Origin of the sequence: Phocaeicola paurosaccharolyticus JCM 15092, from assembly GCF_000613805.1 — a bacterium.
In the GTDB taxonomy this organism is placed as follows: Bacteria; Bacteroidota; Bacteroidia; order Bacteroidales; family Bacteroidaceae; genus Phocaeicola; species Phocaeicola paurosaccharolyticus.
The window spans coordinates 57,672-115,342 of the sequence record NZ_BAJR01000006.1 but is presented as its reverse complement, the minus strand read 5'-3'; the positions used below and the strand labels follow the sequence as shown (position 1 = coordinate 115,342).

Genomic DNA, 57,671 nt, shown 5'->3' with positions numbered 1-57,671 from the left:
ACTGGGAAAGAGTAATCACTAAAGAGCAGAGAACAATTGATTTCTTAAAACAGATAGTTGTAAGAATATATGCAGCTATGCGCAGAACAGAATATATGATCTGTGAGATGTATCCTCAGATTAAATCATTCCTAGCTCACGACATAACTTTCATACACTCTCAAGAGCTATTGGATATGTATCCTGACAAGACTCCAAAAGAGCGTGAAGACGCAATAACAAAGAAATTTGGATCCGTTTTCATCATCGGAATAGGTAACAAATTGAGCGATGGAAAAGAACATGATTTAAGAGCTCCTGACTATGACGACTGGACTACAATAGATAAATCTACAGGATTAGCCGGTCTTAATGGAGACCTGTTGGTATGGGATGATGTCCTTGAAAGAGCTATAGAGCTATCTTCTATGGGAATAAGAGTTGATAAGGAAGCCCTTCTGAAACAACTTAAAATGACCAGACAAGAAAAGAGAAAAGAACTTTATTTTCACAAAAGACTATTGGATGAAACACTACCTCTAAGTATTGGCGGTGGCATAGGTCAGTCAAGACTATGCATGCTGTTTCTGAGAAAAGGTCATATCGGAGAGATTCAAGCAAGTATTTGGCCTGAAGAGATGAGACAGGAGTGTGAAAAAATAGGAATGTTGCTTATATAGATAATATATATATTATAATGATAGGGTGGCGATTTCGTCACCCTATCATTTTATAGATTCAGCTTATAAGCATCATATCAAACAATTACACTACCCACTGCCCTATCCTATTATAGAATTCCTGTTCGACTTTATATTGTTTCTCACCTATTTTTTCCTGCAACATAAATAAAAAACAGATAATTCATAAAATATTTCTCCGCATGTTTGGTTTATATTATAAACTACTTTATATTTGTACCAGTTAAGCTTAACAGAGTTAATTCATTAATTATTTAATTTAATTTTATATGAAATTTATGGAAGATCGTATATTAAACAACAGCGAGTCTCTTGAACTTATATCAAGCATGATTAAAAACACTCAAGAGAAGATAACAAAGAATTCAGGTACACCTTTTCTTATTTGGGGTTACACTACAATAATTATATCTCTTCTTGTATGGGGTCTCAGTAAATACACCTTATGCGGTTGGTCTCAAGCATTATGGTTTGCCCTACCGATAATTGCATTTCCACTAACATTGTTATCTCAGAGAAAGAAGAAGGTATATGTAAAAACATTTGTCGATTCAGTAATCAGTAAGATATGGATTATATTTGGTGTAGCAGGTTTCATAGTCACCATATTGGCTTTTCTCTCACCTGTACTTGGTGTTACATCTATGCCTATCCTTTTCTCAGTATTATTATTGATGGCTATGGGCACAGCACTTACCGGATTAGTTATAAAATTTAATATCCTTACAATCTGCGGTATAGTATCAATGTTTCTAAGTTCTGCTTGCCTTATATATAGAGGTTTGGATAGTATTCTTGTTTTTTCAGCAATATTTTTCATAATGATGGTTATTCCTGGACACATTTTGAACAGCAAAGCAAATAAAAATGTTTAAGGAGCTGAACCCACTGCTACACTCTGAACTGAGATTGGCAATAATGTCTATTCTCATATCTGTTGAGGAGGCTGACTTTGTATACATAAAAGAACAGACTAAAGCCACCGCAGGAAATCTGAGTGTACAGATCGACAAATTGAGCAATGCAGGTTATATTAGCGTAGTAAAAGGTTTTTCCGGGAAGAAGCCGAGGACTACATGCAGTATAACCACTGAAGGAAAAGTTGCTTTTGAAGAGTACGTAGAGAATTTAAAGGAGTATTTAAAGATATAATTATAAAAAGATATACTTTTGTAAAGAGAGAAAAATAGGTGTATCTCTATAATTAGTGAAAAATGGATGTTAAAATAGACGAAAGCTGGAAGAAGCATCTGGCTCCTGAGTTTCAGAAAGAGTATTTCAAAAAGCTTACTGATTTTGTAAGAGAAGAGTATCATACGACACGTATATACCCTCCGGGCAACCTAATATTCAATGCATTTAATCTTTGCCCTTTCGACAAGGTAAAGGTTGTGATAATAGGACAAGATCCATATCATGGACCAGGACAAGCTCACGGCCTCTGTTTCTCAGTAAACGATGGTGTACAGTTTCCTCCATCACTTCAGAATATTTTTAAAGAGATAAAAAGTGATATAGGTAGTCCTATTCCTACAACCGGAAATTTGACACGCTGGGCTCAGCAAGGTGTATTACTGCTAAACGCAACTCTTACAGTAAGGGAACATCAAGCAGGCTCACACCAGAAAAAAGGATGGGAAGAGTTCACCGATGCAGCTATTCAATCATTGGCACAGGAGAAAGAGCATCTGGTGTTCATACTCTGGGGTGCTTATGCCCAGAAGAAAGGAGCTTTTATCGACAGAGAAAGACATCTTGTCTTATCCTCAGCACATCCATCTCCTCTATCTGCTTATAACGGATTCTTTGCCAACAGACATTTCAGCAGAACAAATGAATATCTTGTTGCAAATAGAGAGACACCTATCGAATGGTAATATCGGTATAGTTTATATAATTAAATAGCCTGATGACGACATCAGGCTATTTTTAATTATAATAATCTCCTAATATCAGATAAAGATATACTTCAACATAAATATTATTGCAAGTACATACATTGTTATGGTTATCTTCTTGAAGTTGCCACATAATACATTAAGAACTACATAACATATCATTCCAAGCAGAATACCATCTGAAATAGAATAAGCCAAAGGCATCATAACGATACATACAAATGCAGGAATTGATTCAGAGAAATCATCCAAGTCAATATTCTTGATTGGAGATAACATGAAAAGACCTACTATTATAAGCACCGGAGAAGTAGCTGCTGCTGGTATTGATAGGAATAGTGGTGAAAAAAGAAGTGCAATAGTGAAGCATACTGCAACTACGAAAGAGGTAAGACCTGTTCTACCACCTTGTGCTACACCGGCAGCACTCTCTACATATGTAGTTGTTGTAGATGTACCATAGCATGCACCAGCACATGTAGCAATAGCATCTGCCATGAATGCCTCTTTCACTCTAGGAATTTTTCCTTCGGGAGTAAGCATGTTTGCTTTAGTAGATACACCGACTAAAGTTCCTATTGTATCGAACATATCAATAAAGAGGAATGTAAATACAATAACAACCATATCCAAAGAAAGTATTCTGTCCCACTCGAACTTCATGAATATTGGATCCAAAGAGTCTGGTACAGACATGATACCACTGTAGTGAGTAAGACCCATAGGAATACCTATTATAGCGGTAATAAGTATACCCCATAGCAGACCTCCCTTTACATTCTTAGCAATGAAGACTCCTGTAATGATAAGGCCTATCATAGCAAGCATTGGAGCTCCCGATGTAATATCACCAAGACTTACAAGAGTTGCATCATTCTTTACAATTACACCTGCATTTTGTAAGCCGATGAATGCAATGAAAAGGCCGATACCTGCTCCGATAGCATTCTTAAGACTGGCAGGTATAGCATTGACAATAGCCTCACGTAGATTAGTAAGTGTAAGTATCACAAATATCAGACCTTCAATAAGGATTGCAGTAAGAGCAAATTGCCAAGAGTGGCCAAGGCCTAAACATACAGTAAATACAAAGAATGCATTAAGTCCCATACCTGGAGCAAGAGCAAAAGGAAGTTTTGCCCATAATGACATTATCAGAGTGCCGGTTATGGCAGCAAGTGCTGTTGCAGTAAATACTGAGCCGGCAGGCATTCCACAAGCAGTAAACATGCTTGGGTTTACAGCAAGAATGTATGCCATAGTCAGGAATGTTGTAATACCTGCTATAATTTCAGTTTTGAGTTTATTCTTAGTCGGGTCAAATCCGAATAGTTTTTGTAACATATATAGATAAGTTTAGATTGTTTAGAATGTCCATTTTGCAGCAGCAGTAGGGATAACATAACTTCTATTATTTGATACTCCCTTACCATATACAAAGTTGCTACTTATTTCGACTTCTGTACCTAAACTAAGGTTAAACTTCTTATTTACCCCCTTAAGAGCATTAAGGTTAACCCAGAACTGAGGCTCGCTAAGGAAAATCAGATTACCACTTACAGTATTGTCATGCCACAAGTCAGCAAATCCACTGAATGTACAAGCACCTTTTGCAAAGGTAGTACTCCATACACCTGTCAACTGCCAGTTGTGATGTATTCCTCTGTATTTAGAACCTTGGATATACTTATACATCAGCTGTATAGAGTATGTTTTTGAGAAATCGGCACTGTGACCGTTGAAAGCAGGACCGATAAGATAAGCGTTGTTGTATGAACCAAACTTGCTAAGACCACCATCATACTCAATGTGAGCTGCAAAACCTTTTTTACCAAGATTGAATTCTCTTGATATTTCCCAATAAGCACTCTGCACTCCGCTATGTGCATAGTCAAAATCAACGAAGAAGAATGTGTTACCCCAAGAGTCTGGTTTAAACATTTCCACTGTACTAGTTAGTGTTGGACGATCTTCAAGTTTATCACTCAATACATTGCCTAAATCACGATGAAGTTGAATGTTCTGAGCAGAAGTTGTAAAAGCCATGCCTATCATAGCAAATACAAGTAATAAGCTTTTTTTCATAATTATATTGTATTATTTATATGTGATTATACTTCAAGATTCATTGATGTATCTCCTACCTGATTCTTACCAAATTCGTAATCCTTGCCTGGAAGAATTGCATTAAGAAGTATTCCTACTATTGCTGCAACAGCAAGTCCGGATAGATTGGTAAAGCCAATTGAGATAGAAGAAGATTTAGTACCATACTGAATACCGATTGCAAGCACAAGAATTAGTGCTGCTATTATAACATTTCTTGATTTTGTAAAATCAACCTGATTCTCAACAACATTTCTTACACCGATAGCAGAAATCATTCCATAAAGTACCAAAGAAACACCTCCCATTGTTGCAGTCGGCATAGCACTTACAAGTGCAGCAAACTTAGGGCTAAAAGAGAATATTATGGCAAATATTGCAGCTAAGCGGATAACTTTCGGATCGAAAACCTTAGTAAGATTCAATACACCGGTATTCTCTCCATATGTAGTATTTGCAGGAGCGCCGAAGAGTGAAGCCATTGATGTGGCAAGACCATCTCCCAATAGAGTACGATGAAGGCCCGGTTCTGAAAGATAGTTTCTTCTTGCTGTAGATGAAATAGCACAAATATCACCGATATGTTCTACTATTGTAGCTAGTGAAATAGGCATTATAGTAAGAATAGAAGCAATGAGTAAGCTATAGTTAGGATTCATTATCACCGGCAATACAGTATCTTGCTGCTGAAAAGGAAATCCAAATAGTGGAGCAGATGCAACTGAAGAGAAGTCAGCTTCTCCGGCAATTGCTGCTATTAGATATGAACCTACTACTCCAAGAAGAATAGGAATAATCTTTATCATTCCCTTGCCCCATATGTTTGCAAGGATGACTATTGCAATAGCTACCAAAGCTATAAGCCAGTTTGATTCACAACTAGCTACAGCTGTTCCCGAAAGTGTTAAACCAATGCTGATAATGATAGGTCCTGTTACGATTGGTGGGAAGAATTTCATAACCTTCTTTGTTCCATAACTCTTTATCAGAGCAGCTACAATGAAATATACAAATCCGGCAAAAAAGACACCGATGCAAGCATATGGCAATGCTTCAGCCTGTGAAAGATTGTATTCTTTGCCCAATGTCACTACTGTAGCATATCCCCCAAGGAAAGCGAAAGATGATCCTAAGAAAGCAGGTACCTTATACTTTGTAATCATATGGAAAAGAAGCGTGCCTAATCCAGCGAAAAGAAGAGTTGATGATACAGACAATCCTGTAATAGCAGGCACCAAAACTGTCGCGCCAAACATTGCAAACATATGTTGCAAACCTAGCAATAACATTTTGGCACGACCAAGAGAACGAGCATCATAAATGCCGTCCTCATTTGTTTGTGTGAGTCCCATTTATTTTGTTTTTGATTAATGATTAATAAAAAAGTATTTTTCAAATAGTATATTAATATCAATACCAGTTAACAGCACTACCTGTATTACTTCTCTGATCCCACTTAAGTGCATCTGTTAGCATACCTGATAAAGCACGTATACTGAAATTGTATGAAGTAAAAGGTTTAAGTACTACACCACAAGACATAGTGAAACAGTGTAAATCTCTTGTTATGTTAAAAGAAGTCATGGAAACCTCTTTCGTATTGAAATCGTATCCTGATGTACCACTTATATTCCAACGGCTTCCTAACTTAATATTTCCATTTACATTCAATGAGTGTGTTACAGAATATGGGTAACGCATACTCTTTATATTTATCTGTTTTCTTCTGTCTTCAGCAATACTATATGAATAGCTCAGATTTATTGACCAAGGCATCTTAAAGGCTAGATATCCGTCAGGATCTATTTTTGCATTCTCAGTCTTTCGGATATTCGATTTGTTCTCCTCATCTTTCATATCCGTCTCTTCATCCTGATCTTCCAAAGCTTTATTATCTTTTTTCTCCTTATCTTCCTCTTTATCACCTTTCTTAAAGAGTTTTGTCCATGTCTCATTATTCAGGGTATAGGCAAATGAACCACTATATCCACGGAAACGTCCAAAACGGCCATACGACCACTCTGTACGATTACCAACAATCACATTACCCGACTTGTCGAATGTATATGCATAAGTTGCAAAAGAAGCATTCATATTGAATGTATAACTCTTTGTCAACTTTAATCGAAGGTTCATACTAAGGTCACTCCATGGCTGATATTTTGCAGCAGTATTATAAGATATATTTGCAGACAACTGGTCTATAAGACTGATCTTCTTGACACCGGTAGAGTCTTTGTCCGACTTAACCTTCATCTCAATATTATTATCAATACCAAAGTTGACAACTCCGCTACGACCTGATCCCGGTACTCCGAAAGGAGCTCCTTCGAAATGAGAGTATCTAACTGAGTCTACTTGTCCGTACTTGTCAGTATATGAATATTGACCATAGTAACCATAGTCTAAACTACCGAAGTCTGGAGAATAGCTAAATCCAATTCTAGGAGTTACTACGTGACGTATTGCCTCAATCTTATCTCCAAACAGTTTTTTCCATGGTTTATAGAAACCATAGAGCTTAGTATTTATATCTAAGCTGGTATCATAGTTGTAAACACGGTAAAATCCGTTTTCATATGTCTTCTCTACAGTCTGAGTCTCTTGATTGTAGTTCTGATTAAGCTTTTTAAGATACCAACGTTCTGTATAGTTCAAAGATGGGACAACATTAATATATTTAAATAGATTGAATGTTGCACTTACAGGAATGCTATGCTGCATACCATTAGTCCAACTGCTTATACCTTTCTTAAGAATTAAGTTATCCTTAGTTCTTATAGAGTTGGTCAATCGTCCTGTATATTGAACAGATATTTTCTCGTACCACTTCTCTTGACCTACAGCTTTCTTCCTTTTGAATGGGTAGAAACGGGCCAAGTTAATGTCCAAGTCGGGAAGACGAACACTTATTGAAGAGTCTCTGGTATTCTGCTCGATATTAAAAGTACTTGATAAAGTAAGGCCTATATCAGGAAATGTCCTTGAATAGTTCACGCTGGAAGTCTTGACATTATTCGAGAACTGCTGAGGGTTATAAAGGCTGCTCAGGCTACGGCGGTCATAGCTACTTGTTGCAAAGTTAACGTTTGCCGAAAATGTCGAATTTGGATTAGCTTTCTGATCCTGTCTGTGGCTCCAACTTATTCTGAAGTCTTTTGTAACAGAGTAGTCCGGTAGGTTCTGATCACCAGTCTTTGTTATCATGTAGCTACCGTTGAAAGATCCGCTGTACTTATAGCGTTTGTTATAATTGGACTGTGCAGAGAGCCCCCATGACCCCTTAGTGAATAGTTCACCTAACACCTTAAGGTCCATCTTGTCACTTATTGCAAAGTAGTATCCTCCATCGCGGAGATAGAATCCTCGGTTATTATCATATCCGTAAGTCGGCATTATAAAACCTGAAGAGTAGCTGCTGGTGAAAGGGAAGAATCCAAAAGGAATAGCTATTGGCAACGGTACATCACCCACTACAAGGTTAGCTGGTCCGAAAACAGCATTCTTCTTTGGTTTAACCTTTGCCATTGATAGCTGTAGGTAAAAATGGGGATGAGCATGATTATCACATGTAGTATAGCGACCACGAGTAAGGAATATCTCATCATTAGCATTTTTCTTTGACTCCTGACTTGTTATATACCTCGCCTTGTTGTGTGACAATATTGTTTATGAAACCTTTCTTTGTCTTGAAGTTATATCTCATCTCCTTTGATTCATAAGGAGTTTCTCCATCTTTAAAAACAGGTGTACCCTTCTCCACTCCGGTAGAATCTTTTACTCCTCGCGCAAATACAGTGCTACTGTCCATGTTCATGGAGATGGCATCGGCGGTAAGTTCTATCTTTTCATAGTTTACCTTACCGGCTCCAAAAAGATGAGCAAATCCATCTTCAGTGAAGACAATAGAGTCGTTTGCTTCATAAGCAACAGGAGCATCAAGAGCTGATTTTTTCTTTTTCTGTACACTATCAGTACTAAGTGAATCTACTTTTGTTGAGTCAACTTTAGTAGTATCTATTTTGCGGGAAGAGATATTTCGATTAGTTCGCTGAGCTACTGAGTTGAAAGTCAGCAACAGAAGCAAGGATATAAATATAAAAGATGAAGATCTATGTCGTTTTAATGGCGTCATTATATTTTCTTTACGCTTTAAGATGCAAAATTAATCAATATGCATAAATAATAAAGAAAATGGTCGTAAATAAATTCGTTTAAAATATTAAAGAAATTCTCTACACCATCTGTCAAACCTTTCAATTCCATCATCACCGAATTTCAGAAGGCTCTTGCGAGCCTTCTCTACAGTTTTTTCATTCTGCAACTTAGTCTTAGAAAAGAACTTATCAGCAAAACATATCACCTGTTCCTCAAGTGAAAGGGGAAGCATATCTCTATGTGGAATAGGTAGATTGTTATCTATAATGTTTTGCATTGTAATTCCGGCACCTGTATGGCGCTCGCATACCAGTGCGTGTTTAGGATAACCCTCCTTCCTAAGAATTTCGGCACCAAGTATTCCATGGCATATATAAGGAGACTCTCCGAAACAGTATATTCCGGAAGCATTAGTAAAGATTATGCCGATATCATGAAGCATCGCTGCCTCATAAAGAAAATCTTTATCTAAATTGAGTTCCGGGTGATTATTCGCTATCTGAATTGCTTTATCTGCTACAGACTTGCTATGAGTGATGAGAATATCTTTACAATCGTTATTTTCTGAATAATATTTATTTATAATAGACAAAGCATCCATGTTTTAAATTTAATTTTAAATTTGTGCAATGATAATAAATAATCAGCACATAGAATGAAGATACGCTCAGTTTTACTTACATATATCTTATTTATATCAATATTCTCATCTGCTCAAAATATTCATACAGGGGCAGAACAAATGGATAAGCTTATACCTTTATTAAAGGGGAAAAGCGTTGGGCTTGTTGTAAACCACTCTTCTTTAATTGGTTCAACAGGAACACATTTGCTTGACACTCTATTGAGTCAAAATATTAAAGTCAAGAAGATCTTTGCCCCGGAGCATGGGTTCCGTGGGACAGCCGATGCAGGCGAGCATATCAGTAATGGCAAGGATAAAAAAAGTGGCTTACCTATTATATCACTATATGGGAAGAACAAGAAACCCACATCAACACAGTTGAAAGATATTGACATTTTACTTTTTGACATACAAGATGTAGGGGCACGTTTCTTTACTTATATAAGTACCATGCACTATGTAATGGAGCTTGTGCCAAAAACGACAAGCCACTTATAATAACGGACAGACCAAATCCATGCGACTATGTAGATGGTCCTGTAAGGAAAGACTTCCTAAAAAGTTTTGTTTCTCTAGACCCTATACCTCTGTTGCATGGGTGCACTATAGGAGAACTTGCAAACATGATCAATGAAGAGGGTTGGCTAGACAAAGGGCTGAAAGCTCGGATAACAGTGATACCAATAATAGGCTGGAAGCACTCCGACCCATATTCTCCAACTGTAAAGCCCTCTCCCAACCTTCCAAATGAAACGGCTGTTGCTTTCTATCCATCACTTTGTCCTTTTGAAGGTACTGCTATAAGTGTAGGTAGAGGTACAAAATATCCTTTTCAGGTAATAGGATCACCTGATATAAAAGTATACACTTATAGTTTCACACCACGTTCCATGAATGGATTTGACAAAAATCCTCTATACAAAGACAGGAAATGTTTTGGCAACAACCTTAGGAACATTAATCCACCTAAAGGATTAAGTCTTCAATACATTATAAGCTATTATAAAGAGTACAAGAAAAATGGTAAGGGAAACTCATTCTTCACTCGTCCAAAATGGTTTGACACACTGATGGGAGACAGCTTGGTAAGGAAGATGATAATAGATGGAGCTGACGAGAGACAGATAGAGGCTTCATGGGAAGGTGATCTTAACAGATATAAGGAAATTCGAAATAAATATTTACTATATTAATATTTTAATCTAAATATTATGCTTAAAACAGTACGAGTCACAGCAGCTATTATTTTTTTCACGATAATAAGCTTGCTCTTCCTCGATTTCACAGGAACACTCCACCAATGGTTCGGATGGCTGGCAAAGATACAGCTCGTTCCGGCAATTCTTTCGGTAAATGTAATAGTAATAGTTCTGTTACTTATCCTTACCTTGCTTTTCGGCAGAATATACTGCTCTGTGATATGCCCTCTTGGAGTTATGCAGGATATATTCACATGGTTTGGAGGTAAAGCAAAGAAAAACAGATTTTCTTTCTCTCCTGCAATATCATGGCTAAGATATCTTATGCTTGCCATATTCATAATATGTCTAGTTGCAGGAGTACATTTCATTGTATCAATCCTTGAGCCATATAGCGCTTATGGACGCATTGCTTCAAACCTTATGTCACCTATATACGACTGGGGTAACAATCTCTTTGCATATCTTGCAGAGCGCTACAACAGCTATGCTTTCTACAGCGTTGATGTATGGATAAAGAATTGGATTGTCTTATCGGTTGCAATAGTCACTATAGGTTTACTTTTCGTACTTGCATTCTTAAATGGAAGAAGCTATTGCAATACAATATGTCCGGTGGGTACTTTTTTAGGGCTCATTTCCAAATTTTCTCTTTTCCGTCCAACAATTGATACAACGCAGTGCAACGGTTGCGGATTATGTGCCCGCAACTGTAAGTGTTCATGCATAGATAACAAGAAACATGTTATAGATTATTCACGCTGTGTTGTTTGTATGGACTGCATAGGAAAGTGCAAGAGAAATGCTATAAAATACAAGCTAAGAATAGACTCCGGCAAAAAGGCAAAAAACGATGAAGGGAAACCTGAAATTATTGATAAAGGAAAGAGAGTATTTCTCTCTTCATCAGCCATAATTGCAGTCAGCACTATCATTAGTGCACAGGAAAAGAAGGTTGATGGAGGGCTGGCAATCATTAAAGATAAAAAGGCAAGAGAAAACGTAACGAAAATAACTCCTCCCGGATCACCCAGCATAAAACACTTGGCACAACATTGTACTGCTTGCCAACTCTGTATTAATTCCTGTCCTAACGATGTTCTACACCCGTCGACTGAACTAGAGACATTCATGCAACCTATCATGAAGTTCGATAAAGGATATTGCCGACCTGAATGTAATGAATGTTCAAGTGTATGTCCTACAGGAGCTATAAGACCTATAACTATTGAGGATAAGAGTGCAGAACAGATAGGCCATGCCGTATGGGTAGCCGAAATGTGTATAGCAAATACTGAAGGCGTTTCATGTGGAAACTGCGGAAGACACTGTACCACAGGTGCTATACATATGGTACCACCTAAGGAAGCAAAAAGTGAAGAGATACTTATTCCTGCTATTGACACCGAAAAGTGCATAGGATGTGGTGCTTGTGAAAACTTATGTCCCGTTAGTCCACTTAGCGCTATATATGTTACTGGTCATGAACGTCATAGAAAAATCTAGAATATTATGGAAAAAAGAAAAGATATATCAAGAAGGAACTTTTTAAAGATATTCGGAAGTGGCATAGTTACTACCGGTGTAATGCTATATGGATGCTCCTCACCTAAAGAGAATTCTAAAGACAAATCTGAAGAGAATAATACAAACCTAGGTGATGTGCCAACAGATAAAATGACATACAGAATCAATCCTACTACAAAGGATAAAGTATCTATATTGGGATATGGATGTATGCGCTGGCCGGCGAAAGAGAATGCTAAAGATGACGAAAATCCAATTGACCAAGAGGAAGTGAACAAACTTGTTGACTATGCCCTGGCTCACGGAGTGAACTATTTCGACACTGCTCCGGTATATATGCGTGGATACTCGGAGAAGTCAACAGGTATAGCATTAAAACGTCACCCTAGAGATAAATATTACATCGCAACAAAGATGTCTAACTTCTCAGACCCTTCTTTCGAAAACTCTGTCAAACTATATAAGCAGTCTTTCAAAGAGCTGCAGGTAGACTACATAGACTACTATCTTCTTCACGCCATCGGTGGAGGGAGTGACTGCATACAGACACTACATGATAGGTTTATTGACAACGGACTTATAAACTACTTGTTGAAGGAACGTGAGGCAGGAAGAATAAGAAACTTAGGTTTCTCTTTTCATGGCGATGTAAAAGCATTCGACTATCTGCTTGCAATGGACGTGAAATGGGACTTCGTTCAGATTCAACTTAATTATCTGGATTGGATAAAACCTTTAGGCGCAAATATAGATGCCAAGTATCTCTATTCAGAACTTAGGAAAAAGAATATACCTGCTGTAATCATGGAGCCTCTTCTGGGAGGTAGACTGGCAACACTAAACGAGCATATCGTAAAGAGCCTCAAAGAGAAACGCCCAGAAGACAGCAATGCAGCATGGGCCTTCAGATTTGCAGGATCTCCCGAAGGAGTACTCACAGTTTTGAGCGGTATGACATTTATGGAGCATCTGCAGGATAATATACGCACTTATTCCCCTCTTGAACCGGTTTCCGACGAGGAAAAGGAGCTGTTAAATAAGACTGCTATAGAACTGTTGCAATATCCGCTTGTATCTTGTACTAACTGTGAATATTGTATGCCATGCCCTTATGGTTTGAACATACCTGGTATATTCAAGCACTACAACAAATGTGTAAATGAAGGCAACGTATCCGAAAGTGCTAAAGATGAGAACTACGCTAAAGCAAGAAGAGCATTCCTAATAGGATACGACAGATCGGTTCCAAAACTAAGACAGGCAAGCCACTGTATAGGTTGTAATAAATGTGTAAGTCTCTGTCCTCAGAAGATAGATATTCCTGAAGAACTTCACAGAATTGATGAATACGTAGAGAAGATAAAACAAAACAAGTTATAGAAAATAAAAAGGCCTCCGATTGGAGGCTTTTTTATTATTACTTATTCATATTAAGAATATCCATGAATCTTTTTATCACTTCAGGCTTACCCGTATGCTTGGAGTCGTCCTCACTTAACTTACATGTATCATTATAGAATGACCACGACTCTGTTATCTTGGCTGCTATAAGTTTAATCACAATATTCATAGGTTCTATTCCTTCGAAGTCATTGGTAAAGTGAGTACCTATTCCATATGATGGCTGGCATAAATCCTTTGCATATTTCTGAATTTCTATAGCATTTAAAGTATTAAGGGCATTGCTGAAGATAACTTGTTTGCTCCTTGGATCAATACCCAGTGAACGGTACTTTTCCGATATCCTAGTTAGCTGTTTCATATTATCTCCGCTATCAATTCTCAATCCCTTGAAAAGGTTGGCAAAATCTTCAGAGAAATTAAGACTGAAGATATCCCATCCGAAACTATCATAAATATATGTTCCTAATGCTCCGCGGAAAGTGTTTCGCCATGAATTCATGGCAATATGATTAGCCATCTGTGGACCATACATTCCTCCTATGGCACATACAAACTCGTGCGCCATAGTGCCAACAGGTAGCATATCATATTTCATAGCAAGGTATATATTGCTTGTTCCAACGAACTTGCCGCTCCACTCCTTGCTCATACTGCAATCCTTCATTGCTCTGATTACAGTATCTTCCGCCTGAAGAGATGCTCTTCTTCTTGTTCCGAAATCACTATAGACACATCCTGCTTCAAGAAGTCTTTCCGCTTTAGCATATGATTTTTTATAGTACTCATCATAGTCGAAATAGCTATCCTTTTTTGTCATTATATAGTATAGCTCGGAGATTATAGCAAGTACCTTCACTTCAAGCAAAATTGTATCTGCAGCTACCTTGAAGTTCAACATGAAGATGTCCACTCTCGTCCTGCCATGCTTTTACCCATTTATGATCAAACCTATACCCTTTTAAATAGTTATAGAACCATCCCGGTATATAGTAACATCTGCTTTTCATGAACTCTATCTCTTGGTCTGTGATAACCAATGACTCAAGCATCTCTATCTGCTTATTGAGTTCATCAGAAAAACCCTCAGGGTATATTGTATTATTTCTATCTGTAAACGAATATTTAACTTGTGCTCGTGGAAAATTATCTATTACAGCACAACACATTGTAAATTTATACAAATCATCGTCTGTAAAATGGGTGATTATCTGCTTCATAATTATATTCTTTGTCCAAATATATATCTATTACTTCACTATTTCTTAAGCTCTTTCTTCCTTTTTTTCCAGAGTTGATAACTATTAATTGTATTTTGCCATATAACATAGCTACCAGGTCCCACTGACGATAATGGATTAAGGTATGTAAATGCCATCCAGATTGCAAGAACGGTATTCTTCTGACCCAATGCTTGCCCGGCGCTTATCCTATCATTGTATATACTGCCTATATTCTTACCTAAGAAGAACTGAACAACACATGCAAAAAGACCGGCAAACGCAATTTCTAACTCTATACCTGGAGCTGCTGTGCTGTTTGCCAGTGAGCGCACAGTTTGTCCCGTTACGATAGCAAGAGATACAGCCCAAAGATAGAAGGCCATTCCATGATATTTTAGAAGTGTGGAGTGTAACTTAGGCATGCAATATCTTAAAAACATTGCAAGAAAAAAAGGAAATAAAAGTAGAGGGAACACCTTACTTAATATCTTAAGAAAAGCAGAAACGAATGTTACATTAGCTTGTGGCTCCAACAGTGGAAAGACCAAAGGAACTGCAATAGCTGCAAGTATATTCGAGAGTAATGTATATGTAGTTAGCGATGAAGCATTGCCTCCCAACTTACCTGTAATCACCGCTGCAGCAGTTGCTGTTGGGCATATCAGACATACTATTGCAGCCTGAAACACAATCTTATATTCATAAGTAAGATCTGCAAAAAGAAGTATCATGCAACGATGCCACTAAAGAATATCTGAATAAGCAACAACCATAAATGCCATCTTCTAGGAAATAACTCTTTAGGCTCCACCTTACAGAAAGTTAGTAGAAGCTGAGTAAATATAAGTAGTGGAGTAAAAAAATTTACCAACCAAAGGATATAAGGTTTAGCAGCTGAAAGTGCTGTAATACCGGATAATAAGAAGTATGCAATTGCCCCTGTAAGCATTGCAAATGGTAAAGCCCAATTCTTTAAAAAAACTATCATACCTATTTATAATTTTATTAGCGCCATATTAATATGGTGTGCAAAATAACCAATAATTCAGCTGAAAACAGTTCTTTTTATCTGCTTTTGTGGATTAAGTATTGGATTTTTGATAAAACGGAGAGATAAATGTTTAGTTTTATCATAAATTACCTAAATTTGCAAATTATATTGATATGGGTACATACAGACTTAAAATAATATTTTTTATTTGTAGCCTTGGGCTATTTTTCCCTTTTTCATCAAACACGATTTTGGGAAAGGACTTCGTTGTTGTCATCGATCCCGGACATGGAGGAAACGACCCGGGAGCAATTGGAAAAAGCGGAAGAGAGAAGGATATAAATCTAAGAGTAGCATTGAGATTAGGAGAATTGATTAATGCTAATTCTACAAATACCAAAGTTATTTTCACAAGATCGAATGATATCTTTATTCCTTTGGACAGACGTGCAGAGATTGCTAATAACGCAAAAGCTGACCTCTTCATCTCCATTCACACTAATGCTGTAGCAAGAAACGGACAAAGTATAAGTGGTGCTGAAACTTATACCTTAGGTCTTCACCGTTCCGAAGAGAATTTGGAAGTCGCAAAACGTGAGAACTCAGTAATTCTTGTCGAGAACGATTATAAGCAGAGATACGCAGGCTTCAACCCAAACTCTTCCGAGAGCTATATAATGTTCGAGTTCCTGCAGGATAAGAATATGGAGAATAGTGTACTCTTTGCCAAGAGGATACAGAGCTCTTTCAAAAATAATGTAGGAAGAACAGACAGAGGAGTACATCAAGCAGGATTCCTTGTTTTGCGAGCAACATCAATGCCTAGCGTGCTAGTTGAGCTTGGATATATATCAAATGCAAATGAAGAGCAGTATCTGATCTCTAATGAAGGAGCGAGCAGCATGGCGAGTGGTATTTTTAAAGCTTTCATGACCTATAAGAGATCTTATGACAGCAAAGCTAAGTTAGCTGTAGCTGAAGATAAGGATGAGAAGAGTGAAGATATAATAATTGATGTAAATGATTCTGCCTCAGTTGAAAAAGAGATTGTTTCAGCAAAAGACTCTGACAAGAATGTAGTTTCATATCCATATCCTACCTCATCAAACAAAAAGAGCAATATCTTAATCAATAATAACAAACAGAACAACAATAGACGTGATGTAGATGTTGTTAAAGATAAGAAGAGTGATAATACTAAAGAGCAAAAAAACGAAAGTAAAGACAAACCAGTTTTCAAGATTCAGATTGCTGCCTCAAATCAATTATTGAAAGAGAAAGACAGGGCCTTCAAAGGCTACGCTCCTATAGATTATTATAAAGAGAATGGCACATATAAATATACATATCAGTCTGACACAGATTACAACAAGATTCTAAAAATAAGCAGAGAGGTCAGAAAAGTATTTAAGGATGCTTTCATAATAGCTTTCAAGAATGGAGAAAAGATAGATGTGAATGAAGCTGTCAAAGAGTTTAAGGATAAAAGAGATTAAAGAAACTAAAAATGAAAAAAGAGGTAAAAATAGGACTGATTGGAGTTTTAGCATTATTGATTCTTTATTATGGAATTAATTATCTAAAAGGCATAAACCTGTTCCAATCCAGCAATTTCTATTATGTTGAGTATTCAAATATCAACGGATTAGCAGGATCAAGTCCGGTATATGCCAATGGATATAAGATAGGTACAGTAAGACAAATTGAATACAACTACCAGAAACCAGGTAATGTAACTGTTATGGTAGAGGTTGAGAAAGAGATGAGAGTGCCCAAAGGGAGTTATGGTGAACTTGTATCTGAAATGCTAGGTACTGTAAAGATGAATCTAATTCTTGAAAAAGGTAACTCTTACTACAATCCTGGTGATACTCTGAAAGGAGTGGTCGATAATGGATTAGTTGGCGTCGCCCAGGATGAGCTTCTCCCACAAGTAGAAAAGATGCTTCCTAAGATGGATTCCATTCTTACATCTTTGAATAAACTAATGGCAGACCCTGCTCTCGCCAAGACTCTTAATAATGCAGAAGCTATAAGTGCAAACTTAAAATCGACAACAGCTTCTCTAAATCACTTCATGAATAATGACCTTCAGAAAATTGGTTACAACCTGAATGTCATAACCACAAACTTCGCAGATATAAGCGGAGAGTTGAAAAGTATAAACTACAAAGAGACATTTACCAAAATAGACTCTACTTTATATAATGTACAAATGCTCACTAGCAAGCTTAACAGAAAGGATAATTCTCTAGGTCTTCTATTCAACGATGCTACCTTATATAATAATCTGAGTTCAACTACAGCTAATGCTTCCCTCTTGTTAGAAGACCTGAAATCTAATCCAAAGAGGTATGTACACTTCTCTTTATTTGGTAAGAAAAATAAATAAAAAAAATCGGAGCTAATTAGATTTATTCTAAATAGAGCCCCGACACTGATTTATTTAATTCCACCCAAAACGCTGAAAAAAAGCAAATAGATAAATTTATTTTACTACTCAATAAAAAAATAAAGAGTTAATCTTCACGGCTATTTTCCTAATAATCAAGATTATACAAAAAAGCAAATAAATTCATTTTATGTTTTACAATATCTTTTTCGTAAACTCCTGATTATTAACAACTTGTACTATCGAAAAGAAAAGCAAGCAAAAGGCTATTTGTTTATATCAAAATTCATTTCGAAATTTGCAATAGTAGAAGTTTCGCTTTTTATAATAATCGCATTATATGATTGTAAACGATCCTGTCGTTTTGTGGAAACATTGTCTTGATATTATAAAGGACAATGTCGCAGAGACGACTTATAAAACATGGTTTGAACCTATTGTCCCCATGAGATATGAGGACAAAGCATTGACTATAGGTGTACCGAGTCCATTTTTCTATGAATTCCTTGAAGAAAAATTTGTGGATTTGTTACGTTCCGTTCTATACAAAGTTATAGGAGAAGGAACCCAATTGATGTATAGTGTTTTAACCGATAAGACTAATCATATTTCGGTTAACATGGAGGGCACAAACAGGTCTCCAGCTATCTCAAAACCAACTTCTATTCACGAGGCAAACAAGTCACCAAACATGACTCAGGCACCTGTTATACAGGAGCTTGATCCTCACCTCAATCCAAATTACAATTTCGAGAATTTCATTAAAGGTTCAAGTAATGAGTTCTCACGGACTGTTGGAGAGACTGTTGCAAAGGATCCTGCAAAGACCTTTAACCCTCTTTTCCTTTATGTCCATCGGGTGTTGGTAAAACTCACTTGACAAACGCTATAGGAACAAGGATAAAGGAGCTATATCCTAACAAACGAGTATTATATGTATCTGCACACCTTTTTCAGGTTCAGTATACTGACTCTGTTCGTACAAATCACTTCAATGATTTTATAAGTTTTTACCAAAGCATAGATGTACTGATTATAGACGATATACAGGAATTTGCGGGAGTTACTAAAACTCAGAACACATTCTTCCACATCTTTAATCACCTACATCAGAATGGTAAACAACTTATCCTTACATCCGACCGAGCTCCGGTAATGCTTCAAGGAATGGAAGACAGACTTCTTACTCGTTTCAAATGGGGATTGGTAGCAGAGCTTGATAAACCGGATGTAGAGCTTAGGAAAAACATCTTACGCAATAAGATTAAGAGAGATGGTCTCACTATTCCAGAGAGTGTCATTAATTATATAGCAGAGAATGTAAACGAAAGCGTCAGAGAACTCGAAGGCATTATAAATTCTCTTCTTGCTCAATCGATACTATTCAAGAGAGATATTGATTTGGACCTGACACAGAGAATTGTAAAGAAAGCCGTCAAATGCTGTGAGAGTAAGCCTCTATCTATTGAAGACATCATCTCTAAAGTGTGTGCTCATTATGAGATTGACGAGTCTGCAATACACACCAAGACCAGAAAGAGAGAGATTGTTCAAGTTAGACAGGTAGCTATGTACCTTGCAAAGAAACATACTGAATCTTCTTCTTCTAAGATTGGACAGCTCATAGGTAATAAAGATCATGCAACAGTTCTTCATGCTTGCAAGATCGTTAAGGACCAGGTGGATGTAGATAAGAGTTTCAAATCTGAAATAGAGGAGATAGAATCGAGCTTAAGAAGCAAATAAATATCGTATTATCGCAAAAAATGAGCGGAATAGTTAATGATAACTATTCCGCTCATTTTCGTTTCATATCTAAATATTATCAATATTTACTTTTCAATAAAACCTTGCTCCTTCAATGCGTCGAGAAGAAGCTTGCTGATATACTCATTATCACCTCGTTTGTACCTCACATCGGTATAGACCTGAGCTAAAGTCTTCTTGTTATTCTCCTCTATAAACTTCAAGCTCTCTTCAAGTCCCTCTTTCTCCTTATATATACTCTTAATATCTTCCGATGAATAATCTTTATAGACCTCATCATGAACAATAGCCCTGAAATCGATTCTGTCTGTCTGTGCCGGACTTTCGCCTGGATAGCCTACGGTTATAGTAGCAATAGGTACAACGAGCTTAGGTAGCTTAAGAATATCAATTATCTGCTTTGAATTATATATCGTTGTACCGAGATAGCATGTACCTAATCCCTCTTCCTCTGCCAAGGTTATAAATTCCTGCGTTACGAGCAAGGCATCAGTAGCAGCATTCATAAAAGAGAGAAAGTTGTCGTATCCTGGAATTGCATCGCTCTCTTCACACCACTTTACGAACCTATTGAAATCAGCGCAGAAAGTCAGGAGAGCCGGAGCTTCCATAACCATAGGCTGATTAAAATGAGCAGGAGCCAGTTTCTTCTTCATCTCCACATCGCGAGTAACAACAACACTATACAATTGCATATTACCCATTGTAGGTGCTCTAAAAGAGGTCTCAAGCAATCTGTCGATCAACTCTTTTGAAACATCTTTATCTTTATATTTACGTATTGTACGTCTATTCTTTATTGATTCCATAGATTATTTATTTCAGATACAAATATATAAAAAGAATATAATCAAACTCCTCAAAAAAAAGCATAAATAATTCTCAATTCCTCAAGAACTTAAAAACATTTTTCTATAAATAAATTCTACAATTTTCCAAAATTGGAAACTTTTTTATTTTTCTAAAAATCTTTTTATCTGATTACCAATATATTAATCATACAAAATGGACAATTTTGAAAATTAATAAAATCTTTTTCTTGTATCTTTTTGTTTATTCAAAAAACATATTTAGTTTTGCTATATCTTTTATTATGGAAAGCGATTCTACTACTACTTAACTTTCATATAAACAGATTTAAATATTAGGATAAAGTGGATAAACAATCTTACACTTACAACGAGGCTTTTGAACAATCATTAGAGTACTTCAAAGGCGATGAGCTTGCTGCGCGTGTCTGGGTGAACAAATATGCCGTAAAAGATTCATATGGCAACGTATTTGAAAAGTCTCCAGATGATATGCATTGGAGAATAGCCAATGAGATAGCTCGCGTAGAGTCAAAATATAAAAATGGTCTATCATCTGAGGAGTTATTCAAGCTTCTTGACCATTTTAAATATATTGTTCCTCAAGGTAGCCCTATGACAGGTATCGGAAATGAATACCAGGTGGCTTCACTTTCTAACTGTTTTGTTATTGGTATAAACGGGAACGCCGATTCATACGGAGCAATTATTCATATTGATGAAGAGCAAGTTCAGCTTATGAAACGTCGTGGAGGTGTAGGTCATGACCTGTCACACATACGTCCTAAAGGTTCTCCAGTTAAGAACTCAGCACTTACTTCAACCGGTCTTGTTCCATTCATGGAGCGTTATTCAAACTCTACAAGAGAGGTTGCACAAGATGGTCGTCGTGGTGCGCTTATGTTGAGCGTTTCAATCAAGCACCCAGATTCAGAGTCTTTCATTGATGCAAAAATGACAGAAGGAAAAGTTACAGGAGCAAACGTTTCTGTTAAACTTGATGATGACTTCATGCAGGCTGCTGTAGATAGAACAACTTATACACAGAAATACCCTATCGATTCAGACGCACCAACATTCACTAAAGATATTGACGCATCTTCTCTCTGGAAAAAGATAGTGCATAACGCATGGAAATCTGCAGAACCGGGTGTACTCTTCTGGGATACTATCATCCGTGAGTCAGTGCCAGATTGTTATGCAGACCTTGGCTACAAGACTGTTTCTACAAACCCATGTGGCGAAATTCCTCTTTGTCCATACGATTCATGTCGTCTTCTTGCTATAAACTTATACTCATATGTTGTTAATCCATTTACTAAAGATGCATACTTTGACTTTGAGCTATTCAAAGATCATGTTGCAAAAGCTCAGAGAATAATGGATGACATCATCGACCTTGAGTTGGAGAAAATCGAGCATATAATGAATAAGATTAACTCTGACCCCGAAAATGAAGAGGTAAAATTAACAGAGAAACACCTTTGGGAGAAGATTTATCTTAAGAGTAAGCAAGGAAGAAGAACAGGTGTAGGGATCACTGCTGAAGGTGATATGATTGCTGCAATGGGATTGAGATATGGAACAGAAGAGGCTACTGAGTTCTCAGAAGAAGTTCATAAGACTATTGCTGTTGAAGCTTACCGTTCATCTGTAAAGATGGCTGAAGAGAGAGGTGCTTTCGAAATATACGATAGCAAGCGTGAAGAGAAAAACCCATTTATCAACCGTCTAAAAGAGGCTGATCCTGAGCTTTACAACAGCATGGTAAAATATGGTAGAAGAAACATCGCCTGCCTGACTATAGCACCAACAGGAACAACAAGTCTTATGACCCAGACTACATCAGGTATTGAACCTGTATTCATGCCTGTATATAAAAGAAGAAGAAAAGTTAATCCTAACGACCCTGAAGTTCATGTCGACTTCGTTGATGAGACTGGCGATGCTTTCGAAGAGTATATCGTTTACCATCATAAATTCCTTACATGGATGGAGGTAAACGGATATGACACTACAAAAAGATATACTCAGGAAGAGATTGATGAACTTGTAAAGAAATCTCCATACTACAAAGCAACTTCAAACGATGTTGACTGGCTTATGAAGGTTAGAATGCAGGGAAGAATACAGAAATGGGTAGACCACTCAATTAGTGTTACCATCAACCTTCCTAACGATGTTGACGAAGATCTCGTAAACAGACTATACGTAGAAGCTTGGAAATCCGGATGTAAAGGCTGTACTGTTTACCGTGACGGATCACGTTCAGGGGTTCTTATCTCTGCTAAGAGCGACAAGAAGAGCGAAAACCCTCCTTGCAAGCAACCGGATGTAGTGGAAGTTCGTCCAAAAGTATTGGAAGCTGATGTTGTAAGATTCCAGAACAATAAAGAGAAGTGGGTAGCATTCGTTGGTATTCTCGACGGTCATCCTTACGAAATCTTTACCGGTCTTCAGGATGATGATGAAGGTATATCTCTACCTAAATCGGTTACAACAGGAAGAATCATCAAGAACATTGATGAAAATGGCAACAAACGATATGACTTCCAGTTCGAAAACAAGAGAGGGTACAAGACAACTATCGAAGGACTTTCTGAAAGATTCAACAAGGAATACTGGAACTATGCTAAGCTTATTTCAGGAGTATTGCGTTGGAGAATGCCTATCGACAGAGTTATCAAACTTGTAGACTCTTTACAACTTGACAGCGAGAACATCAACACATGGAAAAACGGTGTTGAAAGAGCACTTAAGAAATATGTTATCGACGGGACTAAAGCCGATGGTCAAAAGTGCCCTAACTGTGGAAACGAGACTCTTGTCTATCAAGAAGGATGTCTTATTTGCAAGACATGTGGTAGCTCACGTTGTGGATAATTAAAAATGAAAGCAACTGATATGTATATTATAATGAAAGGCATAAAACTTTATGCCTTTCATGGTGTTATGGAACAAGAGAGAAAGATTGGAGCAAACTTTATTATCGATATCAAGATAAAGACTGACTTCAGCAAGGCTGCAATATCCGACTCTCTTGAAGAGACAATAAGTTATGCTGACATATTCAATGATATAAGAAAGGAGATGGAGATTCCATCACAGCTTTTAGAGAATGTATGTCAGAGAATATGCAACAGATTGTTTCTCTCTTATTCAACTATTGAGTATATAAATATCAGACTCTTTAAAGAGAATCCGCCTATGAATTCAAACAGCGACACAGTAGGTGTTGAGATGAATTACGAAAGATAAGCCCTCTTTAGAAGATTAATATAAAAAATAAGAGTAAGGGAAACCTTACTCTTATTTTATTATATAATATATTGAACTTTACAAAATCAAAGTTCTGCAAAGATTTTCTTACCATTAATGTAGTATCTCTTTATTATACTATATGGTACAATCTCCTTTATTGTATCAGATGTAGAAAGAGCCTGGTTATTCTTCCTGTCAGCTTCAAAGTCATGTTTCATTTTTCCATACTCTTTTCTGGCACTTAAAACAGCCTTAGCGTTAGATGAATCGCCTTTCAATAAAAACATCGCAGCAGCTACATAGTCCAATATCCCCCTTACCTGCATTACCTTTTTAAGTCTCTTTTCAGGAGTATTCTTATAAAGCATAATAAGATTGTTACGGAAATTAAGGAAGGTTTTCCTAGGATTCTCTTTCTTAAGAGTAGCACCACCTACGTGATACACAACACTTTGTGGAACACACACAATGCGTCTGCCTCTTGAGCGTAGACGCCAGCATAGATCTATCTCCTCCATGTGAGCAAAGAAACGACCATCAAGGCCTCCTACATTTCTGTAATCCTCAAGTCGAATAAAAAGCGATGCACCCGTTGCCCACATCACATCTACTACAGTATCGTACTGCCCCCTATCCTTTTCTACACTATTAAATATTCTTCCCCTACAGAAAGGATAACCGAACTGATCCATATAACCTCCGCATGCACCTGCATACTCAAAATATTCTCTGTTTTTATATGATAGTATCTTAGGCTGACAAGCAGCAACATCCTTGTTCTTGTCGAGATAACAACTCATTGCATCAAGCCAGGAATCAGTCACCTCTACATCACTATTTAGAAGCACAACATACTCTGCTTCTAAATGCTTAAGGGCAATATTGTAACCATCTGCAAACCCATAGTTTTTGTCAAGTTGTATCAATCTCACTTGAGGGAACTCGTCTGTTATCACAGCGACAGAACTGTCCGTCGATCCATTATCAGCAACGCATACCTCAACCTGATCACTTATAGAATACTCTATCACAGAAGGAAGGAACTTACGGAGCATCTCTGCGCCATTCCAATTCAATATAACAACGGATATTTTTTTCATATATACTAAACAAGAGTATAAGTAGACTTTTATATGTTTAATACCTTACTTAACGTAAAGTATATTAATTTAATCCTCAATAATAGTAGCCTTTAGAGCGGTCTTGTCATCATTGAACTCACCAAGTTTAACTCGGATAATCTTATTATCCAATTTTACATCATAAGTTAGTTCAGCACGTATATAGTTTTCTGTGAACCCATGCATAACCTCTCCTCTTTTTGCCTTCTCCATAAGCACAAGAGCCTCTTTTCCTATATGAGCTTCATAAAACTCATGGACCTTTACTTCCGACAAAGCAAGTAGTCTCTGGCTACGTTCATGTTTCTGTTCAGGTGACACAACATGCTCTATCTTGAGAGCCTGAGTACCTGGCCTTTCGGAATAACTGAAGACATGCAACTGTGTTACATTAACCTTCTTGACGAAGTTGTATGCCTCTTCAAAATATTCATCAGTCTCACCACGTGTACCAACAATAACATCCACTCCGATAAATGCATCTGGAATCGATTCTCTTATCTTATTTATTTTATGAGCAAATAGTGCAGTATCATAACGGCGGCGCATCAACTTAAGAACTGAGTCGCTACCGCTTTGAAGAGGAATATGAAAATGAGGCATGAAAGCTCTTGATTGGGCCACATATTCTATAATCTCATCAGTAAGCAGATTAGGTTCAATAGATGAGATACGATATCTCTCTATACCCTCAACCTTATCAAGTGCCTTTACAAGGTCAATGAAAGTTTCACCGGTGGTTCTACCAAAGTCACCTATATTGACACCGGTAAGCACAATCTCTTTACCACCTTCTGCAGCAGCCTGGCGAGCCTGTTCTACTAACTCCTCAATTTTTCCATTACGGCTCCTTCCTCGTGCGAAAGGTATTGTGCAGTAAGAGCACATATAGTCGCATCCATCCTGTACTTTAAGGAAGAAACGAGTACGATCGCCACGTGAACATGAAGGCGAGAAGTTCTTTATATCTTTCATTGGTGTAGATATAGCCTCACCATGCTCATTCTTATTCAAGCTTCCAAGGTACTTCATTATATCACCTTTCTGATCGGCACCAAGCACGAGGTCCACTCCCTCTATCTCAGCCACCTGACCAGGTTTAAGTTGCGCGTAGCAACCAGTCACAACGACAAATGCCCCAGGATGTTGTTTAGTAAGTCTATGTATTGCTTGACGGCATTTCTTATCTGCCATCTCTGTTACAGAACAGGTATTTACAACGATAATATTTGCTTTTTCTCCAGCCTTAGCAGTACGAACTCCAGCATCTTTTAAGATTTTCCCTATAGTTGATGTCTCTGAAAAGTTTAGTTTACAACCTAAAGTATAGTAAACGGCTGTCTTATCTTGAAATATGGTAGTATCTATCATATGTTTTATCCAATTATTTCGCAAAAATACATATTATTATTATGAAAACTTTTAGAATGCGAATAATTATACTTATTTTCGCACACTATTTCAATTTTTGTGCAATGATAACGGAAAATTTTATAAAGTTATACGAGAAAAGCTTTAAAGAGAACTGGAATTTACCTTGTTATTCTGACTATGGAGAAGATATAAACTATACATATGCTCAAGTAGCTGAGGAGATTGCTAAAATACATCTTTTATTCCAACACTGCAGCCTTCGCAGAGGCGATAAAGTTTCTCTTATTGGGAAAAACACATCTAACTGGTGCATCGCTTACTTGGCAGCAGTAACATACGGTGCTATTATTGTACCTATCCTACCCGACTTCAAACCTAATGATGTACACCATATAATCAATCATTCGGAATCAACATTCCTATTTACAAGTGATAAGATATGGGAAAGTCTTGAAGAAGAAGCTATCACTGATTTGCGAGGAGTCTTTTCACTAACAGATTTTAGATGTCTTTACCAGAAAGATGGAGAGACAATTCAACACTTTATACGCTACCACGAACAAGCGATGAATAAGGCATATCCAAAAGGATTTAGAAAGGAAGATATCAATTATACTGAACTGTCTAATGATAAGGTCATGATGCTTAACTACACTTCCGGAACTACAGGTTTCAGCAAGGGAGTTATGCTTACTGGAAACAACCTTGCAGGAAATGTGACATTCGGCATGCGCACTGAACTTCTAACTCGAGGTGAGAAGGTTCTTTCATTCCTGCCTCTTGCTCATGCTTACGGTTGTTCATTCGACTTCCTAACAGCCACTGCAGTGGGAACACATGTTACATTACTTGGCAAGATTCCTTCTCCAAAGATTCTTATGAAGCATTCGATGAGGTAAAGCCTAACCTTATAATCACTGTTCCTCTTGTTATAGAGAAGATCTACAAAAATGTAATCCTCCCTATCATAAACAAAAAGACTATGAAATGGGCTCTTAATATACCACTACTCGACAGCCAGATTTATGGTCAGATAAGAAAGAAACTTATAGATGCGCTTGGTGGCAGGTTCAAAGAGATAATTATTGGAGGTGCAGCAATGAATCCTGAGGTTACAGAGTTTTTCTATAAGATTAAATTCCCATTCACCATAGGCTACGGAATGACAGAGTGCGCTCCACTTATCAGTTATGCTCCATGGGATCAGTTTATTCCTGGCTCAGCAGGTAGAGTTCTTGATATCATGGAAGCAAGAATTGACTCTAAGGATCCTGAAAATATTACAGGAGAGATTCAGGTAAGAGGAGAAAACGTTATGAAGGGTTATTATAGAAATGAAGAGGCTACTAAAGAGGTATTCACAGAAGATGGATGGCTTAAAACAGGTGACCTTGGAACATTAGACAAGAACGGCTTTGTATATATCCGAGGAAGAAGCAAGACTATGCTCCTAAGCTCTAACGGTCAAAATATTTTCCCTGAAGAAATTGAAGCTAAGCTTAACAATCTTCCATTTGTCCTAGAGAGCCTTGTTATTGAGAGAAACCAAAAGTTGGTTGCCCTTGTATACCCAGATTACGAATGTTTGGATTCACTAGGCTTGAACACCACTGATAATATTCAGACTGTTATGGAGGAAAACTTAAAAAATCTCAATAAACAGGTAGGTGGCTATGAGCAGATAAGCAAAATACAACTTTACCCAACTGAGTTCGAGAAGACTCCTAAGAGAAGTATCAAGCGTTTCCTATATAATAGTATTGCAGAAGCTTAAAAATATGTTTTATAACATATTCATTATCAATAAAATAAATAAAAAAACTAATATTTAACAAAAAAAAGTTGTATTTTTTGGTACAACATATCAAAAAAGTACATACATTTGCAGTGTTTTAATAAAGCAAATAAGTATTACAGATTTTTAAAAGCAAAAGAAAAATGAAAAAATTAGTATTTTTGTTCGTAGCTTTCGTTGCAGTTTCTTTCGCATCTTGCGGAAACAAGGCAGCTAATGATGCAGCAGCATCAGATTCAGATTCAGTAGCAGTAGTAGAAGAATCAGCAGCTGTTGATACAGTAGATTCTTTGGCTGCAGATAGCGCTGCAACTGATTCAGCTGTAGTAGCTGAATAATTTCTAACGAACATTAGAGAGAATTGAAAGTCTGGGGCTAAGCCACAGACTTTTTTTATGCCCTATACCCAAGGATAACAGAGAACAGAATAGCTTATTAAGCTCAACACACCTGATTTCCCCACTCCATTTAAGCTACACCAAGCATATCCCAATTTAACCTGTGAATCCACAAACATACCACCTTTACTTTTCTTAGAACAAACCTACGGCAAACATCAACTCTAATAGGTCTCTAAATTAGTTCTAACCCATTATAATACCGCACACATTAAAGAATAAAAACATCCAGCCAAGCTTATATATAGGGCTTTTGAGGATATATTCTTCAGACGGCGTCGGCATCTCATCGGTTGCCGGCGGCTACTCATCATTTGACGACGGCGTCTCATAAGCCGGCGACACCAATCAAACTTTTAGTCTCAGAGTGTTGAAAAAAACAAAAAAGAGCCTGAACAAAAGTTCAGACTCTTTAATATCAAAGTATCTACAGATTATTCAGCAACCACTTCGAAAGGAATTTCAACAGAAACCTCCTTGTGAAGTTTAACGATAGCCTTGTAGCTTCCAACCTCTTTAACAGCGTCTTTAACTACGATAATCTTTCTGTCAATCTTATGACCAAGTTTCTCTAACTCATCAGCAATCTGAATATTAGTTACAGAACCAAAGATTGTTCCAGTTGAGCTAACCTTTGTAGAGATAGTCAAAGAAACGTTTTTCAAAGTCTCAGCAAGAGTCTCAGCATCTTTCTTGATCTTTTCCAATTTGTGAGCACGTTGTTTCAATTCCTCTGCAAGCATTTTCTTTGCAGCAGGAGAAGCGATGATAGCTTTTCCAGTAGGGATAAGGAAATTACGGCCATAACCTGACTTTACAGTCACGATATCATTTTTGTAGCCTAAGTTTGCTACGTCTTCTTTCAATATTATTTCCATAATTATTCTCCTTATTATTTCATCATATCAGTTACGAATGGAAGTAACGCCAAGTGACGTGCTCTCTTAACAGCCTGCGCGATACGACGTTGGAACTTCAAAGAAGTACCTGTAATACGGCGAGGAAGAATTTTACCCTGTTCGTTCAAGAATTTCTTCAAGAATTCAGGATCTTTATAGTCGATATATCTAATACCACTCTTTTTGAAACGGCAGTATTTTTTCTTTTTAACATCTACTGAAGGTGGAGTTAAATATCTGATTTCTGATTGTTGCTGTGCCATGATTAATCCTCCTTTTTAGTTGATTTAACATTTCTTCTCTTAGCAGCATATTCAGCAGCATATTTGTCCATCTTGAAAGTCAAGAAACGGATAATACGCTCATCACGACGGAAGTTAACCTCCAATTTTTCAATTACTTCTGGAGCTGCTTTAAACTCGATCAACTGATAAAAGCCAGTTGATTTCTTTTGAATTGGATAAGCCAATTTCTTTAGGCCCCAATTCTCTTCATTGATAATCTCTGCACCTTCTGCAGTAAGAATACCTTTGAATTTCTCTACCGCTTCCTTCATCTGAGGCTCAGACAAAACGGGAGTTAAAATGAAAACGGTTTCGTATTGATTCATACTTACGTTAATTAAATTATTAAATAAAAATTGAATTCGGCTGCAAAGGTAATTTTTTACTTTTTAAAATGCAAGTATTCAGATACTTTTATTTAACAATAAGCCGATGGAGATTGCATATAATGAGATAATTTTATATTAAAAAGTGGACGAACGGTATTATAACTAAAACATATTTAAAATTGCAGTTACCGCTAAATTAATCGATATTTTAACACTTAAAATATACGATTGAGCTCTATTTTTGTATATTTGTACAAAGTTGTTTAAACAATCAATATATGATAGAGAGTTTAGGTTTTGACATGCATCTGTTTTTTGCCATACTCAACGGGAAAGTATCTGCTGCCATAAACAGAAAGCTTAGCCGTAAGTTTCGTGGCGAAGGGATCGATATTACTCCTGAGCAATGGACCGTACTGCTTTATCTTTGGGATAAAGATGGCGTGACACAACAAGAGCTGTGTGATGCAACATTTAAAGATAAACCTAGCATGACACGACTTATTGATAACATGGAGAGACAACATCTTGTAGTGAGGATTTCCGATAAAACGGACAGGCGTATAAACCGTATTTATCTTACTAAAACAGGCAAGGAACTAGAGAAGAAAGTCAATGAGATTGCTACAGAAACATTAAAAGAAGCTTTGGAAGGTATAGGTCTGTACGAACTCAAAACTAGTCAGGAAGTATTGAAGAAAATATTCGCAAACATAAAAGATTAGATGATTTTAGGTTAATCCACTTTTTATCAAAATAATTTCTTCTATAATAGAATTATGCTTTAATTTGTATATATCGAAATAATAATCTATTAATAAATACACACATGAAAATCTTACTAAAAAATCTTGGACTAATTATTATGGTTTTAGGAGCTTTGATATTAATAGGCATTTTCTTAACTGGAAGTGAGCTTATTAATAACAACTATGTTCTTGGAGGGTCTCTTTTCCTTCTTATATTTGGTTTGATCATTTATATAATAATCAACAAAAATATCAAGGACTAAATAAAAGCCATAAGTCGATAAGACAATTGAGGCAACTATTTTAAAGGTTGTGTTTATAAACCTACTTATATGTGGCAAGAGTGTGAAGTGCAAATACAGTTCACACTCTTGTTGTTTATAGATATAAATATCTTGAGAATAACATGTAGAGGATAGTATAAAGAAATGGGCCAATATAAAACAGAATGAGCTCGGTTTTTACCGAGCTCATATATCTTAAAAAGCACTTACCCTAATTAAAGAATAAATTATTCTACTTCTGGAGTGATTAGTTTATAACCCTTTCCATGAATATTGATAATCTCAATTGATTCATCATCTTTCAAATGTTTACGAAGCTTAGTAATATAAACATCCATACTTCTTGCATTGAAATAATTGTCATCAATCCATATAGTCTTCAAAGCGAAATCACGTTGCAAAATCTCATTTGCATGAGCACAAAGAAGGCCTAAAAGTTCAGACTCTTTAGTTGTCAACTTAGTGCTGTTACCATCTTTAGATAGTATCTGCTTCTGAGTATCGAAAGTGAACTTTCCAAGTTTGTATACACTACTCTCTTTATTCTTCTTTCCGCGTACACGGCGAAGGATAGCTTCAATACGGAAAGTCAACTCTTCCATACTGAATGGTTTAGTAATATAGTCGTCAGCACCAATCTTGAAACCTTCCAGTATATCCTCTTTAAGAGTCTTAGCAGTAAGGAATATGATTGGAATATCAGCATTTGAACTACGTATCTCTTGTGCCAAAGTAAATCCATCCTTTTTAGGCATCATTACATCAAGAACACACAAATCAAATTTATTTTTCAAAAAAGCCTTATAACCAGCTTCTCCGTCAGGACACAATTCTGCAGAATAACCTTTTGCCTGCAAATATTCTCTCAACAGCATGCCAAGATTTTCATCATCTTCGCATAACAAAATACGCAATTTCTCGTCCATATTATTCATTTTTTAATAAAGGTAATGTAATTATAAATTTAGTTCCAATATTCAGATCACTCTCAGCACGTATTGAGCCTTTGTGATCATTAATAATCTTTTTCACATAAGCCAATCCTAATCCAAATCCTTTAACATCATGAAGATTGCCTGTATGTACTCTATAAAACTTATCAAATATCTTCTTTAGGTTCTCTTTCTTTATGCCTATGCCGTTATCCTGTATAGATATGTAGAGTTTACCCGAATCATTCCATGTCTTTACATCTAACAGTAAGTCACCTTCCGGCTTTTTATATTTCACCGCATTATCAAGCAGGTTGAATATAACATTAGTGAAATGCATCTCATCCACGAATATATGTGGATCTTCGGCCATCAATTCCGATGTTACCTTACCGTTGTAAGTTTCTACTTTAAGGGTAAAGGTGTTTATAACTCCCTTTATAAGTTCATTAGCATTGACATCCTTCATCTTTAAAATTGTCTTCTGTCTCTCGAACATAGACATCTGAAGCACCTTCTCTACCTGGAAACGTAATCTCTTTGTCTCATCATTAATTACACCTGATATATGCTGGAACATAGCCGGAGATTTTCCTACAGCAGGATCCTTCAACATCTGTGCAGCTAACGAAATAGTAGATATCGGAGTCTTAAATTCATGAGTCATATTATTAATAAAATCATTCTTAATCTCTGTCAGTTTCTTCTGACGAAAAATAATGTATATTGTAAATATGAATGTCACCAACAGCACTAGAGTAAATATCAATGACGGTATCATAAATTTAACTGAACTGAATATATAGCTATTCATTGTAGGGAAGTGTATATTTACAACTCCCATCCTTGCTGGAGGGTCATTTCTGAATATTACCCTAGAATAGGTATTCTCACTGCCTTCGTCTGTAAAATCAGGACATTTATAAACATCCGTTCCATCTCTATCTGTAACAGAAAAATGATAAGGTATATCTATTCCGTTATTCAGCAGTTCTGTCTTCAAGAAAAGATCCAACTGTTTGAAGTTCACCCTTTTCTTTAAAGGCTTATCACTAGCTGTATACAATATGTTATATACTACCTCGTCTAGAAGAGCTCTTTGATATACATAACGGTTCTTTATAATCTCTTGCAAAGCCCTAGAAGTCTGTGGTATGTTTTTCCCTGTCGAAATTATAGCCTTAGGTACACTGGAAGGTCTTACGTTGCTTACACGCATCTTAAATTCAAAAGTAGAGTATCCGGAGAGTCCATCAGATCCTATAGAATATTGATGTGAATGTTCTACCACCTCAGTTCCCTGTTCCTCCTCCTGTTCTTCAGCTTGACTGTTATCTTTAGATAGCTGAGCTGCTTTTTCTGTTGTAGCCACATCATCTTCAAGATATCTCTTTGTCTCAACCAACTCAACATTTTTACAAGCTGATACAAGACTTCTTTGAACAGATTCATCAAACTGCTCCTTGCGCATCTTAACCATCTCTTCGATATACTTTACCTGAAGGTAGAGCAAGCTAAGAAATGATAACCCCATTACAATACTTAATATCCAAATCGTTGACTTCTTCATGTCAGCCAAATTTTAAACGGTCAATTCGTTAACAAAATCTCTTAACTATCATTAATTGCAGGAGTACCTAAAAACCTTAAAACAGAACTTTTAAGAGAATTGATATATATTACTAACAAAATTAACCTATTAATAGTTTACAAAATAATAAAATTATATAATCACTTGCAATAAAACATAGTGAAATTTTAATGTTGTTTAAATAAAAAACGCATGTTTTTAACAAACACGCCGTTTTTATGTATTATTTTCTACAGTTCATCACTCTTCTTTTTCTTCTTTGCTCTCAAATTCTTTCATTAACTTATCTTGTACATCTGCTGGAACAAGTTCATAACTTGCAAACTTCATTATAAATGAAGCTCGTCCTCCGGTAAGAGAGCTAAGTGAAGTTGAATAAGATGACATCTCTTTTAGAGGAACTCTAGCAACAAGTTTTTCATATCCATTCTCACTGCTCATTCCCATTATAAGTCCTCTTCTACCCTGAAGATCACTCATCACATCACCCATCTTATCACTTGGAACAAAAACCTCAACATCATATATAGGTTCAAGAATCTTAGGACCTGCATTCTTAAATGCTTCACTAAAGGCATGTCTACCAGAGAGCATGAATGATATTTCATTAGAGTCTACCGGGTGCATCTTACCATCATAAACAATGACTCTTACATCTCTAGCATAAGATCCTGTCAATGGGCCCTGTTCCATACGGCTCATAATACCTTTCAATATAGCCGGCATGAATCTGGTATCGATAGCACCACCAACGACGCTGTTAATAAATACAAGCTTGCCTCCCCATTCCAAAGGAACAACCTCTTCACCCTTCTTGGTTATCTTGAATTCCTGTCCATTGAATTTATATGTATCAGGCAAAGGCATTCCTTCGTAGTATGGCTCTACAATGAGGTGAACTTCACCAAACTGTCCTGCACCACCCGACTGTTTCTTATGTCTGTAGTCAGCACGAGCTGATTTAGTAATTGTCTCACGGTAAGGAATCCTAGGCTCTTCAAACTTAATCTCTATTTTTTCATTGTTTTCAAGTCTCCATTTCAGTGTACGTAGATGGAATTCTCCCTGACCATGTATTATAATCTGCTTCAACTCCTTAGACTGTTCAATAACCCATGTAGGATCTTCCTCTTTCATTCTATGGAGAATACTCATCAGCTTCTCTGTATCCGACTCATTTACAGGCTTTATAGCTCTTGAGAATTTAGAATTAGGGTATTTTATAAAGTCAAATCTGTTATCACAATCCTTTCCATTCAAGGTATTTCCTGTTTTAACATCTTTAAGTTTAACACAGCATCCTATATCTCCTGCTTTAAGTTCTTCTACCTCTACTCTATTTGCTCCCGCACATACAAAAATCTGAGCTATTCTCTCCTTAGAGCCTCTGTCTGCATTAGTTAGGTCATCACCTGTATGAGCTGTTCCACTCATAACCTTAAAATACTGAACACCACCGATATGTGGTTCAACAGCTGTCTTAAAGAAATAGAGTGAAGTAGGTCCATGAACATCCGGCTTAACAACATTGCCTCTTGTATTGAATACCGGCGGCATCTCATCAACAAAAGGAACAACATTACCCAAGAATTCCATCAAACGTCTTACACCCATATCTTTACCTGCACATACGCAGAAAACAGGGAACATACCTCTTGATGCCAATCCTTTTCTTATACCTTCACGCATCTCCTCCTCAGTCAAAGTCTCCGATTCGAAGAACTTCTCCATCAAACATTCATCATGCTCTGCTGCAGCCTCAACAAGGATCTTATGCAACTCCATTGCTTTGTCCATCTCTGAATCAGGAATATCCTCAATAATTGGTGCACCACCTTCTGGTTTCCATGAGTATTTCTTCATCAAAAGAACATCTATTAACTCATGAAAATCAGGACCTGTCTGAAGCGGGTACTGTACTTGGACAACCTTAGGGCCATAAATGCTCTTAAGTTGCTCCATTATATTATCGAAATCACACTTGTCATTATCCAACTGATTTACAAGGAAAATAACAGGCTTACCAAGTTTATCGGTATAACGGAAATGATTTTGAGTACCAACCTCTACACCATACTGTCCGTTCAATAAAAGTATAGCAGTATCAGTTACATTAAGAGCCGTCATAGCTGCACCCACGAAGTCATCACTTCCCGGACAATCTATGATATTAAGTTTCTTTCCATTCCATTCTACATGAAAAATAGTAGAAAATACAGAATAACCATATTCCTGCTCAACAGGAAAATAGTCGCTGACAGTATTCTTGGCAGTAATTCTACCACGACGTTTTATAATACCACTCTCAAAGAGTAAAGACTCTGTGAGGGTGGTCTTACCTGCTCCATCATTGCCAAGAAGGGCAATGTTCTTAATTTCATTAGTCTGATATACTTTCATGATAAATAAGATTTAGTAATTAACATAAAAGATATGAGTATCACATCTTTTTAACATATTTGCAAAGTAAAGATTATTGATAAGAAAAGCAACCTTAGTGTATGTGTTACTAAATTATGTTTTAAAGCACCATACAGCAAAAAAAATAGAATACCATTTTGAACCATCTTAACCTTTACTTTTCGTTTATAGTTACTAATAGATTATCTTTGTAAAAAATAGAGTCAATGGCAGGTATATATATTCACATTCCTTTCTGCAAAAAGAGATGCATATATTGTGATTTCTACTCTACTACACAGAGCAACCGTATAGATGAATACATAGATGCTCTTTGCAAAGAGTTGGAAATGAGAAAAGACTATCTCAACGGTGAAGAGATAGAGACAATATACTTTGGCGGAGGGACCCCATCACAGCTTGGTAAAAGCCATTTTGATGATATATTCAAGAGTATAAAGCAATTTTACACCATCGCTAAAGATGCAGAGATTACTATAGAGGCAAATCCTGACGATCTCTCGGAAGAGTATGTCAAGATGCTATCTGAACTGCCACTCAACAGAATAAGCATAGGTATACAGACATTCAACGACGACACACTGAAATTATTAAACCGACGCCATAATTCACAGCAAGCTATAGATGCATTCAACCGCTGCAGAAAACATGGGTTCAAGAACATAAGCCTTGACCTTATGTATGGCCTACCTGGTGAAAGTCTTGAGAGTTGGAAAAGTGATCTATCAATAATAACAAAACTTAACCCCGAACATATATCAGCTTACCATCTTATCTATGAGGAAGGTACCAAGATGTGGGAACTTAAAGAGAGCCATGACGTGAAAGAGGTTAGCGAGAATATGAGCGTTGAGATGTTCTCAACACTTATAGAAACGCTGAAAGAATCAGGCTATGAGCATTACGAAATATCCAATTTCTCGAAACCTTATCTATATTCAAGACACAACTCAAGCTATTGGAAGGGAGTTAAATATTTAGGTTGCGGCCCCTCAGCGCACTCATATGACCAAAGATCAAGGCAATGGAATATAGCTTCATTGGATAGATATATAGAAGGAATAAACAGTGGGAAAGCTGATTATGAGATTGAGAAGTTAGATATCACCACTCAGTATAATGAGTTTGTAATCACCTCGATAAGGACCATGTGGGGAATGGATCTTTCTATACTAAAAGAGAAATTCGGCGTTGCATTATACGACTATGCAATGAAGATGTCAGAAGAGAATATAAAGAAAGGATATCTAGAGGTTGCCGATAATAAGTTAAAGCTAACTAAGGAGGGAATTTTTATCTCCGACGGAATAATGAGCGACCTGCTCCAGGTTTGATGTTAAGATATAAGCATAAAAAAGGTGCATTATAATAATGCACCTTTATCTGTTTTAATATTTATTTAGCAAGAGAATAAACAACATCCATTACCTTTTTACCTATCTCATCGGCTATCTCCATTGATTTAGCTTCTGAGTAAACACGAATGATAGGTTCAGTATTACTCTTTCTTAGATGTACCATTTGTCTGGGAAATCTATCTTAACACCATCTATATCATTAATCTCCTCATCTTTGTAGATCTCTTTAACTTTAAGAAGTATAGCATCTACATCTGTTTCAGGGGTAAGGTCAATTCTATTCTTAGCTATAGCATATTCAGGATATCCCTTCTTCAGTTCGCTCATCTTTTTACCCTCATGAGCAAGATGGCTCAAGAAGAGAGCTATACCTACCAATGCATCACGTCCGTAATGAGACGCAGGATAGATAACACCACCATTGCCTTCACCACCAATAATAGCATTTGTCTCCTTCATCTTTGTGACTACGTTCACCTCACCTACAGCAGCAGCATTATACTCCATACCATATTTGCGTGTTACATCACGAAGTGCTCTTGTTGAGCTTAAATTGGAAACAGTATTACCCGGAGTATGTTTCAGCACATAGTCTGCAACACTTACCAAAGTATATTCCTCTCCGAACATGGTTCCATCTTCACTAATCATTGCGAGACGGTCAACATCAGGGTCGACTACAAAGGCAACGTCTACTCCCCCTTTTCTAACGAGAGACATAATATCACCCAAGTTCTTCTCCAAAGGTTCCGGATTATGCTGGAAATTGCCAGTAGGTTCACAATATAGTTTTTCTACATGATTAACGCCCAAGCGTTTAAAAAGTTCAGGAAGTATTATTCCTCCTACTGAGTTCACACAATCTATAGCAACTTTGAAATTTGCTTTTCTAATAGCCTCCACATCGACTAATTTTAAAGCAAGAACGCTATTAATATGTTTATCGTTATATGTATCATCCTCTCTGTAGCTACCTAAATTATCAACTTCAGCATAGTCGAAATCCTCTCTAGCAGCTATATCCAAAACTTCGTTCCCCTCTTCTTTATTAAGGAATTCTCCATCCTGGTTAAGGAGTTTCAATGCATTCCACTGTTTAGGATTGTGGCTGGCAGTAATAATAATACCACCTTGGGCATTCTCCATCTGTACTGCAAGTTCTGTTGTAGGAGTAGAAGCAAGTCCGATATTTACTACATCACAGCCCATTCCCATTAGTGAGCCACAAACAATATTCTTTACCATTTCACCAGATATTCTGGCATCACGGCCCACTACTATTTTACATTTCTGTTCTTTACTATTTCTGCGAATCAAAGTTGCATAAGCAGAAGTAAACTTTACAATGTCCAATGGAGTAAGAGCGTCACCAACATTTCCACCGATGGTGCCACGAATTCCGGAAATTGATTTTATTAATGTCATTATTCTAATTGATAAGTTATTTCATATACACAAGCGTATACACTTCCTGTTGCAGTGATCTGTCCCTGAGAGTGAGGAACGATAAGTTTCAATTTGGTTCTTTTATCAATAGCTCTACCAACTTTGATATATTTGAAAGGAACCAACCAACCTGCAGGAACGGCACTACTATAATACTGGCTCATTATACCACTTATAAATGTACCGGAAAAACTTCCATCAGACACTGTTAATCTGAACTCATCAGGGTCAGTTGCAATGTTAGATATTGTATTTAAAGATAAAGTATCTGTTGTACCATCAAGAGCAATCTCCTCCTCTACATAGCGGGCAAGAATATTCTTGCTACCATCTTCTATAATCTCACCATCTCCTCTATTAATAACCTGCATATATACTCCGTTTTCATCAAAGAGTACATACTCGTTATTAGCTACATTGGTTGTGGTATCTTGATTAAGGAACTGATTGAGTGTAATGACATTTATATTGTTCTTTTCTATATATCTTTGAATAGACTCTTTCTCATCCTTCTTCTGTTCAGCATATGTCTTGCTGTTGCTACATGACTGAAAGGTCAAACTCAATAAAAAAACAGAAATCAATAGAATGTTTATCTTCTTCATCTTTATTGTTTTAAATTGTGGACAAATGTAGTAAATTGAGAGTTAATTAACTATTCTTTTTGAGTTAATAAATCTTCATATTTAATTATAGCCTGTTTAAACAGAGATATTGCATTCTCCATAGTATCGAAAACTTCTCCACCGGATGCATTGAGATGTCCCCCACCATTAAAGAACTCATTAGCTACTTTATTACATGGAAAAGTTCCTACAGATCTTAGTGAGACCTTAATCATATCTTTCTCAGTATCCTCACGTAAGAAGACAGAGAACTTTACATGCTTTATAGACAAAGGTATGTTTACAAAACCTTCTGTATCTCCCTTTACAAAACTGAACTTCTTCTGCTCATCCCTGGTCAGCCATATCAGTGCAGCATTAAACTCATTGAATACCTGCATCTTCTCATAAAGAACATATCCCATAAGTCTAAGTCTGTCCTCAGAGTAGGTATTGTATACCTTTCTGTAAATATCGTCTTTATCGATACCCTTAGCAAGAAGGCTGCTTATTATGTAATATATCTCTTTATTGTTGGAGTTGTATGTAAATCCTCCTGTATCTGTCATCATACCTGTATAGATACACTGAGCACACTCAAGAGTTATCTCCTCGTAATCTCCCAACCTGTTTATCAGACGATAAACGAGTTCAGAAGTAGATGATATAGATGGGTGTGATATAGTGACATCACAGAATGGTTCCGGATTTAAGTGATGGTCAATCATTACTTTTTTAGCAGACGACTTCTCTATAGACTCTTTCATTGCATCAATGCGTGAAAGAGCGTTGAAGTCAAGACAAAATATCATCTCTGCATGAGATATTACCTCATCCGCTTTTTTCTTATGTCTGTCATATTTTAAGACAGATTCAGAAGCCGGCATCCATCTAAGGAAATCAGGAAAAGAATTTGGGTAGATAACTGTCACATCTTTATCGAAACTCTTCAAAAAATGGTACATACCAAGTGAAGAACCAATAGCATCACCATCCGGAGATACATGTGATACAATTACAATTTTATTGTAGTTACTTAAATATTGCTCAACCTTATCTATGTTCGACTGTTCTATAATTTGAGATAGCATAAATATCATATTTTGGGTGGCAAAAATAGTAATAATTTATTCATTTATACCATTATTTTATAATAACCTACCTCTTTTAAGTTAACATAAGATATTCCTTTATCTATACATTCTTTAGTTATTGCTTCCACGGAAGTGTCACTTAACGAGAAGCCGAGAATAATATGTTTGATCTTGAAAACTTTCTCTAAAGATGATATAGAGTCATAGAAACCTCTGCTAAGATAGAGATAATCCACCTCAAGAGGTCCTTCCGAAGTATATCTGTATTTCCATCTCTTATCACTCACCACACAGAATGTTTTCCCACGCCAATATATTATTCCATCACATGAATATATATATGACGAATGGTAATCACATGTCAGTTTAGGCTCCTTAATCCCATTCTTATAGCAATATCTCTTCACTGCTGGTCGCAGTTCGGTGTACAAAGAGTCGCATGGAGAATATATCACGACAGATTCATTTCTGTTCTCAACAAAATGGATGTATGACATTCGTGAATCATTATATATCAATGCATGAGGCATAATCTTAGTAGGAATACTATTTACAAAGTTGAACGAAACAATTGTGAGAAGCACTATACTTACACCGATAAGATATTTACGTCGTCGGTTATAGATATATAGCAATAAAATAATAAAGAGAATGTATATGAACAGTATGTTGACGAATGAAAAATTATCTATTCTGACAACAGACATTGGTAATGCTGCCACAGTTGATGATATGCTATTCTGAGCTTTCAGAGCATATTGCAGAAGTATATGTATAGGTTGAAATGGGACAACAAACGATATAAGGGCAACTACCATTATAACGACCACCAAAAATGAAGATAGTATATTCGACAGAAGAAAATATGAGGAGAAGTTTGAGAAATAGTACAATACAAGAGGAGCAGCTCCTATTTGGGCTGAAATTGAAAGAGCAATAACTGAGCTAAAACTGTTTACAACCCTATACCTGCAACGTAAAATATCCATTATAGGAGTATAGAACAGGATTATTGTTATCACAGCAGCAAATGAGAGCTGAAAGCTGATATCAAAAAGATAAAAAGGATTGTACAACAGCATACATAGAGCAGTAACGAAGATGATATTTAGAGGATAGCGTTTCTCATGACTGAAATACATCAACTCTAGAAAAAGACACATTATAACAGCACGCACAGCCGATGGAGCAAGTCCACTTATGCAGGCAAAGCCCCAAAGGACAACAAACAGAATAATCCACTTCATTATTCGCAAATGCGTACTCCTGTTCATAAACCAGAGCATAAAGTTTATTATAAGCAGCAGTATGCCAACATGCATACCTGAGATGGAGAGCATATGAGCCAATCCTGACTTAGTATAGTCATCTTCAACCTCCTGTGAGAAAAGATTCCGTTCTCCAACCATAAGAGCAGAGAGCAAGGCGAGTTCATCACCCCTTATTCCCCACTCCCTAAATAGTGATATCACACGCTCTCTTAGTAAAAGTGACTTTTCAATCAACGTAGCATCTCTTTCACTTGAGAAACTCTTTATCTCATCATCTTGAAGAAAAGTTGTACCATTGATACCATTGCGAAGAAGATATGTTGCATAATCAATCTCATTAGGATTGCCCATATTGGCAGGCCTCATTATCTTTCCATAGAATGTTACTAAATCTCCGCTTCTGAAGGACAGATCAACAGAGTCCTTCATCACTCTGGTAAGGACCTTATTATTATCCACATCAACAACAAATTGAATATACCGTCCTTTGTCTACAGCCTCGTCTGTTATACGTCCATTATAGATTTTATTACTCTTCTGCCAGCTATGTTCTGTCTCAAGCCACTTAATATTTGTAAGCATGCTTCCAAGAACTACAGAGAAAAGAGCTGTAGTGATGCCGAATAGTATATTATTACGTCTGTAATATAAAAATAGAGAGAAGAGTGCCAGCAGAAGTAGAAGTATAATATGGAATAACAGATAATTGTGGCAGCGTAATATCGTGTCAGAAAGAAAAATCCCAACTGAAAAAAAGATTGTCAGTCGGGATATTGGAGATAATAATATTTTCTTGTTACTCAACTAACTCATAAATCTTTCATCTCTTGAATAGTCTTCAATATATCTGGAGCTCTAAATATTGCATTACCTGCAACGAGAACGTCTGCACCTGCATCAACAAGTTCCTTTCCGGTCTGCATATTTACTCCGCCGTCAATTTCTATAAGAGCTTTTGAGTTGCTCTTATTTATAAGTTCACGAAGTTCCTTCACCTTATCTATCGTGTGAGTTATAAACTTCTGCCCTCCAAAACCTGGATTTACACTCATCAGAAGTACCATATCCACATCTGCAATGATATCATTCAGTATAGATACAGGAGTGCCCGGATTGAGGGTTACGCCAGCTTTCATCCCAGAATCTTTAATCTGTTGAATTACCCTATGTATATGTGGACAAGCCTCATAGTGTACATTCATCATCATTGCTCCAAGTTCTTTTACCTCATTGATAAATTTCTCAGGCTGTACAATCATAAGATGCACATCAAGAGGTTTATTTGAGAGGTGGGCTACATATTTTAAAACTGGGAATCCAAAAGAAATATTAGGAACGAAGACACCATCCATGATATCAATATGAAGCCAGTCTGCCTGACTCTTATTGATTATCTCAAGATCTTTTTCAAGGTTTGCAAAGTTTGCAGCAAGTAAAGATGGCGATATTAACGGTTTTGCCATAACGATATGTTTTTTTCATTACAAATATAGTAACAATTCAGCAAAACTATTTATTACAACTCTTTATTTTAAGAAAGTGAATCTAACACCTAACTTAATATTGAAATTTAGCGGATGCTCTTTACGTATTGTCTCGATACCTGAATTATCATCAAAATAGTAGACAATACCCGGCTCAGCATATATACCAAACCTCTTTGCCAACTTATATTCAGCACCTATGGATGCCCCTACTGAGAATTGAAGTTTAGATATATCTATATCCTCTTCTGATTCCAGATTCTCTTTTCCATTTACAACATTGTAAGTTTTTAGTTTTCCTGAAATAGGTGTCTCAACTTCTCCTCCAGCGGAGCCATATATGTTGACTTTATTGAGACTGACTATATTCCTGCCTATCTTTATAGGTACACCTATATATTTAAGGCTCTGCTCCTGATGCAACATATCGCTGCCCAAATCAGAATCAAGTTTTGAGAAAAGATAGTTATATGTAAGTCCAGTCTCCAAAGACCAATCTCTATCCAATTCAAATTTAACAGAAAGTCCGAATGTAACAGGTTGATAATGTTTCTTCTTCGTCTTTATGGAATTTATAGTAGATAGGTCTGCAAAATAGTTATTTCTAATAAAGTTATCACTACCCATATTGAGAGAACTTGATATCGGATCCTGCTGAAGTCCATAATCACTATTACTGAACCTCATCATAGCCCCATTTATGTTCGAAGTTGAGTTGACTCCTAAACCGCCGCTGTTCAGAGCAATTGACCATTGTTTCTCCCTCTTTATATTATTAGCATTATATTGATATAAAGATTCTTTGGCTCTTCTCTTTTGATTAGATGCCTGTTTCTGTGATGTTTCTGTGTTTGTTTCTGATTTTGATTCTGAACTTATATTTCCTTTTTCAGCAGCATTAGTTTCCTTTTGTGATAATTTCTCCACCTGTGGAGATTCTTTTGCAGGTATAGTTTCATTCTCTGAATCATTGTACATAGCCCAATCAGATGCTACAGCTTTCACTAAATTTTTTGATAATGTACCATCTTTTTTTGTCTTGATCGGTTTCTCATCCTCTCTCGACAGGATGGCAATCCTGTCATGATTGGTTTCATCACCAGTCATGATCGGTTTACTCTCAATATTGAGATTGGAGATATTCTTATCTTGCTGCTTCTGAATATATTCAGAGCTACTATCCCATAGAGTTACCATTACAGAAGATACAATAGCCAAAATTATTATAGCAGCAATGCTCTGCCATCTTCTCCAAAACGGCACGATCTTGCGCATGGAATCTTTCTCTATTCTATCCCATACACTTTCAGGAACATCTTCAGAGAAATCATCCAACTTTTGTCGCAGTTGTTCAATCCATTTTTCCTTATCATCTTTCTTCATGATCTCTATACTCCTTTATCATTGTAGTAAGTAATTTCTTTGCTCTAAAATATTGAGAAGATGATGTATGTTCAGAGATATTCAGCATAGATGCAATCTCTTTATGGCTCTTATCCTCAAAAACATACAAGTTAAGAACAGTTCTATATCCATCCGGAAGTTTTCTAACCAGCTCCATCAATACAGAAGCAGAAATATCAGAAATGTCACTCTCCTCATCATCGGCGACATCCGGCATCTCATCATAAGATATCTCATTGAGCTTTGCATTTTTCCTTAGATACTTCAGAGACTCATTCATCATTACCTTTGTAAGCCAAGCCTTAAGTGAGCCTTCACCCATATATTTGAATCTTCGTATTGAATCGAATATATTGATGAAACCGTCGTGAAGTATATCCTGTGCTATATCACGATCAGAAACATAGCGCATGCAAACAGACATAAGCTGCCTGGAAAACTTCTCATAAAGTCTTCGTCTTGCCGTGTTGTCTCCGTTCTGACATCCTCGTACAATCGACAGCTCATCTATGTCTATACTTTGTGACACTTCTTATTTATGAATGCAATAGTTTCAAAAATACTGCATCAAAGAGGAATATTTTATTGTTTAATCTGATTTAACAAATAAAGATGCAGTAAAATGTTATTCTCAGCATTAATTGTGTAGTAACATAAAAGTACAAATATATGAGCAAACTTAAAAATTTAATTCTATCAACAGTTCTTATTGCATCAGCAACTTTCATTCAATCTTGCTCTGACGACGAGAACATTGAATATATCACCGAAATTGGCACTGTATCATATATTTCAAATAACGAAAGCGAACAGACACAGGTTAACGGTGATTATAATGGCCTGAGCAATATTATTAATAAGAATGCCTTAAAATATGCTCAGTCAGATAGTGTAGGACAGAGAATACTCTATACCTATATTATTGAGGCTGATAATAAGAGTGCAGCTTTGCCACAAAACGCAAAACAGAGTATTAAGATTTATGACATCTATAAGGTACTTACAAAAAAAATGGACACATACAATCCTGATACTCAGACTGACAACTTCGGCAACGACAATATCAGCATTAACTGGATGTATATCAGTTCAGCACATCTTAACATACAGTTCACCATTCGACGTAGCAGCTCTTCTATTGCGCATAGAATAAGTCTTGTAGCCTTAGAGGGAAGTAAACCTGACGAAAATGGTGTTTTACATCTTGAATTAAGACATAATAAGTTCAATGATGATCCATATATAAACAACATAGGGTATGTATCCTACACACTTGAGAGCATTCCGGGTTATAAGGACGGAACACTTAAAAAACTGATTATAACTTGTAAAAATTCAGACTCAATAACAGAAAGCCACGAAATTGTAGTAAATAAAGATAGTTCAAAAGGCACTATGCAGAAAATAAATTCTGATGAGAACAGCTCGCTCTTTTATAAATAGTTGACTTCATAACATAAAATGTCTGCTTTATATTCTGCAAACATATTTCTAATGAAGATCACCTCTCCCCTAAGATTTACCATTTATCATAAATCTTAGGGGATTCTTTTTTATGAATCACTTTTCAGGAAACTAATAATATATCAGCAAATATGCCAACAAATTTTTCAAGCCATTGGGTTATAATTGCAGCTACTAACAGAAAGGTCTGTTACTGAAGAAGAAAAAGTTATTCTACATAATTCCCTTCGGCACTTCTGTAACCACGAAGGAAATCGACTGTCATCATCTTCTTTTTGCCTGCAAGTTGCAGTTGTATGATATCTATGAAGCCATCTTTGACAGCTATCTTAAAATATGTCTTGTTGTCTGTGATGACCTCACCCACCTTCAGGTTATGTCCCTGGAATATTTTAACTGTCTTATATACCTTCAAGACCAGTCTGTCACCCTCCTTTGTGCAGAGTTCAGTCCAAGCGGCAGGATATGGAGATAGACCTCTAATAAAGTCGTATACTCTCTTAGCCCCCATATTCCAGTCTATTCTGCATGTCTCCTTAAATATTTTCGGTGCAGGGCGAAGAGTTATGTCACTCTTCTGCATCTCTTCCTGAGGTATAGATTTGACTGTTCCTGCAATTATAGCATCAACAGTCTCTACAACCAAGTCGCCACCAAGCATCATAAGTTTGTCGTGAACAATCTCAACATCATCTGTATCATCAATAGGCACACGAACCTGCTGTATAACCTCACCTGTGTCGATCTCATGTTTTAGGAAGAAAGTTGTGATACCTGTCTCCTTATCTCCGTTTATTACTGCCCAGTTTATAGGAGCAGCGCCACGATATTGTGGAAGCAGTGAAGCATGAAGATTGAATGTACCCATAGGTGGCATATTCCATACCACTTCTGGAAGCATACGGAAAGCAACTACAATCTGTAGATCAGCATTAAGAGATTGCAACTCCGCGACAAAAGCCTCATCTTTCAATTTTTCCGGTTGCAATACTTTTAAATTCTGAGAAAGTGCATACTCTTTTACAGGACTTGGCTGAAGCACACTTGCATGACGTCCTACCGGTTTATCGGGCATAGTTACAACGGCAACTACATTGTATCCACCCTCAACCAATCTCTTAAGACTCTCGACTGCAAAGTCGGGAGTACCCATATATACTATTCTTAAATCTTTCTTTTCCATAACTTTAATCTTCTGAAAAGTCTACCAATACTTGTCTGTATGAGTTGAATATCTTTGATTTTGAAACAAATCCCTTATACTTTCCATTTTCATCAAGTACCGGAAGATTCCAAGCTTTTGTCTCATCAAATTTCTTCATCACATCTTCCATTGATTCATTTATACTTATTTTAGCTGCAGGAGCAGTCATGAACTTCTCAACTTGGAATCTGTGATAGAGTTCCTGTCGGAACATTATATTTCGTATATCATCAAGAGAGACAATACCAATAAGCTCATCATTTCTATCTACAACAGGGAAGATATTTCTCTTCGCCATAGATATCACCTTAACCATAGCACCTAAATCTATGTCGGGAGACACCTTATCAAAATCAGTCTCAATGACCGAACTAATATTCATCAGTGTCAGTACTGCCTTATCCTTATGATGAGTTATCAACTCACCTTTTTTGGCAAGACGCATTGAATAGATACTATGAGGTTCAAAGACCATGATTGTAAGATATCCACTTACCGAAACCATCATAAGTGGCAGGAATAGGTCATAGCCTCCGGTAAGTTCAGCAATTAGGAAGATACCTGTAAGCGGCGCATGCATAACACCCGACATTAATCCGGCCATGCCAAGCAGAGCAAAGTTCTTCTCAGGAATAAAAGGTCCTATATGGAACTCATTGCAGAAATGCGAGAATACAAAACCTGTAATACATCCCAGAAAAAGACTTGGTGCAAAGATACCACCACAACCTCCGCCACCATTGGTAGCACTTGAAGCGAATACCTTAAATAGAACTATCATAGCCAGATATATCAGCAAAAGGTTGTCTACACCATAAAATATGGACATATCCATTACCTTATCCCAATCACTATTACTCGCACCGTTAAGGAGAAGGTCTATCGTATCATAACCCTCACCGAATAGAGGTGGAAAAAGGAAAATAAGAAGGCTTAACGTGGTACCTCCTATTGCAAGTTTTATATAAGGACTATTAAAGCGACTAAAGACATTCTCTATAGAGTTCATTGTCCTTGTGAAATAAAGTGAGACCAATCCGCAAATAATACCCAACACGATTACTGATGGTATTCTCTCCATAAGGAATGGCTGGTCCATATGGAACTTAAACATTGCCTCCGGACCGGTAATAATATAGGACATTGTCGCTGCTGTAATTGAGGAGACCAACAGAGGCAATAGAGATGCCATTGTAAGATCTATCATCAATACCTCAAGCGTAAACATAAGTCCGGCGATAGGAGCTTGAAAATTCCGGCGATAGCTCCTGCAGCGCCACAGCCGACAAGAAGCATCAATGTTTTATGATCCAATCTGAAAGTACTGCCAAGATTTGATCCTATAGCAGAACCGGTAAGGACAATAGGCGCCTCCGCTCCTACAGATCCACCAAAACCGATAGTTATGGCACTTGCTATAACAGAGGACCATGTGTTATGTCGCTTTATACGACTCTGTTTCCTTGATATGGCATATAAAATTTTTGTAACACCATGACCAATATCATCTTTAACCACTCGGCGTATAAATATTCCTGTGATAATTATACCTACTACCGGATATACCAGATATAACCAGTTTACACCGGTGGAATCGAAGTTCTCAGTAAGGAACTCCTTTATCCATTCCACTAAGGATTTAAGCACCCATGCAGACAAGGCTGTAAATATACCAACCAAGAAGCTAAGTATCAATATAAAATGCTTATCCTTTATGTTTTTCTCTCGCCAAAGTACGAAACGTTGCAGTAAACTCTTCTTTTCCTCTAAAGTGTTGTACATTAAATCTCCTTATTCTCTAATAACTTTTATCTGACCTTGATTTCCTAATTTTATTATGCTCGATGGTTTTGGCTGAGACTTATCATCCTGTCTGTATTTCACAACATAGTCCACAGCATCAATAATCTCCTGGCTTATCTCACTGAAATTTGCTGCACCCTTCTCACCACTAATATTTGCAGATGTGGATACAATAGCTTTTCTGAAACGAAAACATAGCTGCTTTGAAAATGGCTCTGATGTAACACGTATACCCACGCTACCATCTTCAGCAAGAAGATTCTCCGCCAGATTACGCCCCTGATCATAAATTATTGTAAGAGGTTTAGTTGTCATTTCAATAAGATCCCACGCTACTTGCGGAACATCTTTTGCATAGAAGTCAACTTTCACCTGAGAATCTACCAGGACCAACAAAGCTTTGCTATCCTGACGTTTCTTTATTTCGTATACTCTCTTAACAGCCTCTTCATTTGTTGCATCACACCCAATTCCCCAAACTGTATCTGTAGGATATAGTATGACACCACCTTTTTGCATCACTTCACATGCAGCTTTTATATCTTCATTAAATAGTTCAGCCATATTCTTTTATATTTTTCAAATGCAAAAATAGCAATAATTTTCGTTGTTGTCACTCTTTTTCTTTATCGAGCATTAAATAGAGAGTTTGAACAACATATATCATAGCTTTTTAGGTGAATATATCTCATTCCACCACAATGGTTTATCCTTCAACCATTTTGCAAACCATGCATATATCGTATTTTGCCACATCAACCTCTTATTATATTCTGTTATATGATGATCTTGCCCGTTTACAAGCACCATCGCAGTCTCTTTACCCAAGAGCTTAAGAGCAGTAAACATCTGTATGCTCTCTCCAACAGGAACGTTTTTGTCTACATCACCATGAAGAAATAATATAGGGGTATTTATCTTCTCTGCATTATAGAGAGGGCTCTGCTTAACATATAGATCAACGTCTTGCCATGGATAACTGTTGGCCATAGAGACCTCGCTATATGAGTATCCCCAATAGCCTTCACCCCAATAGCTTGTATGGTCACTGATACCGGCATGCGATATTGCACATGCAAAGATATCAGTCTTTGTCTGCAGATATTGAGTCATAAAGCCTCCATATGATGCACCGATACATCCTATTTTCTTACTGTCAACATAAGAGTGTTCCTTAACAAACTGTTTTGTTCCCTCTATGATATCATCTGCCACACCCTCACCAGCTGTGTTAACATGCCTTGAGGAGAACTCCTGACCAAAGCCTGTTGCTCCACTTGGTTGCAGAACATAAACAACATACCCCATAGCAGCATAGGCATGATGCGGATAGCGGCTCTCAAAGTTACGGCTTGTAGGACTGCAACCTCCATAATAGTTCACAATCATTGGATAACTCTTCTTCTTATCGAATGAAGGTGGAAGGTAATATCTTCCGTAGATTGTATCACCACGTGAGTTTACAAAATTCCAGTTATGGCACTCGCCCAATTTTATACCATCAAGTATCTCTCTGCTTATATCATCCATAAGGGTGCTCTTTCCACTCTTACAGTCATACAGATAAACTCTGTCAGAATTGGATGCACTCTGACCAAAATATACTGCCATATTGGCTTTATCGGCAAGTGAAAATGATTTTATAATCTCTTCATTTAAATTCAGAGCATCAATTTTACCTGTTACAGGAGTCATGCTATACATGCTGATATAGTCACGGTTCTCGGCTGTAAAGTAGATCTTGCCATCTTTAGTGCTCCATGAAATGTTTCCAACACTTGGATTAAACTCTTTGGTCATAGCTCTTACACTCTTTGATGCTATATCCATTATATAGAGTTGCATATCGAACATATTCGGAATCTTTCCTTCGGGTAGGTTCTTGCCTATTCCGGCGAAAGCCTCAGGAGAGCCTGTTATAGCCACACTCTTACCATCAGGAGAAAAACATGCGTTTGAAATAAATCCATCATCTTCCACTAGAGTATCTACTTTCATGTTTCTTGTATCAAGTCTTAACAGGGAAAATAGAGTGGTAGGTCTTTTTGTCAATCTTGCTTTTGACATCATCAACAGAATATATCTTCCATCTTTTGAGATATCGGATGCCCATACATTCCTATATCCGTAAGTAAGAGGCTGCATTATTCGACTCTTAATATCATATTTGAAGAGAGAATTTCTATTTCTCCATCCAGGCTGACGGTCATCCGGTTCTAGGACCTGATATATCTCTTTCTTCTCTTTGGGTCCTTCCTGCTCTATCGAGTATAGAAGATACTCCTCATTTGGTGATATTTGAAAACGTCCTTCGGGTATTGCATAGGCAAAAATCTTCTCACTACCATTCTGTGGGTTGAAGGCCACTATGTCTCTACCATTATCGCCTTTACGCAACGTATAATAGATATCCGAAGATGGCATCCATATCATCTCCTCCGAACCTTGAGATATTATTTTACCCGAAGCGACCTCTTTCGCAATAAATCTTCTCTGAAGTGTACCACCTTCAAGTGTATTGAGATAGCTTATAATAATATACTTACCACTTGGAGATATACTTACTGATGAGACTCTTTTGCCATCGACTACACTATTTATTGTATACATACGTTTCACGGAAGTACCTATTATGATATCTTCAGGATTATCTGTATCGAAGTCAACAGACAAAGAGTCTGCAACACTTTTCTTAGAAAGATATTTTATAACGAAAGTATGTGTAGCCGGCTCGAGGGCAATTTCCTTTCCATCACTTTTCTTTCCGTCAACATATATTCTGTAATTCTTTAATCCCTTTACAGAGAGCTTACCTTTAACAAAATCTCTGTTCTCCATATTAAATGAAATTAAATTTATTGAATAATCTGCTGATGACTTAGGAATACCGGTGATATCATATTCAGTACCTGCAGATATATTTGCCAATGAGGTATATGAATCTAACAGCATCTCATCCGAAAAAGCCTTTTGACCGGCATTAACGCTATCTATCATAAATGGACGTATAACTTCAATAGGAGTAACACATCTGAACTTAGTTATCTCTACCTTCTTAGCAAATAGCACTGTTGCCATCAACAAAGCTAAACAAGTCAAAAAATTCTTTCTCATAATATCTATGTATTTGTAAAACAAAGTTATAAAAAAGAAGAATCTCACAACAAGTTATTGTGAGATTCTTCCATATATAAATCTTTTATAGTATTTCAACTAAAAAAACGCTCTTCCAAAATGAGTGAAACAATATTAGAATTCACTTGTAAAATGGAATTTTATATTCTTGAAATCCATCTGTGCCATCTGAAGAACATATCCACTGTCAGCTAAGAATACATCACGTCCTTCTCTGTCCTTAGCCATGTATTGATATTTTCTCTTTTTGAAAGCTTCAAGCTCCTCTTTATCATCACTCTCTACCCAACATGCTTTATAAAGGCTCAATGGTTCCCATCTACACTTAGCATTATACTCATTCTCCAGACGGTATTGGATAACCTCGAACTGAAGTTGTCCTACAGTACCGATTATCTTTCTCCCATTGAACTGGTTTACAAATAGCTGCGCCACACCTTCATCCATAAGCTGGTCAATACCTTTAGCCAACTGTTTCTGTTTCATTGGGTCTGCATTCTCAATATATTTGAACATTTCAGGAGAGAAACTTGGTATTCCCTGAAAATGGAGCAATTCACCTTCAGTAAGAGTGTCACCTATCTTGAATGTACCATTATCAGGCAAGCCTATGATATCACCTGCCCAAGCCTCATCAACTGTAGTCTTTCTCTGTGCCATGAACTGTGTAGGAGATGAGAAACGCATTGTCTTTCCATGACGTACATGGAAATATGGAGTGTTTCTCTCAAATTTGCCGGAGCAAACCTTACAGAACGCAATACAAGAACGATGGTTAGGGTCGATGTTTGCAGTTATCTTGAATATGAATCCTGAGAATTTATTCTCATCAGGATTGATGTCACGTTCCACAGCATGTGTTGGACGTGGACATGGAGCTATTTCGACGAAACAGTTCAACATCTCCTGAACACCAAAATTATTTAGCGCAGAACCAAAGAATACAGGTGCTATTTTACCATCAAGATATCCCTCCTTATCAAACTCAGGATATACACCTTCAATAAGTTCCAAGTCGGCACGTAACTTTTCCGCCAAAGGAGTACCAATGTGCTTGTCAAGTTCTTCTGTATTTATATCTATCTCCACCTTCTCTGTCACTATCTGCTTAGATGGTTGGAAAAGGTTAAGATTATTCTCATATATATTGTATACACCTTTGAACCTTGCACCTTGATCTATAGGCCAAGAGAGAGGACGGACAGAGATGGAGAGCTCCTCTTCTAACTCATCGAGCAGATCAAAAGGATCCTTACCTTCGCGGTCCATTTTATTAACGAAGATTATAACAGGAGTATTTCTCATTCGGCAGACCTCCATGAGCTTTCTTGTCTGCGACTCAACACCCTTTGCACCGTCAACAACAATGATAACACTATCTACTGCTGTCAATGTGCGGTATGTATCTTCTGCAAAATCCTGGTGACCCGGAGTATCCAGGATATTGATTTTATAATCATTATAGTCAAACTCCATCACAGATGTTGTTACAGAGATACCACGTTGTTTCTCTATATCCATCCAATCGGATGTAGCTGTTTTCTTAATTTTATTGCTCTTTACGGCTCCTGCCACCTGAATCTGACCACCAAAAAGCAAGAGCTTTTCTGTCAACGATGTCTTTCCCGCATCAGGGTGCGCAATAATCGCAAAGGTTCTTCTTCTTTCTATTTCAGAATTCATTGTTTATTTTGTCAATTCATTTATACACTCCTTCAAACTATCCTCCCAATAAGATACCTCTATACCATAAGTCTCCTTAATCTTTGTCTTGTCCAACACTGAGAAATGTGGTCTGTGAGCTTTGTAAGGATACTCATAAGTATGTAAAGGTTTTAAATTACATCCGGTAATGCCCGACAAGCGGAAAATAGCCTTTGTAAAATCGAACCAAGAGCAAACACCTTCATTACTGAAATGATATATACCTGGAACAACACCTTTATTTATAGCTGCAAAAACCACTTCAGCAAGATCCTTTGCATAAGTAGGTGTACCAATTTGATCGAATACCACTCCCAAAGACTCCTTCTCTTTGCCTAACTTCATCATTGTCTTTACAAAGTTATTTCCAAACTCAGAATAGAGCCATGCAGTACGTATTATCATACAATGTGAGCAAAGTTCCATCGCTCTCCTCTCACCTGCAAGTTTAGTCCTTCCATAAACAGATGCAGGTGATGTCTCTTCATCCTCTTTATACGGAATATGGTTTGTGCCATCAAAAACATAATCTGTAGATATATGAATTAATGATGCGCTATTTCTTTCAGCAGCAGCTGCCAGATTTCCAACAGCTATATTATTGAGTTTATCACACAACTCCTCATTGTCTTCTGCCTTATCAACAGCAGTATAGGCAGCACAATTAATTATTACATCAATACTATTGTCAATGACAAATTCAGCAACCATACCCTCATTGCATATGTCAAGTTCGTTGACATCTGTAAAGAAGTAGTTGTATTCTTTATTATTCTGTGATAAGATGCGGATTTCATTACCTAACTGACCGTTAGCACCGGTCACAAGTATATTTTTCATTTTTTTAGAATTAAATATCCAATTCTCCCTTTTTATCCTCTATATAATAATTTGCAAGCATACCCAAAAAGGCTGATATTGCCTTCTGTGCCTTCGCTGTCTCCTGACCTATCTCCTTATCTTGCAATTTCAAAAGTAGTATACCATATAAAGCTTCAAAACAGGTCTCCAGTTCTGGTTCATCCTTATCGGCACCTTTAGCTCTGAGTTCAACAATAAAAGGAAGACAGTTGTAGTATGCAGCACTATAGTAAGGGAATTTCGGTGAGCCTAACAGTTGTAAATGAAGATCAGTCAGCCAAGTGATTATATTCTTGTTTATCTGCAGATGGCCTTTTTCCATAACGCCCTCTTCCTTCATCATATTTATCAGATCCTCATACCATTTCAACATCTCTTTCCCCTGAGCTTCATCCAAGTTGAATTTACTTATTATATGTTCATCAATTTTCTTAATATCAAAATCATTCGCACGGATCAAGTCTTCAACCTGCCACATATATATTAAATATTCGGCAATATTCTTATCTTTTAATACCCTAGAAATAAACATGGCTAATATGAGTTAATAATTTCAGTAAAGTGAATTGCCAAGAAAAGTATAGATAACTCCAGCTACAGACAATACCATAACTATAACGCCAATAATACGATTAAGCATCCATATGCCACGTAAGTTGAATCTGGTGCGTACTTTATTTACAAAGTAAGTTATTCCAAACCACCATGACAGAGCACCAAGAACAATTGCAATATATCCTACAAGCTGAAATCCTACCGGACTTCCAGGCATTACAAAAGAGAGCCTTGCGAAAAGACCTATAAAGAGGAATATAATCAGTGGGTTAGAAAGAGTTACGAAGAATGCTGTAATAAAATTATGAAGATAGCTACCTGGAGTAGAAGAAAGAGGTCTTATAGACTGTACCGGATTACTTCTGAATGTGTATACACCAAATAAAAATAGCATAATACTACCAATTATCTGAAGAAGTATCTGGTTTTTGGTAAGGAATTGATCCATAAAACTCATGCCATAACCTGTAAGTAAGGCATAGCTTATATCACTTAATGAAGCACCCAACCCGGTAACAAAGCCATACCATCGTCCTTTGTTCAATGTCCTTTGTATACAAAGTACCCCTACAGGTCCTAAAGGCGCAGATACTACCACGCCTACAATAAGACCTTTCACCAATAAATCCAGTATGGTTACTTGTTCTATCCAATTCATGCTGCAAAGATGATACTTTTTTATGAAAGTACCTATATTTGAATCTCATTTTCTTTTTTAGGCAATCTCTTTTATGTAACTTTGCATTTTCTTAATAAGATTGAATATTTTGTAACAGACTATCATTAATAATCAACTATAAAAGTCATTATGATTTTATTTTTCAGAACGGCCTCTAAAAGTGTAATTGCTACAGAGGTAAATCACGATTTAACTCCCGAAGATATTGAAAAACTATCTTGGTTATACGGTGACGCCGTAGTAGAAGATGAAAAGAACTTGAAAGGTTATTTTATCGGTCCTCGCCGTGAAATGATTACACCTTGGAGTACTAATGCTGTAGAGATCACTCAAAACATGAACATTAAGGGTGTCATGAGAATTGAAGAATATTTTCCCGTAAAGGATGATTCTGCTGAGTATGACCCTATGCTTCAGAGACTATACAATAGCCTTAATCAAGACATATTTGTAGTAAACAGACAACCTGCTCCGATAATGCATATCGAAAACCTTGAAGAGTATAATGAAAAAGAGGGATTAGCACTATCAAAAGAGGAGATTGATTATCTATTAAAGATAGAGAAAGACTTAGGCAGAAAGCTAACAGATTCTGAGGTCTTCGGATTTGCTCAGATAAACTCTGAACACTGCCGTCATAAAATATTTGGTGGAACATTCATTATTGACGGAGAAGAGATGGAGTCTTCACTTTTCCAAATGATTAAAAAGACTACAGCTGAAAATCAAAACAAAATTATTTCTGCCTACAAAGACAATGTTGCTTTTGCAGAAGGACCAGTAGTAGAGCAATTCTCACCTGCCGACCATACAACTTCAGACTATTTCATTATTAAAGAGATTAAGACTGTCATCTCATTAAAAGCAGAGACACACAACTTTCCAACAACTGTTGAACCATTCAATGGTGCTTCTACAGGTAGCGGCGGTGAAATACGCGACCGTATGGGTGGTGGTAAAGGTTCTTGGCCTATTGCAGGTACTGCTGTTTATATGACATCATACCCAAGAACTGATGAAGGACGTGAATGGGAAGAGTTACTTCCTGTAAGAAAATGGCTTTATCAGACACCTGAGCAAATTCTTATCAAGGCATCAAATGGTGCTTCTGACTTTGGTAACAAATTCGGCCAACCACTTATCTGTGGTTCTGTTCTTACATTTGAACACGAAGAGAACGATACATTCTACGGATACGACAAGGTAATAATGCTTGCCGGTGGTGTCGGATATGGTACACAACGTGACTGTCTGAAAGGACATCCTGAAAAAGGAAATAAAGTTGTAGTTCTTGGTGGTGACAACTACCGTATCGGTCTTGGTGGTGGTTCTGTATCTTCAGTAGAAACAGGACGCTACTCATCAGGTATAGAGCTCAATGCCGTACAGA

General features: G+C 36.9%; 42 protein-coding genes and 8 pseudogenes (2 of these 50 cut by a window edge). 19 read left to right on the top strand and 31 right to left on the bottom strand.

Translation table 11 applies throughout. From position 1 onward, the window contains the following. The 4 genes from asnA to JCM15092_RS04815 all read left to right on the top strand — a co-directional run. Positions 1-659, top strand: the 3' portion of a protein-coding gene (gene asnA / locus JCM15092_RS04830; protein WP_024993672.1) for an aspartate--ammonia ligase. It extends 382 nt beyond the left edge of the window; 659 of the gene's 1,041 nt are visible here — the last part of the coding sequence; its start codon lies off the left edge, out of view; the stop codon is at positions 657-659. A 290-nt stretch (positions 660-949) separates the two neighbouring features. Continuing rightward, the gene (locus tag JCM15092_RS04825) at positions 950-1,555 is read left to right on the top strand and encodes a hypothetical protein (RefSeq protein ID WP_334166400.1); all 606 of its coding nucleotides are present in this window, start codon (positions 950-952) and stop codon (positions 1,553-1,555) included. Then, positions 1,548-1,832, top strand: coding sequence for a winged helix-turn-helix domain-containing protein (locus JCM15092_RS04820; protein WP_024993670.1), 285 nt, complete (start codon positions 1,548-1,550; stop codon positions 1,830-1,832). The genes JCM15092_RS04825 and JCM15092_RS04820 overlap by 8 nt, the downstream gene beginning before the upstream one ends. A gap of 62 nt (positions 1,833-1,894) precedes the next feature. Further along, on the top strand, positions 1,895-2,557 hold the full coding sequence (locus JCM15092_RS04815) for a uracil-DNA glycosylase (protein ID WP_024993669.1): 663 nt from the start codon (positions 1,895-1,897) through the stop codon (positions 2,555-2,557). Positions 2,558-2,632: 75 nt separating this feature from the next. Here the strand turns inward: JCM15092_RS04815 and JCM15092_RS04810 are convergent, their stop codons facing one another. The 5 genes and pseudogenes from JCM15092_RS04810 to JCM15092_RS04790 all read right to left on the bottom strand — a co-directional run bounded on the left by JCM15092_RS04810 (position 2,633) and on the right by JCM15092_RS04790 (position 9,443). Then, positions 2,633-3,922, bottom strand: a complete 1,290-nt coding sequence (locus tag JCM15092_RS04810; RefSeq protein WP_024993668.1) for an NCS2 family permease — start codon at positions 3,920-3,922, stop codon at positions 2,633-2,635. A gap of 21 nt (positions 3,923-3,943) precedes the next feature. Next, complete coding sequence (locus JCM15092_RS04805) at positions 3,944-4,663, bottom strand: nucleoside-specific channel-forming Tsx family protein (protein ID WP_024993667.1); 720 nt, start codon at positions 4,661-4,663, stop codon at positions 3,944-3,946. Positions 4,664-4,689: 26 nt separating this feature from the next. Beyond that, positions 4,690-6,036 (bottom strand): uracil-xanthine permease family protein, encoded by a 1,347-nt coding sequence (locus tag JCM15092_RS04800; RefSeq protein ID WP_024993666.1) that lies wholly within the window; start codon positions 6,034-6,036, stop codon positions 4,690-4,692. Positions 6,037-6,094: 58 nt separating this feature from the next. Next, positions 6,095-8,819: pseudogene (locus JCM15092_RS14985) on the bottom strand (putative LPS assembly protein LptD). An 87-nt stretch (positions 8,820-8,906) separates the two neighbouring features. Beyond that, positions 8,907-9,443, bottom strand: a complete 537-nt coding sequence (locus JCM15092_RS04790) for an HD domain-containing protein (RefSeq protein WP_024993665.1) — start codon at positions 9,441-9,443, stop codon at positions 8,907-8,909. A gap of 54 nt (positions 9,444-9,497) precedes the next feature. On the opposite strand from JCM15092_RS04790, the pseudogene JCM15092_RS14980 reads away from it, so the two are divergent. The 3 genes and pseudogenes from JCM15092_RS14980 to JCM15092_RS04775 all read left to right on the top strand — a co-directional run bounded on the left by JCM15092_RS14980 (position 9,498) and on the right by JCM15092_RS04775 (position 13,573). Beyond that, positions 9,498-10,660 (top strand): annotated as a pseudogene (locus tag JCM15092_RS14980) (exo-beta-N-acetylmuramidase NamZ family protein). Positions 10,661-10,678: 18 nt separating this feature from the next. Beyond that, complete coding sequence (locus tag JCM15092_RS04780) at positions 10,679-12,172, top strand: 4Fe-4S binding protein (RefSeq protein ID WP_024993664.1); 1,494 nt, start codon at positions 10,679-10,681, stop codon at positions 12,170-12,172. A 6-nt stretch (positions 12,173-12,178) separates the two neighbouring features. Further along, positions 12,179-13,573, top strand: coding sequence for an aldo/keto reductase (locus JCM15092_RS04775; protein ID WP_024993663.1), 1,395 nt, complete (start codon positions 12,179-12,181; stop codon positions 13,571-13,573). Between the two features lie 37 nt (positions 13,574-13,610). On the opposite strand, the pseudogene pncB reads toward JCM15092_RS04775, so the two are convergent. Together pncB and JCM15092_RS14970 are read right to left on the bottom strand one after the other, a co-directional pair. Next, positions 13,611-14,814: pseudogene (pncB, locus tag JCM15092_RS14975) on the bottom strand (nicotinate phosphoribosyltransferase). A 38-nt stretch (positions 14,815-14,852) separates the two neighbouring features. After that, a pseudogene (locus JCM15092_RS14970) lies at positions 14,853-15,805 on the bottom strand (transporter). Between the two features lie 176 nt (positions 15,806-15,981). Between JCM15092_RS14970 and JCM15092_RS04760 the strand changes: the two are divergent. The 3 genes and pseudogenes from JCM15092_RS04760 (at position 15,982) to dnaA (ending at position 19,946) form a co-directional block, all read left to right on the top strand. Further along, positions 15,982-17,304 carry an N-acetylmuramoyl-L-alanine amidase family protein gene (locus tag JCM15092_RS04760; RefSeq protein ID WP_024993662.1) on the top strand — a complete coding sequence of 441 codons (1,323 nt, stop codon included), beginning with the start codon at positions 15,982-15,984 and terminating at the stop codon, positions 17,302-17,304. 11 nt (positions 17,305-17,315) lie between these two features. After that, the gene (locus JCM15092_RS04755; protein ID WP_024993661.1) at positions 17,316-18,200 is read left to right on the top strand and encodes an MlaD family protein; all 885 of its coding nucleotides are present in this window, start codon (positions 17,316-17,318) and stop codon (positions 18,198-18,200) included. Positions 18,201-18,540: 340 nt separating this feature from the next. Then, positions 18,541-19,946, top strand: a pseudogene (gene dnaA, locus JCM15092_RS14965) (chromosomal replication initiator protein DnaA). Between the two features lie 86 nt (positions 19,947-20,032). Here the strand turns inward: dnaA and JCM15092_RS04745 are convergent. Continuing rightward, complete coding sequence (locus JCM15092_RS04745) at positions 20,033-20,776, bottom strand: nitroreductase family protein (RefSeq protein WP_024993660.1); 744 nt, start codon at positions 20,774-20,776, stop codon at positions 20,033-20,035. A 345-nt stretch (positions 20,777-21,121) separates the two neighbouring features. Between JCM15092_RS04745 and JCM15092_RS04740 the strand changes: the two genes are divergently transcribed. Further along, on the top strand, positions 21,122-23,659 hold the full coding sequence (locus JCM15092_RS04740; protein ID WP_024993659.1) for an adenosylcobalamin-dependent ribonucleoside-diphosphate reductase: 2,538 nt from the start codon (positions 21,122-21,124) through the stop codon (positions 23,657-23,659). 6 nt (positions 23,660-23,665) lie between these two features. Further along, entirely contained in the window at positions 23,666-24,034 is a 369-nt protein-coding gene (gene folB / locus JCM15092_RS04735) for a dihydroneopterin aldolase (RefSeq protein WP_024993658.1), read from the top strand. 86 nt (positions 24,035-24,120) lie between these two features. Here the strand turns inward: folB and JCM15092_RS14960 are convergent, their stop codons facing one another. Together JCM15092_RS14960 and mtaB are read right to left on the bottom strand one after the other, a co-directional pair. Next, positions 24,121-25,137 carry a glycosyltransferase family 2 protein gene (locus JCM15092_RS14960; RefSeq protein ID WP_034541560.1) on the bottom strand — a complete coding sequence of 339 codons (1,017 nt, stop codon included), beginning with the start codon at positions 25,135-25,137 and terminating at the stop codon, positions 24,121-24,123. 69 nt (positions 25,138-25,206) lie between these two features. Continuing rightward, positions 25,207-26,529 carry a tRNA (N(6)-L-threonylcarbamoyladenosine(37)-C(2))-methylthiotransferase MtaB gene (gene mtaB / locus JCM15092_RS04725; protein WP_024993657.1) on the bottom strand — a complete coding sequence of 441 codons (1,323 nt, stop codon included), beginning with the start codon at positions 26,527-26,529 and terminating at the stop codon, positions 25,207-25,209. 104 nt (positions 26,530-26,633) lie between these two features. Between mtaB and JCM15092_RS17895 the strand changes: the two are divergent. Both JCM15092_RS17895 and JCM15092_RS04715 read left to right on the top strand, forming a co-directional pair. Further along, positions 26,634-28,306 (top strand): annotated as a pseudogene (locus JCM15092_RS17895) (long-chain fatty acid--CoA ligase). A gap of 164 nt (positions 28,307-28,470) precedes the next feature. Next, positions 28,471-28,665: a PG1828 family lipoprotein gene (locus tag JCM15092_RS04715; protein ID WP_024993656.1), complete on the top strand. Its 195-nt coding sequence runs from the start codon at positions 28,471-28,473 to the stop codon at positions 28,663-28,665. A gap of 494 nt (positions 28,666-29,159) precedes the next feature. Here the strand turns inward: JCM15092_RS04715 and rplI are convergent, their stop codons facing one another. Genes rplI through rpsF form a run of 3 tightly spaced genes read right to left on the bottom strand, consistent with a single transcriptional unit; the run spans position 29,160 to position 30,234 of the window. Continuing rightward, complete coding sequence (gene rplI, locus JCM15092_RS04710) at positions 29,160-29,603, bottom strand: 50S ribosomal protein L9 (protein WP_024993655.1); 444 nt, start codon at positions 29,601-29,603, stop codon at positions 29,160-29,162. Positions 29,604-29,617: 14 nt separating this feature from the next. Further along, positions 29,618-29,887, bottom strand: a complete 270-nt coding sequence (gene rpsR, locus JCM15092_RS04705; protein WP_024993654.1) for a 30S ribosomal protein S18 — start codon at positions 29,885-29,887, stop codon at positions 29,618-29,620. A gap of 2 nt (positions 29,888-29,889) precedes the next feature. Then, positions 29,890-30,234 carry a 30S ribosomal protein S6 gene (rpsF, locus tag JCM15092_RS04700; protein ID WP_024993653.1) on the bottom strand — a complete coding sequence of 115 codons (345 nt, stop codon included), beginning with the start codon at positions 30,232-30,234 and terminating at the stop codon, positions 29,890-29,892. Between the two features lie 281 nt (positions 30,235-30,515). Here rpsF and JCM15092_RS04695 point away from each other — a divergent pair, with 281 nt between their 5' ends. Together JCM15092_RS04695 and JCM15092_RS17455 are read left to right on the top strand one after the other, a co-directional pair. Further along, positions 30,516-30,962, top strand: coding sequence for a MarR family winged helix-turn-helix transcriptional regulator (locus JCM15092_RS04695; protein WP_024993652.1), 447 nt, complete (start codon positions 30,516-30,518; stop codon positions 30,960-30,962). Between the two features lie 104 nt (positions 30,963-31,066). After that, entirely contained in the window at positions 31,067-31,249 is a 183-nt protein-coding gene (locus JCM15092_RS17455; protein ID WP_024993651.1) for a hypothetical protein, read from the top strand. A 248-nt stretch (positions 31,250-31,497) separates the two neighbouring features. Here the strand turns inward: JCM15092_RS17455 and rprY are convergent, their stop codons facing one another. The 3 genes from rprY to fusA2 form a co-directional block, all read right to left on the bottom strand. Further along, positions 31,498-32,196, bottom strand: a complete 699-nt coding sequence (gene rprY / locus JCM15092_RS04685; protein WP_024993650.1) for a response regulator transcription factor RprY — start codon at positions 32,194-32,196, stop codon at positions 31,498-31,500. A 1-nt stretch (position 32,197) separates the two neighbouring features. Continuing rightward, positions 32,198-33,772, bottom strand: a complete 1,575-nt coding sequence (locus JCM15092_RS04680) for a sensor histidine kinase (protein ID WP_024993649.1) — start codon at positions 33,770-33,772, stop codon at positions 32,198-32,200. A gap of 261 nt (positions 33,773-34,033) precedes the next feature. Further along, positions 34,034-36,193 (bottom strand): elongation factor G2, encoded by a 2,160-nt coding sequence (gene fusA2 / locus JCM15092_RS04675; protein ID WP_024993648.1) that lies wholly within the window; start codon positions 36,191-36,193, stop codon positions 34,034-34,036. 227 nt (positions 36,194-36,420) lie between these two features. Between fusA2 and hemW the strand changes: the two genes are divergently transcribed. Then, on the top strand, positions 36,421-37,548 hold the full coding sequence (gene hemW, locus JCM15092_RS04670) for a radical SAM family heme chaperone HemW (RefSeq protein WP_024993647.1): 1,128 nt from the start codon (positions 36,421-36,423) through the stop codon (positions 37,546-37,548). A 61-nt stretch (positions 37,549-37,609) separates the two neighbouring features. Here hemW and glmM read toward each other — a convergent pair. The 7 genes and pseudogenes from glmM to JCM15092_RS04635 all read right to left on the bottom strand — a co-directional run bounded on the left by glmM (position 37,610) and on the right by JCM15092_RS04635 (position 45,387). Then, positions 37,610-38,997 (bottom strand): annotated as a pseudogene (gene glmM, locus JCM15092_RS14950) (phosphoglucosamine mutase). Then, complete coding sequence (gene bamK / locus JCM15092_RS04660; protein ID WP_024993646.1) at positions 38,997-39,623, bottom strand: BamK family beta-barrel-assembly machinery protein; 627 nt, start codon at positions 39,621-39,623, stop codon at positions 38,997-38,999. The pseudogene glmM and the gene bamK overlap by 1 nt, the downstream one beginning before the upstream one ends. A 50-nt stretch (positions 39,624-39,673) precedes the next feature. Further along, positions 39,674-40,714: a DHH family phosphoesterase gene (locus JCM15092_RS04655; protein WP_024993645.1), complete on the bottom strand. Its 1,041-nt coding sequence runs from the start codon at positions 40,712-40,714 to the stop codon at positions 39,674-39,676. A 44-nt stretch (positions 40,715-40,758) separates the two neighbouring features. Beyond that, positions 40,759-42,792, bottom strand: coding sequence for a ComEC/Rec2 family competence protein (locus JCM15092_RS04650; RefSeq protein ID WP_084488447.1), 2,034 nt, complete (start codon positions 42,790-42,792; stop codon positions 40,759-40,761). Positions 42,793-42,797: 5 nt separating this feature from the next. Beyond that, the gene (gene rpe / locus JCM15092_RS04645; RefSeq protein ID WP_024993643.1) at positions 42,798-43,451 is read right to left on the bottom strand and encodes a ribulose-phosphate 3-epimerase; all 654 of its coding nucleotides are present in this window, start codon (positions 43,449-43,451) and stop codon (positions 42,798-42,800) included. Positions 43,452-43,514: 63 nt separating this feature from the next. Then, the gene (locus JCM15092_RS16515) at positions 43,515-44,855 is read right to left on the bottom strand and encodes an outer membrane beta-barrel protein (protein ID WP_024993642.1); all 1,341 of its coding nucleotides are present in this window, start codon (positions 44,853-44,855) and stop codon (positions 43,515-43,517) included. Continuing rightward, a complete protein-coding gene (locus JCM15092_RS04635; protein WP_024993641.1) occupies positions 44,842-45,387 on the bottom strand; it encodes an RNA polymerase sigma factor in 546 nt (181 codons plus the stop codon). The genes JCM15092_RS16515 and JCM15092_RS04635 overlap by 14 nt, the downstream gene beginning before the upstream one ends. 158 nt (positions 45,388-45,545) lie before the next feature. On the opposite strand from JCM15092_RS04635, the gene JCM15092_RS04630 reads away from it, so the two are divergent. After that, entirely contained in the window at positions 45,546-46,319 is a 774-nt protein-coding gene (locus JCM15092_RS04630; protein WP_024993640.1) for a NigD1/NigD2 family lipoprotein, read from the top strand. A gap of 229 nt (positions 46,320-46,548) precedes the next feature. Here the strand turns inward: JCM15092_RS04630 and fmt are convergent, their stop codons facing one another. The 8 genes and pseudogenes from fmt to JCM15092_RS04590 all read right to left on the bottom strand — a co-directional run bounded on the left by fmt (position 46,549) and on the right by JCM15092_RS04590 (position 56,260). After that, positions 46,549-47,523, bottom strand: a complete 975-nt coding sequence (gene fmt, locus JCM15092_RS04625) for a methionyl-tRNA formyltransferase (protein ID WP_024993639.1) — start codon at positions 47,521-47,523, stop codon at positions 46,549-46,551. A gap of 4 nt (positions 47,524-47,527) precedes the next feature. Further along, positions 47,528-49,326: pseudogene (locus JCM15092_RS14940) on the bottom strand (chloride channel protein). Between the two features lie 9 nt (positions 49,327-49,335). After that, entirely contained in the window at positions 49,336-49,911 is a 576-nt protein-coding gene (locus JCM15092_RS04615) for an L-threonylcarbamoyladenylate synthase (protein ID WP_024993638.1), read from the bottom strand. A gap of 99 nt (positions 49,912-50,010) precedes the next feature. Further along, positions 50,011-52,461, bottom strand: a complete 2,451-nt coding sequence (locus JCM15092_RS04610) for a S9 family peptidase (protein ID WP_024993637.1) — start codon at positions 52,459-52,461, stop codon at positions 50,011-50,013. 135 nt (positions 52,462-52,596) lie between these two features. Continuing rightward, on the bottom strand, positions 52,597-54,165 hold the full coding sequence (locus JCM15092_RS04605) for a peptide chain release factor 3 (protein ID WP_024993636.1): 1,569 nt from the start codon (positions 54,163-54,165) through the stop codon (positions 52,597-52,599). A gap of 3 nt (positions 54,166-54,168) precedes the next feature. Further along, entirely contained in the window at positions 54,169-55,026 is an 858-nt protein-coding gene (gene rfbD, locus JCM15092_RS04600; protein WP_024993635.1) for a dTDP-4-dehydrorhamnose reductase, read from the bottom strand. Between the two features lie 10 nt (positions 55,027-55,036). Then, complete coding sequence (locus JCM15092_RS04595; RefSeq protein WP_024993634.1) at positions 55,037-55,579, bottom strand: DUF4924 family protein; 543 nt, start codon at positions 55,577-55,579, stop codon at positions 55,037-55,039. Positions 55,580-55,600: 21 nt separating this feature from the next. Then, positions 55,601-56,260 (bottom strand): LysE family translocator, encoded by a 660-nt coding sequence (locus JCM15092_RS04590; RefSeq protein ID WP_024993633.1) that lies wholly within the window; start codon positions 56,258-56,260, stop codon positions 55,601-55,603. Positions 56,261-56,410: 150 nt separating this feature from the next. Here JCM15092_RS04590 and purL point away from each other — a divergent pair, with 150 nt between their 5' ends. Continuing rightward, positions 56,411-57,671: the start of a phosphoribosylformylglycinamidine synthase gene (gene purL, locus JCM15092_RS04585; protein WP_024993632.1), read on the top strand. The gene runs 2,441 nt beyond the window's last position; 1,261 of the gene's 3,702 nt are visible here — the first part of the coding sequence; its start codon is at positions 56,411-56,413; the stop codon falls past the right edge of the window.

Bases quoted from the DNA above. Each gene is read 5' to 3' on its own strand.
- hemW (WP_024993647.1), top strand. From the start codon at position 36,421: ATGGCAGGTATATATATTCACATTCCTTTCTGCAAAAAGAGATGCATA.
- JCM15092_RS04810 (WP_024993668.1), bottom strand. From the start codon at position 3,922: ATGTTACAAAAACTATTCGGATTTGACCCGACTAAGAATAAACTCAAA.
- JCM15092_RS04790 (WP_024993665.1), bottom strand. From the start codon at position 9,443: ATGGATGCTTTGTCTATTATAAATAAATATTATTCAGAAAATAACGAT.
- mtaB (WP_024993657.1), bottom strand. From the start codon at position 26,529: ATGATAGATACTACCATATTTCAAGATAAGACAGCCGTTTACTATACT.
- JCM15092_RS04815 (WP_024993669.1), top strand. From the start codon at position 1,895: ATGGATGTTAAAATAGACGAAAGCTGGAAGAAGCATCTGGCTCCTGAG.
- JCM15092_RS04820 (WP_024993670.1), top strand. From the start codon at position 1,548: ATGTTTAAGGAGCTGAACCCACTGCTACACTCTGAACTGAGATTGGCA.
- JCM15092_RS04680 (WP_024993649.1), bottom strand. From the start codon at position 33,772: ATGAAGAAGTCAACGATTTGGATATTAAGTATTGTAATGGGGTTATCA.
- rpsR (WP_024993654.1), bottom strand. From the start codon at position 29,887: ATGGCACAGCAACAATCAGAAATCAGATATTTAACTCCACCTTCAGTA.
- JCM15092_RS04760 (WP_024993662.1), top strand. From the start codon at position 15,982: ATGGGTACATACAGACTTAAAATAATATTTTTTATTTGTAGCCTTGGG.
- bamK (WP_024993646.1), bottom strand. From the start codon at position 39,623: ATGAAGAAGATAAACATTCTATTGATTTCTGTTTTTTTATTGAGTTTG.
- JCM15092_RS04630 (WP_024993640.1), top strand. From the start codon at position 45,546: ATGAGCAAACTTAAAAATTTAATTCTATCAACAGTTCTTATTGCATCA.
- JCM15092_RS04715 (WP_024993656.1), top strand. From the start codon at position 28,471: ATGAAAAAATTAGTATTTTTGTTCGTAGCTTTCGTTGCAGTTTCTTTC.
- JCM15092_RS04745 (WP_024993660.1), bottom strand. From the start codon at position 20,776: ATGGAATCAATAAAGAATAGACGTACAATACGTAAATATAAAGATAAA.
- fusA2 (WP_024993648.1), bottom strand. From the start codon at position 36,193: ATGAAAGTATATCAGACTAATGAAATTAAGAACATTGCCCTTCTTGGC.
- JCM15092_RS04775 (WP_024993663.1), top strand. From the start codon at position 12,179: ATGGAAAAAAGAAAAGATATATCAAGAAGGAACTTTTTAAAGATATTC.
- rpsF (WP_024993653.1), bottom strand. From the start codon at position 30,234: ATGAATCAATACGAAACCGTTTTCATTTTAACTCCCGTTTTGTCTGAG.
- JCM15092_RS17455 (WP_024993651.1), top strand. From the start codon at position 31,067: ATGAAAATCTTACTAAAAAATCTTGGACTAATTATTATGGTTTTAGGA.
- JCM15092_RS04655 (WP_024993645.1), bottom strand. From the start codon at position 40,714: ATGCTATCTCAAATTATAGAACAGTCGAACATAGATAAGGTTGAGCAA.
- JCM15092_RS04605 (WP_024993636.1), bottom strand. From the start codon at position 54,165: ATGAATTCTGAAATAGAAAGAAGAAGAACCTTTGCGATTATTGCGCAC.
- folB (WP_024993658.1), top strand. From the start codon at position 23,666: ATGAAAGCAACTGATATGTATATTATAATGAAAGGCATAAAACTTTAT.
- JCM15092_RS04755 (WP_024993661.1), top strand. From the start codon at position 17,316: ATGAAAAAAGAGGTAAAAATAGGACTGATTGGAGTTTTAGCATTATTG.
- rfbD (WP_024993635.1), bottom strand. From the start codon at position 55,026: ATGAAAAATATACTTGTGACCGGTGCTAACGGTCAGTTAGGTAATGAA.
- fmt (WP_024993639.1), bottom strand. From the start codon at position 47,523: ATGGAAAAGAAAGATTTAAGAATAGTATATATGGGTACTCCCGACTTT.
- JCM15092_RS04695 (WP_024993652.1), top strand. From the start codon at position 30,516: ATGATAGAGAGTTTAGGTTTTGACATGCATCTGTTTTTTGCCATACTC.
- rplI (WP_024993655.1), bottom strand. From the start codon at position 29,603: ATGGAAATAATATTGAAAGAAGACGTAGCAAACTTAGGCTACAAAAAT.
- JCM15092_RS04615 (WP_024993638.1), bottom strand. From the start codon at position 49,911: ATGGCTGAACTATTTAATGAAGATATAAAAGCTGCATGTGAAGTGATG.
- rprY (WP_024993650.1), bottom strand. From the start codon at position 32,196: ATGGACGAGAAATTGCGTATTTTGTTATGCGAAGATGATGAAAATCTT.
- rpe (WP_024993643.1), bottom strand. From the start codon at position 43,451: ATGGCAAAACCGTTAATATCGCCATCTTTACTTGCTGCAAACTTTGCA.
- JCM15092_RS14960 (WP_034541560.1), bottom strand. From the start codon at position 25,137: ATGAAAAAAATATCCGTTGTTATATTGAATTGGAATGGCGCAGAGATG.
- JCM15092_RS04805 (WP_024993667.1), bottom strand. From the start codon at position 4,663: ATGAAAAAAAGCTTATTACTTGTATTTGCTATGATAGGCATGGCTTTT.
- JCM15092_RS04825 (WP_334166400.1), top strand. From the start codon at position 950: ATGAAATTTATGGAAGATCGTATATTAAACAACAGCGAGTCTCTTGAA.
- JCM15092_RS04595 (WP_024993634.1), bottom strand. From the start codon at position 55,579: ATGTTTATTTCTAGGGTATTAAAAGATAAGAATATTGCCGAATATTTA.
- JCM15092_RS04800 (WP_024993666.1), bottom strand. From the start codon at position 6,036: ATGGGACTCACACAAACAAATGAGGACGGCATTTATGATGCTCGTTCT.
- JCM15092_RS04610 (WP_024993637.1), bottom strand. From the start codon at position 52,461: ATGAGAAAGAATTTTTTGACTTGTTTAGCTTTGTTGATGGCAACAGTG.
- JCM15092_RS04590 (WP_024993633.1), bottom strand. From the start codon at position 56,260: ATGAATTGGATAGAACAAGTAACCATACTGGATTTATTGGTGAAAGGT.
- JCM15092_RS16515 (WP_024993642.1), bottom strand. From the start codon at position 44,855: ATGAAGAAAGATGATAAGGAAAAATGGATTGAACAACTGCGACAAAAG.
- JCM15092_RS04780 (WP_024993664.1), top strand. From the start codon at position 10,679: ATGCTTAAAACAGTACGAGTCACAGCAGCTATTATTTTTTTCACGATA.